The sequence below is a fragment of the Shewanella sp. Isolate11 genome (assembly GCF_022398315.1).
Lineage (GTDB): Bacteria > Pseudomonadota > Gammaproteobacteria > Enterobacterales > Shewanellaceae > Shewanella.
This window is the reverse complement of record NZ_JAKEVF010000005.1, coordinates 1-57,671: the sequence shown is the minus strand read 5'-3', so window position 1 is coordinate 57,671 and position 57,671 is coordinate 1. Positions and strand designations below refer to the sequence as shown.

Genomic DNA, 57,671 nt, shown 5'->3' with positions numbered 1-57,671 from the left:
AGCAGAACAAGGCGATAAGAATCAACGCCCTGACTTGTATCGTGAGAAAATCGTGGCCGATGGTGCTACTGATGAGGAAAAAGTACTTCGTATACCTTGCCGTTCAAAAGCGAAGTTGCAGTGGATGAGCGGGCGATTAGCCAGCGCCACCTTTACCAGTTTCTGGCCTTAATGAGTCGGTGCTGTTTGATGCCTTCTGCAATGAATGCAACCTATAAGCAGAACCCGTACAGTGATGGTGTAAGGAGTGGTAGGGAATGCCGGAGTTAATACGATTACAAACCCCTGACTTTGAGTTTTCGGTCTGGGCGAATGATATTAGCCAGCGGTTGCGTGTGTACCAGAATACAATGGTGCACAGGGTGAGCGCTAATCATACGCAACCTAGCTATGAATTGCGCTTTGCGCCAGCAGCGCAGCTGAGCAATGCTATTGAACCGCAAGGGCTAGTTGCAGATGATCTGGTACAAAGTGGGTTAGATGAAAGTGACTTAGCCGAAAATGACCTTGTTGCCAATGGCTTAGCGAAACACGCTGAGCTTACATTAAATTCCCCGCTGTTTTTTGAGAATACTCAGTACCAGTTTGAGTGGGTCTTTTTTAGTGAAGTCACTAATGCGCGGTTAACCCATCGCAGCCAAAGCGTGAATGAGGCATTTCGTTTTGCCCCCGAAGTAAAAACCGCAAGGGGCATGGTGCCCGCACGTTTAACCGGCACCATTAATACCGGCAATGATGTGGGCTGGTTACGCTTGCCGCTTACCTTTGAGCACAATGGCAAAACACAGACGCAGCACATAGCCTTTGAAGTGCTGCCAACCAAAATGGCACTGCACCAAGACTTGCCCGCCATGTACCAAGCCATCGACAAAGTGTACCCTCTTTGGCGCTTTAGTTTGGTCGAAAAAACCGAGCAAGATGCAGCGACTAGCCAGCAACGCGGACATTTTCCACTGATGTGGTTGGCTAATTTTGCCGCGTTGCGGAAGCGTTTTGAACAAGGCTTAAAAGTGATTTGTGCCGCCCCACATAGCCGCTTGCAACCGACGGTTGCCAATATCAAAGCGGCCAAGTTAAAAGGCCACCTGCCTCATAGGTTAGCGGAGCAAGTCAAGCAAGACTTTGCTAATGGCCAGTACGATAAACGCTATGCGGTCGAAAAAAAGCAACTGAGTGTCGATACCCCAGAAAACCGTTTTATCAAAATGGCGGTGAGTAAAAGTAAGCGGCAATTAGCGGAGTTTGAATACAAGCTTAGGCAGAGTAACCAAGCACCAGAGCGGCAACGGTTGTCAGATTCATTTTTAAATGAGCTGCATAGTTGGCAACAACCGCTGCAAAAAGTGTTAGGTCAGAGTTTTTTACAAGAGGTTGGCGCATACACAGGGTTAAACCGTGAGTCGTTAGTGCTACAGCAAAAAACCGGTTACAGCGCGGTGTATCGTATTTGGCAGGAGCTGAAATTTTATTTAGATGTGTTTGGCAATCAGTCGAGCATTTCAATGAAGTCGGTGGCCGAGATTTTCGAAGTATGGTGCTTTTTGTGTTTGAAACAGATTTTAGAGCAGGATCTCGGCTTTGAATTGGTGGAAAACGGGGCGACTAAGCTCGCCCAGAATGACTTTTTTGAGTACCAACTAAAAGATGGCTTTGCTGGAGCCTTTCGTTTTAAACGCAGCGACGGTGTGACCGCTAGGCTGGCACACGAGCCGAAATTTACCAAAAAGGGTCAATCAATCCGCTCGTACTTGGTTAACCAAGAGCCGGATATTGTGTTGGAAGTGACGCTACCTAAAAATGCCAAAACTGATGAAGAAAAACAGTTTATTTGGCTGTTTGATGCCAAGTACCGCATTAAAACCGAGAAAAACCGCTTTGATGACAGCAATGAAGATATTGAATGTACCGATTACGTTCCAGACGATGCCATTAACCAAATGCACCGTTACCGGGATGCACTCATTCGTTTATCAGAGCCGCGCTTTTCTGAGCAGTCATCCGGTACAATCGAAGGGCAACCAGCTAAAAAAAGCCGTCCAGTTTTTGGTGCCTTTGCTTTATACCCAGGTTTTTTTGATCAAGCCACAACACCCAACCCCTACGCAGCCGCGATAGAAGAAGTGGGTATTGGCGCATTTGCCCTGTTACCTAGTCAAAATTGGCCTAGCCAAAACGAACTTAGTCAAACTGAATCAACCCAGACTAAAAGCCGTTATTCCGGTCACCAGTGGTTGCTAGCGTTTTTGCAAACGCAAATTGGCACAGCGCCGAATGCACAAACAGGGCAAAACAATGAAGCCATGTATCCTGTGGCTGGCATGGCGGAAAGGCTCTATGTACAAGACGCTGCACGCATACCTTATTACGGCATGCGCCAAGTGCTGTACCCTGATTTGACGATGACAGTGGCATTGGGTGGGCAACGTGGGCGTGATAATGGCTACTTTGAACAATTTGAGCAAGGTACAGCGCTGTGGTATCACCTGCCGCAAAGCACGTTTTTGCAGAAATTTAAGCAGCATATTGCCGAGGAAATTCGCTATTTAGCGTTGGCGTCTACCTCAGACACTCAAAGTTCAACCAAGCAAATTGACAAACTTTGGCCGGTTAAACGAGTCACAGTGTTACCACGCTACGCCATTACCGAAGATCAAGCGGGTAAGAAGTCAGGTTCTGCTGATTTGTATTATTTATTTGAGTTAGGCAAACCACTGTCACTGCAAACGCCAGTGACCAACGTGCCACATCGCCCAATGAAAAACTCGATGAAACTCACAACCTTAACTCGCCTAGAGAGCGTCACTAAGTTTACCGAGGTTGAAAAAGTGTACGAAGCGGCAATGGTGTGATTGTGAAATATAGAAAAGAAAACTTCCCTTTTTGGTAACTTTAATTATAATTCCCACCAAGGGAACCTTGAGGTGATATGCAAGTCTTAGGTAAAGACAAACTTGTCGATTTTTATAAAAAACACGCTAATGTGAAGTCAGCTTTAGAGGCATGGGTTTCTGAAGCTCAAAGCGCTTGTTGGAAAACTCCTCAGGATTTTAAAGACCGTTACCGCAGTGCAGATTTCCTAGACGGAAATAGAGTTATATTTAATATCAAAGGTAACCATTACAGACTAGTTGTAAAAGTCAGGTATCAAAATGGCATTGCTGTTATTGAGTGGGTTGGTACTCATGCTCAGTATGATAAGCAACGCTTTTAGGAGGGGAAGATGAGTCACATTAAATTAATCAAATCAGCACACGATCATGAGTCAGCATTGATGCGATTAATGTCATTAATGGACTTGGATCCGCAGCCAGGTTCAGCCGAATCTGATGAGATGGATGTATTGGCATTATTAATTGAAACGTACGAAGAAGATCATTTTCCAATTAGTAAGCCCGATCCAATAGAAGCGATAAAATTTAGAATGGAACAACAAGGTTTAAAAAATCGAGACCTTATTCCTTTTATTGGGTCAGCTCCAAAAGTTTCCGAGATATTGAATGGAACACGTAGCCTTAGCTTGAACATGATCCGAAAGCTAAGCAGTGGGTTGGGTATATCAGCTGATGTTTTGATTCAATTGCCAGAGCAAAAGCACGCAATTCAAAGAGAAGTTGATTGGCAAGCCTTCCCGATAGCTGAAATGCGAAAGCGTGGCTACTTTGATAGCTTCAATGGTTCATTACAAGAGTTAAAGGAATATGCAGCTGAGGCTTTGTCTGATTTTATCGGTTCCGTAAAATCAGGCTTTAATCTTCAACCTGCCTTGTTGAGAGCGTCTTCTCATCTTCGTACCAATGATAAGGAAACAGATCCTTACGCTCTGTGGGCGTGGCAAATTCGAGTATTGCAGAAGGCCGCTGAACAAAAATTACCCTGTCAATATCGCGCTGGTACTGTGAATTTGGAATGGATGCAGAACATTTCCAAGCTATCTTGGCTTGAGTCAGGCCCTTTACTAGCGATTGAGTTTCTAAATAAGTCAGGCATTCATGTAATCATTGAGCCTCATCTATCCAAAACTTATTTGGATGGTGCTGTGTGCATGGGCATTGATGGCAACCCGATTATAGCGCTGACGTTAAGGCACAATCGTCTCGATAGCTTTTGGTTTTCACTAATGCATGAAATGGCACATATCGCATTACACTTAGATGGTAATGAAAACTGGTACTTAGATGATTTAGATGCTCAGGGCGTTGATGACATTGAGAAACAGGCCGATGATATGGCTAGAGAGGCGTTGATACCACAGAGTATTTGGTGCAGAAGCAGTTTATCGAGCGCTGAAGAAGTCAGGGAGCTAGCAAAAGAGCTCCAAATATCACCTTGTATCGTGGCTGGACGAGTTCGTTTTGAGAGTGGTGATCATAAAAAGTTTGGTTCTTTATTCCGTGACAAGATTAGCGATTATTTTCAACGTTAAGCCATAAGCTCTTGAGTAATCCACACATCATTCTCCGGCCCACAAAGGTGGTGCAGCAGCGCTAGATTTATCTGATGGCTGATCACGTTGCTGTTTCGTTTTTGGCTCTCTTTTCTCAAACCTCTCAGTAATAACCCCGTACATGATTTGCCCATTTGCTCCGGCGAACTGGGCAGGCAAAATGCTCGGTTTTGCTGCTTGGGATGCAAGGTAGCGCGTTTTCCTGTTTTAGATAAAGGCGAAATGCACCAAAAGATGCAGGCGTTAGCGGGCGTGTTTGCTTGAAATGTTCTGGTTTGGCTCGTGCCATCCCTATATGTAGGTAACAAATGTGCTGGTAACAGAACCAAGCCGCCTTGCGCGTGGCCATCAACCTCAGGTAAAGGTAGCCAATACAGGTTTGGCCATTGCTCAGGGCTCTGCCATTTTTCTACGATCACTTGCGCGCCAATATTATTCAGCCATTGGTGAATCGGGCAGCTAGGGTGTGCTTGTTTAACGCGCGGTAACTGAAAGGTCAGCCAGCGGGTTAAACGTTCGGCTGCATTCTCGCACTGGCTTAGTGCTGGGTAGAGGGTAAACGCGCCTTGCCCAACCAGCAAGGCGACCACCTGCTGTATCCATTCTCTATCCCAATCGTTGCCACTTGCCCATAACACGTCACTTATCACCTTGTTGGTTTTTCATGCCATCTATTTTCAGTCGTCGGGTGCAGACGCGGTGGTGAATTAGATGAAAGAAATGGCCATCAAACTAACCGGTCAAATCGGTTTGTCCTGATGACCAGTGCGCGGCTAACTGTTTGAAATACATCGTCCAATACAGCGCTGTTTGGCTGCGTTCGCCAAGTGCAAAAAAATCGAGACGCCAAACGATCGTTTGCATTCTGGGTTTAAAAAATCAAACGGTTTGTACTTTGATGCCGAGGTTGGTTTAGGGGGGGGAAGTGCCAAACCTTGCGTTGCGCCAGTACTGGCAAGGCTTAGCAGCGTTGGATTTCAATCGAGAAGCCAAACAGTTAATGGGCTAATTTCCCTGTTTGGCTTCTCGATCCAAAAGCCAAACGGATAGTGGTTTTGGCGTAAGGGGGTAAAGGCATGGGGAAGTGTGTGCCGGCTGTTGAAACTCATGGATTAGCAAATGACGCATAGAGGGGATTGCATCAGCTGATCAAAGTAAGTAATTGGGTTGGTTGATTTAGCTTAAAGCTGGGTGTGGTATTTTGTAAGCGAGCTATCGGTAGGAAAAGCAATAGCTGAATAGTGACAAGGCGAAATGAGAACCGACGCGTACAGAAATGCAGAGGCGTCGGCCATATTGGCTTGAAGATTATGTTTAGTGACCTATTTCGTCAATCAAATACCCAATTGCCCCATTCCTTGGGGCAGTTTAATTTCCTCTTATTCACTTTCTAAAGCTCGCTGTATCAAGTGTTGCCCCATTGTCCCAACTGCCCACGGTAAGTGATCAAATGGGGGCTAGTTAGTTTCGCTGGGTGGGCCTTTTCGGCAAGCGGCTGCGTTTGCCATCGAAAAAAGGCCAATACTCTGAACCCCTATTTTTTAAAAAGAAAGGGGTGATTCTTCATAACCTAGGCTGTACGTTGGGCGTGCAGGCGGGATGAGCCCCAGTTTGCGTCCTAGGCTGACAATCACGTAGAACGTAAGTTTTAGCGTCAGCCAAGGAGCGAGTACCAAGAATACCATCAGGCAATATCGAGTAAGTGCGTAGCCTACGTCATGAGATTGTTCGAGTAAGGCAATGCCAATACACCAACCAAGCCCTGCTAGCATGGCTATTGGAAAGGTAATGGGGGCGAGTCGCATCATAAGTTGCATGTTAACGCCCTCCTGTGTGGTGTTGTGAATAGGGCTCAAAGTTCACCAGTGGTTCAACCATATCTGCCACGGTTTGATGGGCAATACGGCGCTCTTCAAAGTAATCGTGGCGGTCGTAGATACCCTCAACGCCTTTTAGCTTATGGTTAAGACAGCGTTCGGCTACGTTGCCTGCAATGCCCAAAGAGGCGGCAAGGCTGCGAAAGGTGCGGCGTAAATCGTGTACGGTGAAGTGTTCAAGCTTGCCCATTTTATTGGGTGGTTGCTTTTTCCGGCCTGGTTCTCGACCAAAGAGTTTAGAAATTGCGCGGTTCAGTGTATCTGGCCCCATATGTGGACGATGGCTTGCTCGTCTGGCAGGGAAAACATAAGGCGAGCCACAAGCGCGGATTTGTAGCTCGTTAAACCAGGTAATGGCTTGGCGCGGTAAGGGGATGCTGATTGGAACGCCGGTTTTGCTGCGTTCTTTGGGTAGATCCCACACACCCGTGGTTAAATCCATTTCACGCCACATGGCTTCGCACAATTCGCTTTTGCGCACACCCAACACCAAAAACAGGCAGCAAGCGAGGTAGTTGTCGTGGCCAAAGCTATTGATATGGGTATGAAACACGCTAAAGGCGTAGTGAATTTCCTCTTTGCTGAGCATCCTGTCTTTACTGGACTCCACGCCACCGGCATCGTCCACGGTAAATGCTGCGGCTGGGTTGTTCAGCGTTAAGTCGAGCTTTATCGCATGTCGAAACAGCTGCTTCATGTACATCAAGGTATCGTTGGCAATGGTAGGGCGGTTACTTTCTCGAATGCGCTCTAATACTTCGCGCACGTCACGTGCGGTCACCTCAGCAATACACTTAATGCCAATGAAAGGGCTTATGTCTTTGGTGTAAACCCGATACGGAATCTTGGGATGCTTTAGTCGTCTACTCAGATCGGTTCGATACCAGTCATGGAACAGTTGATCCACGGTTTCAATGTCAGGTAACTTGATTTTCTGTTTTTCTAGAAGAGGATCTATGCCGTCACGTACTTCCTTTCGAAAGTATGCGGCGGCAATTCTGGCGTCTGCCAACGACATTAAAGGAAATTGCCCCAAGGTTGCTTCTCGTCGTCCTTTGGCTGTGGTGTAGCGGATCATCCAGTGAGGCGAGCCTTGTTTGCGGACGCAAAAGTATAGACCTTCACCATCTGAATATTTTTTTGGGTCGGCTTTGCTGTATGCAATAACCTGTTTTGCTGTGAGTTTTCCCATGTTTACTCCATAGTTGCTGAAATAATGGAGGGGGCAATAATGGCTGCCCACCACCGATTTGCTTATTGAATCAGCAGCTAACCTGTTGTGGTGGCGAGTTAAATGCGAAAATTGGGTAACTTACTGCCCACCAATTTGCTCACCGCAAAACGCTTATTGAGCCAAAATGAGGGGACTGCCCACCATTCTGCCCACCACTAAACAGGTAGTTGGTAACGGACATCTGCACACCGATTTGGACGGGAAAAATAAAAAATCCCTGTATTTTCAATGCTCTTCACAAGGTAATACAGGGCTTCTAAGACATTCTTGGACGGGTGAAAAAACTATTCGATGTTTTGAATCTGTTCTCTCATCTGCTCGATAAGCACTTTCAGTTCTACTGCTGCTGCGGTGACTTCTGCGCTGATCGATTTAGAGGCGAGGGTATTCGATTCGCGATTAAACTCTTGCATCATGAAGTCGAGGCGTCGGCCTTGGGCGCCACCTTTTTTGAGAATGCGTCGGGTTTCGGCGACGTGGGCGTCGAGTCTGTCCATCTCTTCGGCGACATCCATCTTCTGTGCCAGCAACACCATCTCTTGCTCTAGACGTGCAGGGTCGAGTTCACCTTGAATTTCGCTGAGGCGATTAGTGAGCTTATCGCGTTGCCACTGCATGACTGCTGGCATGTGTTTACGCACGATAGCCACTTGTTCGACAATGGCGTCTAGACGCGTTTCTAGCATTATTTTAATCGCGTCACCTTCGCGGCCACGAGCTTCGATAAATTGATCGATAGCACCGTCGAAAGCGCTCAGTAGTTCTTTGCCAACGGCGTCCATGTCTTGTTCGCTGCCAGACATGACTCCGGGCCAGCGCAATATATCAACTACATTGATTTCGCCTTGACCGGCTTGCTGTTTTACCCAATCAGCGGCTTGAATGATCTGTGTTGCTAGCGATTGGTTTAACTGTAAATCGCTATCTTTGTTTTCGCCTAAATCATAACGTAGATTGACTTCAACTTTGCCGCGATTTAAACGTTTGCGTAGACGGTCTCTTAGCACAGGTTCTAGGCTACGAAGTTGCTCGGGTAGGCGTAGGTAAGTTTCTAAATAACGCTGATTGACTGAGCGAATTTCCCAAGAGGCGGTGCCCCATTGTGCTTTGTGCTCGATGCGAGCATAGGCTGTCATACTTTGGATCATGGGTGATTCCGTTGTTTAAATCGATAAAGTAGGCCTGATTATAGTCTGATGGGGCAAAGGGTTAAAGCAAAGTCTCGGCGCTGGAGTTGATCGATTGTGAATAACATGGCATCCGTGGCCGTGAACCCCTATAATATGCAGCCAAATCTGCTTATCTATCTAATCAAAACAGGAATTTCCTATGCGCCCAAGTGACAGAACGCCCGCTCAATCTCGTCCAGTGACTATTACTCGTCAATTTACTGCCCATGCTGAAGGTTCTGTTTTGGTTGAATTTGGTGACACTAAAGTGTTGTGTACAGCCAGTTTTACCGAAGGCGTGCCTCGTTTTCTTAAAGGCCAAGGTCAAGGCTGGGTTACTGCCGAATATGGCATGTTGCCGCGTTCGACGCATAGCCGTATGGATCGCGAAGCGGCTCGTGGCAAGCAGTCGGGTCGTACCCAAGAGATCCAGCGTCTGATTGGTCGTGCTTTACGCGCGGCTGTCGATATGAAGGCCTTAGGCGAAAACACCATAGTGATCGACTGTGACGTTATTCAAGCCGATGGTGGTACACGTACGGCGGCAATTACTGGTGCCTGTGTTGCACTGGTTGATGCACTTAACTGGGCGCGTGGTAAAGGTATTATTAAGACGAACCCGCTTAAGTTCCTGATCGCTGCTGTTAGCGTGGGTATTTATAAAGGCGAGCCGATTTGCGACCTTGAATATGTTGAAGATAGTGCTGCTGAAACCGACATGAACGTGGTGATGACAGAGACTGGTAAAATTATCGAGATCCAAGGTACAGCCGAAGGCGAACCCTTTAGCCATGAAGAGTTATTAAGTCTATTGGATTTGGCTAAGCACGGTATTCGTGAAATTGTCGATGTGCAGAAAGCCGCATTAAGCTAATTATTTATTAAGGCCCATCGAGGGCCTTTTTATCAACGACTGAATAGTCAACATTATTATGTTAAGAATGACCCTATTGTTAAGGAGAAATTGTGAAAGCCTATCAACGTGAGTTTATTGAGTTTGCTCTAGAGCGTCAGGTGTTACGTTTTGGCGAATTTACGTTAAAGTCAGGCCGCACTAGCCCTTATTTCTTTAATGCTGGCCTGTTTAATACTGGTCGTGATTTAGCACGCTTAGGCCGCTTTTATGCCGCGGCTTTAGTGGATTCTGGCATTGATTATGATCTCCTGTTTGGCCCTGCTTACAAAGGGATCCCAATTGCGACAACGACTGCTGTTGCTCTGTGTGATCATCACGATATCGACGTGCCTTACTGCTTCAACCGTAAAGAGAAGAAAGACCACGGTGAAGGTGGCAGCTTAGTGGGTAGCGAATTAACCGGTAAAGTGATGTTAGTGGATGATGTGATCACCGCGGGTACGGCCATTCGTGAGTCGATGGAAATCATTGAAGCTCATAATGCCCAACTTGCAGGCGTGTTAATCGCGTTAGACCGCCAAGAGAAGGGTAAGGGTGAGCTGTCGGCGATTCAGGAAGTTGAGCGTGACTTTGGCTGTGCCATTGTGTCGATCATTAAGTTGGCTGACTTAATCGACTACTTGTCAGAAAAACCGGGAATGGACGCTCAGCTGGCACAGGTGAGTGCTTACCGCGAGCAATACGGTATTTAAGCTGTTACTAATAACTGGCTAATAAAAAACGCTGCCATGTAGGCAGCGTTTTTTTATGTCTATTTTGACTCGCGACTAAATCATGAATTAGTTACTTAAAAACTCAGCGCGTGTAGCTGGGTTAGACTTAAAGATGCCGCCTAGCGCAGTAGTGGTCGTTGAGCTGGTAGAGTCCATTACACCGCGCGACTTCACGCAGTAGTGTACCGCATCCATTTTTACCGCAACGTCTTTGGTTTCCAGCAGGGTTTGCAACGCGACTAACACTTGCTGTGTTAGGCGCTCTTGTACCTGTGGACGCTGGGCAAAAAAGCGCACGATTCGGTTAATTTTCGACAAGCCAATAATGTTTTTACGCGGCAGATAAGCCACAGTCGCCACGCCATCGATTGTGACTAAATGATGCTCGCAGGTGCTTGTGAGGCTGATATCTTTCACCTTAACCATCTCATCGAAACCCATTTTGTTTTCGATAACTGTAATCTTAGGAAAGTTCTCATAATCTAGCCCTGAGAAGATCTCATCGACATACATCTTGGCGATTCGCTTTGGGGTTTCAATTAGGCTGTCATCACGTAGATCGAGCGACATTAAGGTTAAGATCTCGCGCATATGATGCTCGATTTTGTCTTTACGCTCTTCTGCACTGAGCTCACAAGGGAGCATAGGGGTCTCAAGACCGCGTGCTAATAATGCCGTTTGCACCTGCTGTGCTGCTTCACTTAATGCCATTAGATCCTCCACCATGCGATAGTGGCTTATTCAATTACAACGAAATATCCAATAATTTGAACGTTTTGTCGTTTTATATAATGAGTATAGCTTGCCACGTTCAGATAAACATCCTGCGGCGGGGCAAGGAGAATACCCTTATTTGAGCCTAATTTATACCCAGAATTTATAGGGAGATAATAAAAAAGCCGATTGTGATAATCGGCTTTTCGTTTGTGGCGCTGATTTACAGCTGTAAATTTTGTTTTAAGAAACTCATCATCTGTCGGAAGTATTTGGCTTTGTGTTCATCGTTGTAGAACCCATGGCCTTCATCACTCATGACCAGTTTTTCATAGGGATAGTTATGTTGATTGAGTGCTTTTTCTAGGGCTTCAAGTTGCTCTATGGGAGCACGTTCATCTTCACCACCATGCACCAGCATTAACTTAGCCTTGAGCTTATCGATATTATGCGTTGGTGACATCTGTTGTAAGATTTGAGGATCTTTGCCAATGACTTGGTTCAAGTAACGGCTACCTGTACGGATTTCTTGAATATCACCTTCTGAGTACATCAACTCTAAGTCATAAATACCGGCAAAACCGATAGCGCACTTAAACAGATCTGGCGCTAAGATAGGGCTCTGCAACGCAGAGTATCCACCAAAACTTCCACCAACAATGCAGATCCTGTTTTTATCGACGATACCTTGTTCGATGACATATTTGGTGGCATCGATAATGTCATATTGGATTTCCGTGCCCCATTTTTGATGACCGGAAAATTCGAAAGATTTTCCATAGCCMCCCGAGCCTCTAAAATTAACCTGTAATACCGCTGCCCCTTCGTTAGCGATTAATTGATTTTGAGGCGAAAAACCCCACCAGTCACGAGGGCCATGTGGGCCACCATGTGGATTAACGACTAAGGGAAGGTTTTTCGCTTCTTTGCCATGAGGCAGGGTTAAATAACCATTGATTTCAGTGCCATCACGACTGACAAACGTAATAGGCTTTACTTCAGCCATAGCATCAGGGTCGAGCCATTTTTTCTGTGATGCAAGGTATTCGAGCTTTTTATTTTTAGCGTCGAAAACGTAGTAATCACCCGGATTTCTATCGTTGAATGCCTTAATCACCATCTTGCTCATATCATTGGTTTGGCTTATCAGGTGGATTTGATGACCCGGAAGCGCCGCTAACAGTTGCTTAATGATTTTGGCTTGCGGTTCATCATTATCGACAAACTCATAGGTTGGATAACCATTTTCATATTCAACGGCAAATAGACGCTTATTGATGCGGTTTATCCAAACATTACTTGGGTCGACATGCTTATCTTGGCTGATGAGTTTCTTATCGCCGGTTTTAACATTAATCAGATAGATGGCCTTCGGTTGACCATTTTCACTGGCTAATACATAGAGGCTGTTTTTATCATCGCCAAAGGCAATAGGGCTGATGTCATCAAGATTAAGGTTTAACTTGTCTGTATCTACCCACTCACCATCATCTCTGTAATACAGGCTTGAGGTAATGTAGTCGCGAGTGCCGCTTACGAAACGAATTTCACCGTCATGATCGGGTAGAAAGTTGGCAAAAGAGATGGGAGATGTGGCAATTTTATTGCGCTTTCCGCGATAAACATCGACACGATAAACCTGTTCTAGATTTTCACGCCAGTTATTACCGCCCGATCCCCATGGTTTTGCTTTTACCAGCATATAGCGATGATCTTCTGGCATAGGATCTAGAATGAAGGCCGTTGCCTGAATTGGGGTATTCTTTTTAATCATCGACCCTGCTTGCTGAGAGCCGCCTTTGTAACCGAAGAGATAAGTGGGCTGTGAGCCATCGGCATTGACGGCCAATAGCTCGCCATAATACATAGGATGATCATTCCAGCCTTTGAGATATTCTTTGGCTAACACAACACGTTCTTCATTGACCCATTCATAGCCACCAACTTGTGCATTATCAGGAAAATGCACCACGTTAGTGGTTTTTTTGGTTTTGGCATCGAGGATCATCAGAATGTTTTTGCCCTCTTTTGAGGCTATAGCACTGAGATAACTGCCGTCGGGAGAGACTTTTACATTACTGAATTCGGCTGAGCGACTAAATAAGCTTGCTTGATCTGTGCTGGCTGAATAGCCGTTCAAGCTGAATAAACACATAGAAACAAAACTAAATATTTTGATTAGTTTCATGACACTTCCTTGTTAACTTGTTGTTATTTATTTTTTAATTTTATGTTTTAGGCTAGGAAGGTTAAAACAAAGGTAAAGGAAGTGCAATAGATGAAAAGGCAGCCTTGGGCTGCCTTTTATGAAACGGTTAACTTTGTAGCAATTGTTGCTGAATAAAGGTCCATTGTTCGACAAAATGTTCTGTGGGTTTGTGCTTAAAATCGCTACGGACAAATTGGGCAATACGCCCTTCGGCGACGGCGAGTAAAAGATTCGCCAAAATCGCTTCGTCGATATTAAATCCTTTACCTTCGCGCAGTGTTTTCTCGCGTAAGATCTGTTTTAAATGGGTTTCGACTTTTGAGAATATTTGCCCTGTTCGGCTGCGAAGACGTTCATTTTCGCCAAGTAGTGCATCGCCATTAAGTACCCGCGATATGCCGGGGTTACGCTCGGCAAACACCAATAATAATTGCAACAGCAACTGGCAGCGCTTCATGGTGTCTTTTTCATCTTCCATAATCAAATTGATGCGTGAAAGCAGAGAGTCTTCGATAAAATCTATCAGCCCCTCAAACATTCTTGCCTTACTTGGAAAATGGCGATAAAGCGCCGCTTCCGATACCCCGACTTCTGCTGCAAGTTTAGCTGTGGTGATACGTTGTCCAGGACTGGTTTCTAGCATAGTGGCTAAACATTGCAATATGTGCTCACGCCGATTGATTTTGGGGCTTACAGCCATCTAGATTTTCCCTTACTCAATTAAAACTACTGCCGATAGACAAAGGGTTTATCGGCTTAAATTATTATTTTTATTAGTGGATCTGATTAACGGGTGCCTGAGTGGCCGAAACCACCTTCACCTCTTTCTGAGTTATCAAATTCATCGACCAGTTTGAATTCGGCCTGAACCACAGGAACAAACATCAACTGGGCAATGCGGTCACCAATTTCGATAGTGAATGGTTCACTGCTGCGATTCCAGCAAGAGACCATGAGAGGACCTTGGTAATCTGAGTCGATAAGACCGACTAAGTTGCCTAAAACGATACCGTGTTTATGACCAAGGCCGGATCGTGGCAGAATGACTGCAGCGAGGCTAGGGTCAGCAACATGAACTGCGATACCTGTCGGAATAAGTTGAGTTTCTCCCGGTTGGATCACTAAGGTAGTTTCTAGCATGGCCCGCAAATCCATCCCCGCACTGCCAGGTGTCGCGTAGCTTGGCAATGGAAATTGTGAGCCTATGCGTGAGTCGAGAATTTTCAGTTCAATTGGCGTTTTCATGCTGTTTTCATCTGGTTTGCAATTATGGTAAGTAATTGTTTAGCTAGAGTATATTTGTCATTAACTGCTAGCTCGTATTGACCGTCAGACCAATATACTGTTAATGCATTATCGTCGCTATTAAAGCCCTGTGCAGGATTAGAAACGTCATTAGCGGCAATCATATCCAGCTTTTTACGCTGTAGTTTATCTTTGGCGTAGCGCTCGACATCTTGGGTCTCGGCGGCAAATCCTACGGTAAATGGACGCTGCTCATGGGCGGCAACGGTCGCTAAGATATCAGGATTACGTACCAGTGCAAGCGCCATCTCCTCGGCCGATTTTTTGATTTTGTCATTGGCGACATCTGCCACTTTATAATCACACACGGCGGCGCAGCCAACGAAAATATCACAGTGTTCAACCTTGGTTAATACCGCGTCGAGCATCTGTTGCGTCGACTGTACATTGATGCGCTCAACATTGACTGGCGTTTCAAGGTTGACCGGTCCACTGACTAAGGTGACATTAGCGCCCATTTCTGCGGCGGCTTTGGCAATGGCAAAGCCCATTTTTCCAGAGCTGTGATTAGAGATATAACGCACAGGGTCGATCGCTTCGCGGGTCGGTCCAGCAGTCAGCAGCAGTGATTTACCTTGCAGTAACTTAGGCGCAAAAAACTGTTCGACTCGATCGGCAATAACCAAAGGCTCTTCCATTCGGCCTGGGCCAATTTCGCCGCAAGCCTGGCTACCTGATGCGGGTCCCCAAATAGTGAGGCCACGGCTTTGTAAAGAGGCTAAGTTCGCTTGGGTTGCCGGATTACGGTACATCTGTTGATTCATTGCCGGGCAGAGTACGACAGGCGCTTCTGTTGCTAAACAGGTGGTGGTGATCAGTTCATCGGCCATACCGGCATTGATGCGGGCAATAACATTTGCTGTTGCTGGGGCGATTAAAACTAAATCTGCCCAGCGAGCGAGTTCGATATGTCCCATAGCGGCTTCGGCTGCGGGATCTAACAGATCACTGGCTACAGGGTGACCTGATAATGCCTGCAGTGTCAGTGGTGTGATAAATTGTTGCGCGCTTTGGCTCATCACGACTCTTACGTCAGCGCCACGCTCTTTGAGGCGTCTGACAAGATCGGCAGATTTATAGGCTGCAATACCACCACCAATTCCCAACAATATTTTTTTATTTGCTAGCGTCATGTTCATCACTAAGGGGCTAATCACTATCGTTTTATACTGGCATAACAATATCACAAACCTAGGGCATGTAGATGTTTCAAGATCAGATTTTGTTCGTTCTGCGGTGTCGGTGTGTGTTTATGCGCAATCATTGCAGCCATCGGTGTCGCCTTGTATAAAACCAGAACCAGTCGCTGTTTAAACCCAGCTGAAATATCGATGTGCGCTGATTTAACCAGAGCAAACAAGTTTTTAAAAACTAGGCCATAATCATAGCTTGCCGGCACCACTCGTGCGGCAAATTATCTTGTTTTGTTTTTTCGTCGGCAACAGGGAGGTTGTAATGACAATTAAGGATTGGCCTGAGGGTGAGGGCCCGAGAGAAAAATTATTGCGTTATGGTCCGGCTCAGCTTTCAGATGCAGAGTTATTGGCTGTGTTACTCAGAAACGGTTTGCGGGGTCAAAGTGCGGTTTCCTTAGCAAGGTCTATGATTGGTCATTTTGGTGGCTTACGGGCGTTAATGACGGCTAACCAGAGTGAAATGTGTGAAATCCAAGGGATAGGACCGGTAAAATATGCCCAATTACAGGCCGCAATTGAGATAAGTAAGCGAATTTCGCAAGAAAATCTACAAAGAGGAAAGATTTTAACAGATCCTGATTTAACTCGAGACTATTTAATGAGACAATTAGCGGATCGTGCCTATGAAGTGTTTGCCATCTTATTACTCGATAGTCAGCACAGAGTCATTCAATTTGTTGAATTGTTCCGTGGCACCATAGATTCAGCCTCGGTTTATCCACGTGAAGTGGTAAGTCTAGTGCTTGAGAAAAAAGCCGCGGCTGTCATTGTCTGCCACAACCACCCATCCGGGGTTGCGGAACCAAGCCATGCCGATAGGCGAATTACTGAGCGATTAAAAAACGCGCTGGCGACTATCGATGTTTCCCTGTTAGACCATATGGTTGTGGGTGATAGAGAGATAGTTTCGTTTGCAGAGAGGGGATGGATAGATTGAATATCCCTTGATCTTTAGTTTTAGATCCTGTATAAAATGCGCCCTCTTTGTGTGCCTCGGGCGACGGCCATATTCGAGGTACATTAATGCTCGAGCGTTAAATTGTTTTTGGAGAAGATTGACATGTCAAGAGTATGCCAAGTTACTGGCAAGAAGCCTATGGTTGGTAACAACCGTTCGCACGCTAAGAACGCGACTCGTCGTCGTTTTTTACCTAACCTACAGAACCACCGTTTCTGGTTAGAAGACGAAAAGCGTTTCGTTCAACTACGTGTATCTACTAAAGGTATGCGTATTATCGATAAAAAAGGTATTGAAGTTGTTGTTGCTGAACTTCGTGCCCGCGGCGAGAAGGTGTAATAAACCATGGCTAAAGCTAAAGGTAACCGTGAGAAGATCAAGCTAGTTTCTAGCGCTAAAACAGGTCACTTCTACACGACTGAGAAGAACAAACGTAACATGCCTGAAAAAATGGAGATCAAGAAATTTGATCCTGTTATTCGTCAACACGTTATGTATAAAGAAGCTAAAATCAAGTAATTATTGATTTCAGTTTTTTAAAAGCCCCTAGTTGTTATAAACAGCTAGGGGCTTTTTTTATGGTCGATGTTTAAAAGTGAAGCTAGGTGGTAAGTATGTTAATGCTACTTTGGAGCAATTAAGGGCCTTGCTTCAAAAGCGCTAAATTCTCGCTGAGCGATCACCTCTTTAGACTGTTTGGGATAACAATTTAATTTCAATGACTAATTTTTTCGGCCTTGTCATAATTCTTTTCGCGCTAATCCATTAAACTGACTATTCTTTCTTCATTAGTGACAGATTGTATTCAATAAAAATAAATGCTTTAAAAGTGAATTTAAATGCAATATTATTGGGTCTTTATTCCTATGCGGTTTATGCTGCGGCATATTTATTAAAATATAGAGGTTACGCGGGTGCGCACAACTGAGTTGGTTGAAGGTTTTCGTCATTCTGCTTCTTATGTAAATGCACATAGGGGCAAGACATTTGTGGTTATGTTAGGTGGCGAAGCGCTGGCACAAAACAAAATTCGCTCGATTATCAATGATATTGCCTTGCTTCATAGCCTGGGGATCAAGATAGTTTTGGTTCATGGTGCTCGGCCACAGATTGATGAAGCTTTAGCCATCCATAACCTGAAACCGGAATATTACAATGGTGTGCGGATTACCGATGATGAGTCACTAAAAGTTATCAAGCAGGTGGTGGGCGGTTTGCAGCTGGATATCACCGCTCGTTTGTCGATGAGCCTGAGTAATACCCCCACTCAAGGGGCTGAAATTAACGTGGTGAGCGGTAACTTTGTTATCGCGCAGCCTTTAGGTGTCGATAATGGAGTCGATTATTGCCTCAGTGGTAAAGTCAGACGGATTGATGTTCAAGGATTAAAGCGTCAGCTCGATAATCACGGTATTGTGCTGTTAGGTCCTGTTGCAGCTTCGGTTACCGGTGAGAGCTTTAATCTCACCGCTGAAGAGGTTGCCACTCAAATTGCAGTCAAACTCAAAGCCGATAAGATGATTGGCTTCAGTGAAAAAGAGGGGATTCTCGACGCCAATGGCGAGGTCATCGCCGAATTGATTCCAACGGATGCGCAGAGGATCATGTCGGAACTTACCGAAGAAGATAACTGGTGTGTCGGTACACGCGCCTTTTTACAGGCGAGCATAGATGCCTGCCGTAATGGGGTCTCTCGTTGTCACTTTGTCAGTTATCTCGATGATGGTGCGCTGCTACAAGAGCTTTTCTCTCGTGACGGTATTGGTACTCAGATTGTGATTGAGAGTGCTGAGCGGCTTCGTCGTGCGACCATTGCAGATATTGGTGGCGTTATCGACCTGATTCGTCCATTGGAGCAAAGTGGAATACTGGTTAGACGCTCCCGTGAACAGTTAGAGATGGAGATCGAACAGTTTATGTTGATTGAGCGCGACTCACTAGTGATAGGCTGCGCGGCGTTGTATCCGTTTGAGGAGGATAATGCCGGTGAGTTTGCTTGCTTGGTGGTGCATCCAGATTATCGTGATGCCGACAGAGGCAGCGTGCTGCTGAAAAATATTATTAATCAGGCTAAAGTACGGGGTTATTCGAGATTGTTTGCCTTAACGACCCGCAGTATTCACTGGTTCCTCGAGCATGGTTTTGAGATTGTTGATGTGGACGCGTTGCCCAATAAGAAAAAGCAGCTCTACAACTATCAACGTAAATCTAAGATCCTGGCGCTCGATTTGTTAAGTTAACATTCAATATTCAAACCACGCTTCGGCGTGGTTTTTTCATTTTATAAGGGGTTATCGTACTTGTGATTTAACCGTTAAGCGATTATTTTGATGACTCATCTTTGCTAACAGTCGATACAAATGACCAACCAAATATTTCAATTTATCCCTTTCGACTTCCCTACATTAGCCGCTTATATCTCTCTGCTTCTTGGTATCGGTTTAATCGTCTTACTGGTTAAAGTGAAACCTATGCCTGTGTCCGCTAAATCAGCATCATTAGGCATGGTGATTTTTGTCTTAGGGCTGTTAATTTGGACCTTTATTAAGGCGTACAATGCCAATGTTATGATTAACGGCGATAAGTTGCTGGTGAATATCCCATTGTATGGCACAGAGTTGGCGTTAAGCAGTTTACAACTGGATAAGGCACAAATTATTGACTTGAGTGATAGCGATGCGCCCAAGTTCAAATATCGTAGTAATGGCATGTCGCTGATGAGTTACAAGCTAGGTTGGTTTAAATTACAAGAGTCGGTTAACGGCAATGATAAGGCGCTACTGTCAGTGTCTGACAGTAGCCATGTATTAGTGATCCCAACCAAAGAGGGATATATACTGATATTGAGTGTTGAGCAGCCTAAAGCGTTACTGGAGAGCTTAACGGCGGCGACTGTTTAATCCCATATCTAGACTAAAGACCATCAAGGCACTCCAGATAAATGCGAAGGTAATGCCTTTTTCCAAGTCGAAGGGCTCATTGAATAACATAACCGCCAGAATAAACATGATACTGGGGCCGATGTATTGGAAAAATCCCAGCATAGATAGCGGAATACGTGTCGCTGAACCGGCAAAACACAACAGTGGTACAGAGGTAACAACGCCAGCTGCAATCAGCAATAGATTCATGCTCATAGGATTGGTTAACATACTTGCGCTGGCAGTATCTAAGGTGGCTAATAGATAAATTACCGCAATTGGCAGGAGTAATGCGGTTTCGACCAATAGCCCGGTTTTTGCATCGACATTGACCTTTTTTCGCAGTAAACCATAAAACCCAAATGACGCGGCAAGGGCGAGAGAAACCAGTGGAATTGAACCGAAAGAGATAAGCTGGATCAAGACTCCTAAGCAGGCTAAAGTCACTGCAAACCATTGTAGTTTACGTAAGCGCTCGCCAAGAAAAATCATTCCCAACAACACATTAAAAAGTGGATTAATAAAGTAGCCCAAGCTGGCATCTAACATGTGGTCATTGTTGACCGCCCAGATGAACAGTAGCCAGTTTCCGGCAATCAGGGTGGAAGTTACTGCCAAGACACCGAGCTGCTTGGGTTGCTTAAACAGTTGTCTTAACTTGCCAAAACCACCGATAAACTGCATCAGAATGATCATAAATACAAATGACCAAATCACCCGGTGAATTAAGATCTCTGTGGCCGAAATATGCTGCAGTAATTTGAAATAGATGGGGGCAATGCCCCACAGGCAATAGGCACAAATAGCCAGCATAATGCCTTTACGATATTCGGTGTCGGCCATAACTTTAGACTTCTGGAAAGTTGAAGGAGCCGCATTGTAGGTTGCTAAGGCAGTAGACTCAAGAGTACCAGTGCTAAACCAAGTATAATGTAGGCGTAGCGTTTAGGTGACACTCAGGTTTACAGTAACGCAAACTCATTAAATTTTGATAGGCAGCTTGCTACTAGGTGATTATCCCACCATATAAGTGCCTGTTCCAAAAGCGATATGGTCGCCTTGTTCATTGTGTAGTTCCATGCGGCAAACCGAGACTCGGTTGCCTGCACGGATAACGGTACCTGTGCCAGTGAAAATGTTGCCCTTGCCGGGGAGTAAATAATCGACACGCAGATCTATGGTACCTAAGGTTTGTAGCCGTTTAAGTAATTCATCGGCTTGCCAATCATCGCGACTCGCCGCTAAGCCAGAGAAAGCAGTTAAACCGCCAACCACATCGAGCACTGTTGCAGTGACACCGCCATGTAATATTTGCTGATGAATATTGCCGATCAGCTCACTTTTCATCTCAATGACGACTTCAACGCCTTGGCTGTCATAGCGCTGAATGTTGAGTCCGAGCAAGTTATGAAAGGGAACTTTAGTGTCAAATACTTCGGCGACTTGGCTAAGAATCTGTTGGATTTCAGTGGTCATTGGTCGTCGCCCTTCCTTGTATCAGCATAGTAATAGAGTAAATAACCTAGCGCCTAACAAGGGAGAATGACAAGTTTTATATTGCAATCGGCTTAAGTAACCTGAGCTCTGGATAAGCAGAGCGCCTTGATATGCCAAAAATCTGCGCATTCAGTCAGAAAATAGACTTTCCTTTTCGAACTAACCTTTTATAGCATTGAATTAGCTTGTTAAATTTAGATTTTTCGACACTCGTTATCCCGAGTTCAGGTTAAGTAACAAATAAAGCCGACTAAATCGAGTCCTAGCCGAGACAACTGACGTGAGCTTGATTAGAATAGGCGGCCCTATTGATGACGACGATGAAAGATGGACGTTAAAGCTTGCCCAGTAGAGACCATAGATCAAGATCCGCTCGCGAGCTGTTTGCAGGCGGTTTTTGGCTATCGTACTTTTAGGCAAGGTCAGCGAGAGGTGATTGAACAAGCCTGTTCGGGTCAAGACTCTTTGGTGATTATGCCCACTGGTGGCGGTAAAAGCCTGTGTTATCAATTGCCTGCTTTATTAATGTCTGGAGTCACCATTGTCGTTTCGCCGTTAATTTCGCTGATGAAAGATCAGGTGGATAGTCTTAAGCAGATGGGTGTCGCCGCAGGGTACTTGAACTCCTCGCTGTCTCGCGAAGATTCTATGGCGGTGTTTCAGCAGCTGCATCGGGGCGAATTAAAACTGCTTTATGTGTCGCCAGAACGCCTATTAACCGCAAATTTTATCGAACGTTTACAACACTTGCCTCTGTCCCTTTTTGCTATCGATGAGGCCCATTGTATTTCGCAGTGGGGACATGATTTCAGACCCGAATATGCCGCTTTGGGTCGCTTGCGACAGTTGTTTCCTCATGTGCCCATGATGGCGTTAACCGCAACGGCCGATCAGGCGACTCGGGAAGATATTTGTCAGCGATTAGGCGTCAATCCGTTTGTGTTACTTACCAGCTTTGATCGGCCAAATATCCGTTATACGGTTGCCGAAAAGCTCAATGCCGCTAATCAGTTAAGGCAATTTATTCAGGCTCAGAATGGCAACAGCGGCATTATTTATTGCAGTAGTCGCCGCCGAGTCGATGAGGTCGCTGAGCGTTTGACACTGCAAGGCTATAAAGCCGAAGGTTACCATGCGGGTAAAACCCAACAAGAGCGTGCCGACATTCAGGAGCGCTTTTTAAAAGATCAGCTTGAAATTGTGGTTGCCACGGTTGCTTTCGGCATGGGGATCAATAAATCCAATGTTCGTTTTGTGGTGCATTATGATATTCCCAAAAGTGTCGAAGCTTATTATCAAGAAACAGGCCGTGCGGGTCGTGACGGTTTAGATGCCGAAGCCTTGATGTTGTTCGATCCTGCCGATATTGGCCGCGTGAGGCATTTAATCGAACAAGCCGAACCTGGGCCACAACAGCAAGTAGAGTTTCATAAACTCAATACCATGGCCGCCTTTGCCGAAGCCCAGACGTGTCGCCGTCAGGTGTTGCTGCACTATTTTGATGAAAGCGCTTCCCAGCCCTGTGGCAACTGCGATATCTGCCTCGATCCACCTCAGCGTTATGATGGTGTCGAAGATGCGCAAAAGGTGTTGTCCTGTATTTTTCGCCTACAACAAAAGTTTGGCATTAATCACCTTATCGAAGTGCTGAGAGGTTCAAAGTCGGCGAGTGTTATCGACAGAGGCCACGATAAATTGTCGACCTGGGGTATAGGCAAAGATAAAAGCCATGAATTTTGGTTGAGTATTATTCGGCAATTAATCCATCTTGGTTTTGCCAGTCAGGATATCACTCGTGGCTCCTCGGTAAAATTAAATCCCCAGGCCCGCAGCGTCTTAAAAGGTGAGGTGGCATTGTTGCTTGCTGAGCCACGACTTAGCGTCACAACGGATGTGAAGCGCAGGACGAATAGTCGTGCACAGCTCAATTATGATCGTAAGTTATTTGCTCGTCTGAAGTTGCTAAGACGCAGTTTGGCCGAAGAGTTGGATGTGCCACCCTATTTGGTCTTTAACGACGCGACACTTGCCGAAATGGCCGCGATGCTGCCAACCAGCCCGGCTGAAATGCTGGCGGTTAATGGTGTCGGTGAAACCAAACTTAATCGTTTCGGTGGCGAATTCCTCGATGAGATAAGTGACTATCTCACTCAAGCTTAAATAACCTGAACCACTTAAGTTTTGCACTCTGTAAATCGCTATTTATTCCTACAACAGTGATTCATTCAGATATCGTTGTAACGACTGAGCTGGTCGACATTGGCGCGTTTTATCATCGATGCCAGAGTGTCATGATGTTGCATTGAAGCAATCCCAATAGCGACTTTATTACCATTTTGCCAAGGCTTAAGGGCCGTCTTTAGCGCCTGAACTAATGCTTTGACTTCGTTTTCAGAGGAGAATGGCAACATGATCATCAATTTCTCCCCTCTGTTGTTGAGCAAGATATCTTGCTGACGCAGCTGTTTCTCTACTTGAGTGATGAGCTTGTCCAGCTCAATTATGGGAATATGTTGAGTGTTAAGTAGTAACAGGTTGATGGGGTAATTGAGTTGTTTGGCGGTGGACAGTAAGACATCCATTTTTTCTTTTGCGGTTAAGGGGGCGTCACCTTGAGGCTGCGGTGCTTGGGTATTCTTTTGTCTAAAACGAGACAGTAAGGTAAACAGGCTTAATATAAACAACAGTAAGAAAATGCCAATCAGGGCGTAATTATCGCGCAATTGTTGCTTGAGTTGGGCTGTTTTGGGTTGCTGTTGTTGCGCCAGCTGTTGATACTGACCCAGTTGAGCTTTTATTTGTGATAAGCGGGTTTCTTTCAAATATTCATTTTTACTTTGTGTGCTCTGATAGCGTTTGAGCTGATATCGATAAGCCTGCTGAAAATCGTTGGCTTTAGCGAAGTGTTCACTGAGAATGTGGTAACAATGCTCGAGCTCATCATGTTGATTGGTTCGCTGTGCAATTTCTACAGCTTGTTGCATCAGGTTTAAGCCTTGCGCTGTTTCTCCATCGGCTAATAAAACCTGTGCAAGTAAACGGCTGGCATTGAGACTATCGTTAATTTTTTTCTGTTTATCGAATGTGTTAAGTGCAATGGTGAGTAATTGAATGGCACTTTTAGGGTTGTCTCGCAGAAATTCGACTTCGGCCAATTGGGTATAACTTTCAGCAAGTTCTGCGGCGCTGGCTATCTGGGGAATTAAGGTTTGCGCCTGAGATAGCGCCTGATCTCTAAAGCTAAATTCTTGATTAAAATGGGCAATCTTAGCGATAACTAACAATGTGTTGAGTCTTACTTTTCCCTGAGTTTGACCCAAATCTAAGGCGAGTTTAGCTGTGGTAAAGGCTTGATTTAGCTGCCCCTTTTTATGCATCAATTCGGCTAAGGCTAAATAGATATAAGCCTCTGGCGATGTTATCCAATTTTCAGTTTGTTGCTGGATATCGGGATAAACATCACGTGCCAGTCGGAGATCTTCAAAGGCACTATTATCATTATCGGTATCAGTATTGATTTTGCCCCTTAACAATAATCCCTGAACCAATGACTGAGCTTGTTGTAATTCGCGGGCTTGAAAAATGGCGCTATCGAGCAGACTTAAAGCATGGCGTATATCGCCGTATTTGATATAGGCTTCAGCCATGCAATTTAGGAAGTAGGGCCTAGCTTGAGGAATATTAAGTGTTTTAGCTTTAGCATCGTTGAGGCGTGCAAGATTGATAGCGGCTTCATTTTCGCCAAGCTGCACATAAGTTTCACATTGAATGAGGGCAAATTTGAGCTGTTGTTTTTCGGTCCAACTGACTGAAACATTGTTGTTTTCTAGCACGGTTATTTTTGACAAAGCATCGTTGGGATATTGATAAACTGTAGCTGCTAAGTCATCAAGTTCTGTCATAGTGTCTGCCCATACGGGAGCCAGCCAGAGGCTGAAACATAGCACTATGAAACGAAAGTCCATTTTAAAACTCCAAATAAAACCCATTAAAGATATTCCATCGACGCCATTATACTGATTTTTTATATAACATTGCATAAAAATCATGGAGGTGTGATTAAACAGAGCCGAGCTAATATTCATGGTGAAGTATGCTGAATATGAGGACCTTGATAATTATTGCGAAGAATATTATTGGTTTTTTGACTAGGTTGATGATGTTTTATGCTGATCAATTATCAAGGAGAGCAAAAATAGGGTTGACTATTCGGGCTGCACAAGTTAAAAATTAATCGTTCCAACGAAAACTAATGAATAAATAACTAACTTTTTTGAATATACACATGACTATAAACCGTGCACTACTCAGCCTCCTTATTCTCTTACTCGCAGATTCTGCGCGGAGAATGTAGTGTTGCACGCTTAAAACACACCCAGCATTCATAAACCCCGCGCATCAACACCGCGGGGTTTTTTTGTTTTTGGACTTAATTAACACTCAAGATAGAACTTAAATGTTCCATGGAGAAGTAAGATGTCTAACCGAGTGATCATTTTTGATACGACGTTACGTGATGGTGAGCAAGCATTAGCAGCAAGTTTGACAGTCAAAGAGAAACTTCAAATCGCCTTGTCACTGGAGCGTCTAGGTGTAGACGTGATGGAAGTAGGATTTCCTGTTTCTTCTCCTGGTGATTTTGAGTCTGTGCAAACCATCGCTCGCATGGTTAAAAACAGCCGTGTTTGTGCCTTAGCCAGAGCGCTTGAAAAAGATATTGATGCCGCCGCTCAATCGTTATCCGTCGCTGAACAGTTCCGGATCCATACCTTTATTTCCACCTCAACCATTCATGTCGAAAGCAAGTTAAAGCGCTCCTTCGATCAGGTATTGGATATGGCTGTGGGAGCAGTTAAATATGCTCGCCGTTTCACCGATGACGTCGAGTTTTCTTGCGAGGATGCTGGACGTACGCCTATCGACAACTTGTGCCGCATGGTGGAAGCTGCGATTAAAGCCGGTGCTAAGACGATTAATATTCCCGATACCGTTGGTTACACCATTCCCAGTGAATTTGGTGGCATTATCGAAACCTTGTTTAATCGCGTGCCTAATATCGATCAGGCGGTGATATCAGTGCATTGTCACGATGATTTGGGTTTGTCTGTCGCTAACTCTATTACAGCTGTGCAGCAAGGTGCGCGTCAGATTGAATGTACCGTCAATGGTATTGGTGAGCGTGCAGGTAACTGCTCTCTTGAAGAGATTGCAATGATCTTGGCTACTCGCAAAGACTCTTTAGGACTTGAAACTGGTATTAATGCCAAAGAGATCCATCGTACCTCTAAGTTAGTGAGTCAATTATGCAATATGCCAGTGCAAGCCAATAAAGCGATTGTTGGTGCGAATGCTTTTACCCACTCTTCAGGCATTCACCAAGATGGCATGCTAAAAGCGCAAAATACCTATGAGATCATGACTCCTGAAAGCATCGGGCTTAACCGCAATAATCTGAATATGACTTCCCGTTCAGGTCGTCATGTCATTAAGCATCGTATGGAAGAGATGGGTTATGGCGAACAGGATTACGACATGGATGCCCTGTATGAAGCTTTCTTGAATCTAGCCGACAAAAAAGGCCAAGTATTCGATTATGACCTAGAGGCTTTGGTGTTTATGAAAGCTCAGGCAGAAGATGAAAATTTTTATCAATTAAAGCAGTTAGTGGTTCATTCCGATTCGACACAAGGTAAAGCTACCGCCACAGTCACATTGGCCATTGGCGACGATATTGTTACCGAGGCGGCTACGGGTAATGGCCCTGTGGATGCGGCTTACAATGCAATTACTCGTGCTAGCGACTGCAGAATTAATATTTCTAGCTACAAGCTAAGTGCCAAAGGTGAGGGGCAAGATGCACTAGGTCAGGTGGATATTACCGCCAATTATCATCAGCAAAACTTCCATGGTTTAGGTTTAGCGACCGATGTGGTCGAAGCGTCTGTTCAGGCGTTAGTACATGTGATGAATCTAACCTGGCGTGCAGATAAAGTGGCTGAAAGCAAAACTAAAATACAGCAAAAGCGCGCGGCATTAGGCGGCGTATAAATCGCGTTATCCGAACGATATATTTAAACAATTGAGCAGGGAGTGAGTGTCGAATGAGTTATCAAGTAGCAGTACTTGCCGGAGATGGAATTGGACCAGAGGTGATGGCCGAAGCACGTAAAGTATTGGCCGCAGTCGAGGAGCGTTTTAGTCTCGATATTGAATATAGCGAGTACGATGTCGGTGGCGCTGCGATTGATAATCATGGCTGCCCATTACCTGAAGCGACGCTTAAGGGCTGTGAAGCGGCTGACGCTATCTTATTTGGCTCAGTTGGCGGTCCTAAGTGGGAACATTTGCCGCCAAATGAGCAGCCAGAGCGAGGAGCCTTGTTACCATTACGAGGGCATTTCGAACTGTTTTGTAATATGCGTCCGGCTAAGCTTCATCAAGGGTTAGAGCATATGTCTCCCTTGCGCAGCGATATCTCAGAACAAGGCTTTGATGTCTTGTGCGTGCGTGAGCTGACGGGCGGTATTTACTTCGGTAAGCCGAAGGGGCGTCAAGGTGAAGGTGAAGCCGAAGAAGCTTTCGATACCATGCGTTATAGCCGCAAAGAGATCCGCCGTATTGCCAAAATCGCCTTTGAGGCGGCGCAAGGTCGTCGTAACAAAGTCACCTCGGTAGATAAAGCCAACGTATTGGCTTGTTCGGTGCTGTGGCGTGAAGTGGTCGAAGAGGTGGCAAAAGATTATCCCGATGTCGAACTTGAACATATTTATATCGACAACGCGACCATGCAACTTCTGCGTCGGCCATACGACTTCGATGTCATGCTGTGTTCCAATTTATTTGGTGACATTATTTCTGATGAAATCGCCATGTTGACTGGATCTATGGGGCTACTGTCTTCGGTGAGCCTTAACAGTAACGACTTTGGTTTGTTTGAGCCTGCGGGGGGCAGTGCTCCTGATATCGCTGGGCAAGGCATTGCTAATCCGATTGCACAAATTCTGTCAGCGGCGTTATTGCTACGTCATAGTTTGAAGCTAGAACAGCCGGCGCAGGCTATTGAAGCTGCGGTGGCTAAAGCATTAAGCGATGGTTGTTTAACCGGAGAGCTATTACCAGCCAGTGAGCGTGGTAAGGCAAAATCAACTCGTGAAATGGGCGATTATATTGCTCAAGCAGTAAGAGAGGCAAACTAATGGCTAAGACGCTTTATGAAAAGGTATGGGACAGCCATATTGTAGCCGCACCACAAGGTGAAGCACCGTTGATCTATGTTGACCGCCATTTGGTGCATGAGGTGACATCACCACAAGCTTTTAGTGGACTAAAAGTGGCTGGGCGTAAATTACGTGCGCCAGAAAAAACCTTTGCCACTATGGATCATAATACCTCGACCAAGAGTGCCAGTTTAGATGCGTTAAGCCCGATGGCACGCACTCAGGTGGAAACTCTGGCAAAAAACTGTGAAGAGTTTGGTATTCGACTATATGATATTCACCATAAAAATCAGGGTATTGTTCATGTAATGGGGCCTGAGTTAGGTATTACATTACCTGGCACAGTGATCGTTTGTGGCGATTCACATACAGCTACCCATGGTGCTTTCGGTGCCTTAGCTTTCGGTATTGGCACTTCAGAAGTTGAGCATGTAATGGCAACGCAAACTTTACGTCAGCTTAAAGCCAAGACCATGAAAATCGAAGTTCAGGGTCAGGTGGCCGATGGCATTACTGCGAAAGATATTGTGTTGGCGATCATCGGTAAAATCGGCATGGATGGCGGCACTGGTTATGTGGTGGAATTCTGCGGTGAAGCGATTCGCTCTCTGTCGATGGAAGGTCGCATGACTGTGTGTAATATGGCTATTGAAATGGGGGCTAAAGCGGGCATGGTTGCTCCTGATGACACTACGATAGCTTATTTACAAGGCCGTGAGTTTGCGCCAAAAGGTGCCGATTGGGACAGTGCAGTTGCTTACTGGAAGACGCTTAAAAGTGATGACGACGCGGTATTTGATGCTCACGTCCTATTGAATGCGGCCGATATTGCGCCGCAATTAACTTGGGGAACCAACCCTGGTCAAGTCGTAGCCATAGATCAACCTGTACCAAATCCACTGGATGAAACCAACCCTACGGTGCGTACCAGCATTGAGAAGGCATTGGAATATATTGCGCTGGATGCCGGGACTCGGATGACAGATGTCAGTATTAATAAAGTCTTTATCGGATCTTGTACTAATTCACGTATCGAAGATCTACGCTCGGCAGCAAATCAAGCCAAAGGCCGTAAAGTGGCCGCGGGCGTGACCGCCATTGTGGTTCCGGGTTCTGGTTTAGTGAAGCAACAGGCTGAAGCCGAAGGATTGGACAAGATCTTTATTGAAGCCGGATTCGAATGGCGTCTACCGGGCTGTTCTATGTGCTTAGCGATGAATGATGACAGATTGGAAGCAGGCGATCGCTGTGCATCAACCAGTAATCGCAATTTCGAAGGACGACAAGGGCGTGGCAGTCGCACTCACTTGGTGAGTCCAGCCATGGCCGCTGCAGCAGCGGTTGCAGGTCATTTTGTCGATATTCGTAAAGATTACTAGGAGTTATCATGCAAGCATTTACTACACATACAGGTATTGCGGCAATCATAGATAGCGCCAATATCGATACCGATCAGATCATTCCTAAACAGTTTTTGTCAAAGGTGACCCGCGATGGTTTTGGCGTGCACCTGTTTCACGACTGGCGTTATCTCGATGATGCTGGCGATCAGCCTAATCCTGAATTTAGCTTGAATCAGTCTCGTTATGCAGGTGCTTCTATCTTGCTAGCTAAAGAAAACTTTGGTTGCGGTTCCAGTCGTGAGCATGCGCCTTGGGCCTTAGCTGATTTTGGCTTGAGGGTGATCATCGCCCCTAGCTTTGCCGATATCTTCTATGGCAATTCGATTAACAATGGCTTATTGCCTGTTCGCTTGACCGAGCAACAAGTGCAGCAGTTAATGGATGAAGTGCGCGCAGAAGAAGGCGCTGAAATCACAGTTGATTTAAAAGCATTAACAGTGACTTCACCTTCAGGGGCCAGTTTTGGTTTTGAAATTGCGGAGTCAGCGAGACACAACTTACTCAATGGACTGGATGCCATCGGTATCAGCTTAACCTATGCTGAGCAGATTAAGCAGTATGAAACTCAGCTGCCCGCTTGGCGCAGCTAATTTGAAACTATTTGTTGAGTGCTTGCTTGAGCAATAAACTGATACTTTAAACGGCTTGAAGTTTGAAGCCGCTGATTGGTATAAGCTGGCGCACACCTGTACCTAGCTAAGTTAAAAATGATAGCCAGTGAGCCTTTAAGGTTCGCTGGCTTTGTTTTAAACGGTTTTAGTTATTTATTGTCTTTGATTAAATCTATTATAATTCAAGTTCTTATGGCTTTATGTCTTATTGGGTTATCGATATTGATAAGTTTGTAGTGATATATGCTGCCCTTTGTCATCAAATTCAGTGAACATTTGTTATCCAGTAGTGGTCTATTTAATTGCATAAATATCAATATGATAATATTGAACTTTGCTTTGGATAAAATCATCTCAGTGAGTTTTTGTAACATATAGCATTGGTTGTTTTTGTTTTAAAGCGTAATTTCCCAATTTTATCATCTGCTTTGTGCTTGCTTTAGTAGTGTAATAGTCTGAAATTGTTTATTAGCTTGTAAAGATGTTCTGTATCAGTAGACTGCGCCCACTGTTAAATTGGAGTTAATACTCTATTTGGTCTAATAATAACAAGTGAGCCATGATGAAAAAGCGTATTGTTTCTGTCGCAGTGGTTGCAGCGATCACCGCACCTGTATTACAAGTTCAAGCAGCAGGTTTTCAACTTGCTGAATATTCTGCAACGGGTTTAGGCCGTGCATTTGCCGGTGAAGCGGCGATAGCGGATAACGCCTCAGCGCAAGGCCGTAACCCCGCGATGTTGGCTTATCTTGAAGGTCGTCAACTGTCTGCTGGTGGCATTTATGTTATGCCAAATGTGAATGTTGATGGTCAGGTGACTCTAGCCTCGCCATTACTGGGTTCGCAAACAATGACTGTCGATGCAGATGCTGAAGATGTCGCTGACAGTGCTTTGGTGCCTAACTTCTATTATTCAAACCAACTCAATGACCAATGGACTTGGGGTTTAGCTCTTAATTCTCACTATGGTTTATCGACTGGCGTCGATAGCCTTCATGCAAGCGCGATTTTTGGTAATGAAACTGCTGTTACCACAGTCGAGTTTAATCCTAATCTGGCTTACAAAGTCAGTGATGCGGTATCTGTGGGAGCGGGTTTACGTGTGGTATACGGCGACGGTAAGATTGGCGCAACGGCTCCAGGGTGGATAGACAGCATTAAAGCCATGCCGGGCTTACCTGCACAAGTTACAGCCGCGTTACCCGCGAGCGGAACGAGTCTAAAAACCATGGAAGGCGATGATATTGCTCTTGGATGGAAGCTCGGGGCTAGCTGGCAAATCAATCCTTCTCACCGTTTAGGTTTGGCTTATCATAGTGGGGTTAAGCTTGAGCTAGATGGGCATGCGGCGGGTGTGGTCTATGACGGCGGTCAAGATGTTGAGATTGAAGGTTATGTGCCACTAGAGTTACCTGCCTTTGCAGAGTTAGCTTCTTATCATCAATTGACAGATAACTGGGCGATGCATGCCAGTGTTAATTGGACTCAGTGGAGTGTCTTCGAAGAGTTAGAGGCGTATTTCCCTGGTCAGCAAAAGCCTATAGGCGATATTGATTCTGATTTGGTGAAAGAGGAAAATTTTAAGGATAATTGGCGTTTTGCTGTGGGAACCAGTTATCAGCTTAATCAAGCATGGAGTCTTCGTGCCGGTGTTGCTTTGGATAAAACTGCGGTCGAAGATGAATATCGCACTACGACGATTCCTGATTCTGATCGTATGTGGTTTAGTGTCGGAGCGGGTTATCAAGCCTCTAACAACCTGACCTTAGATCTAGGTGTGACTTATATTAAGGCTTCTGGCGATGCGCCCATTGATGAGTCGATGAATTTACTTAATATAGCGCAGGTGAATTTTAACGGCGAGACCAGTGGTGATGTTTGGTTAATTGGTGCGCAGCTAAGTTATAAAATGTAAATATATCGGTTTTGATGGATAACAATAGCCTGTGGCCATATTGTTATCCTCGAGAGCCCCGCAATAAGCGGGGCTTTTTTATTGCGATATTATTTATTGGATATCTGAACTTCATCGGATTATATTCGTCTAATTCTCAACGAATTTTTAGCTTTGTCTTTTTAAGCCTATTGACTGCAGATGTTCTGGCATCTTAGCCGTTTGCTGTTGGGTGAACATTTAAATAAGAGGTCATTATGAAACCCTTAATCGTCGCGACTGGAATTGCTTTATTTTCGCTTTCGGCTCATGCCGATACCGCTTCATCAACCCTGGTTAAACAATTTATCGATGCCTATAACCAACATAGTGTAGAAACTATGGTGCAATATGTGGCCGATGATGTGCGCTGGATGCACATAACCGGAACTAAAGTCGAAGTTGAAACCTCCAGTAAGGAACAGTTTGGGGCGGCGATGAGCGACTATTTTGAAACCCTGAATAATCCTAAGGCAACTATTGTTGAGCTGATCACCTCGGCCCACTATGTCAGTACCGTTGAGCGAGTCGAGTGGAGCACCGATGGCGAGCAGTTAAGTCAGTGCAGTATCGGTAACTTCAGAGTGGAAAACGGCAAGATTGCTGAGTTTTGGTATCTTCCAGCCCATACCTGCGATGAAGCGACCATAGAGGCCGCCGAGACCGAAGCAGACATGCCGACTAATGACAATTGATTAGGCGAGCTTGCAGAGTAAACCGTTGAAAATTCATGACCTGTTGGGGGATATGTGGCTAACACGCATGTGAAAAATCAATATGTGATCGCATTAGATCAAGGCACCACGAGTTCTCGGAGTATTATCTTCGATCATGATGCCAACATAGTTGCGCTTTCTCAGCGAGAGTTTAGCCAAATCTACCCTAAGGCGGGTTGGGTCGAGCATGATCCAATGGAGATCTGGTCTTCTCAAAGCTCTACATTAATTGAGTCGTTGGCCAGAGCCGGTATTCACAGCGATGAAGTGGCTGGTATTGGCATTACCAACCAACGCGAAACCACAGTGGTGTGGAATAAACACACGGGCAAGCCGATTTATAACGCCATTGTGTGGCAATGTCGCCGCAGTCAACCTTTATGTGAACAGCTTAAGCAACGTGGACTTGAACAGTATGTTAAGCAAAATACCGGCTTAGTGCTCGACCCCTATTTTTCAGCTACTAAGATCCGCTGGATTTTAGATAATGTCCCTGGAGCGAAACAACAAGCCGAAGCTGGCGAGTTACTGTTTGGCACCATAGATACATGGCTGGTGTGGAAGCTCACTGAAGGCCAGGTTCATGTCACCGATCCCACCAATGCCTCACGTACCATGTTATTCAATATTCATCGTCAGGAATGGGATGACTTTCTGCTGAAAGAGCTGGGTATTCCCAAAACCATGTTGCCCGAAGTTAAGCCTTCCTGTGCCGTTTATGGCAAAACCCGTATCGCAGGTGAGGGCGGCGAAATTCCCGTGGCGGGAATGGCAGGCGATCAGCAAGCGGCGCTATTTGGCCAATTGTGTGTCGATGAAGGGATGGCTAAAAATACTTATGGCACAGGCTGTTTCCTATTGATGAATACTGGACGGCAGGCGGTGCAGTCAAATCATGGTTTGCTGACTACCATCGCGATTGGTGCTCAGGGCGAGGTGAATTATGCGCTGGAAGGCTCTGTATTTATGGGCGGTGCAACCATCCAATGGCTGCGAGACGAGTTGGGGTTGATCCGTGATGCTCAAGATACCGAATACTTTGCCCTCAAGGTTGCCGATACCAATGGGGTTTATTTAGTGCCCGCCTTTGTTGGCTTAGGGGCGCCCTATTGGGATGCCAATGCACGAGGAGCGCTAGTGGGATTGTCTCGCGGCGCTAATCGTAATCACATTATTCGCGCTGCATTAGAGGCGATTGCTTATCAAAGTAAAGATCTGCTTGATGCCATGATTAAAGACAGTGGTGTTGTGTTAAAGCAGATAAAGGTCGATGGCGGCGCAGTGGGTAACGACTTCTTGATGCAGTTTCAAGCCGATATTACTAATGTGCAGGTGCTACGACCTGGGATAACAGAGACCACTGCAATGGGGGCTGCCTTCTTGTCTGGACTCGCTGTGGGCTTTTGGCAATCGACTGATGAGCTACAGCATAAGGCTGGTATTGAGCGTAGTTTTACTCCCACTATCACTGCACAAGAGCGTGATAAGTTATACCAAGGCTGGAAGCGTGCGGTATCTCAAGTGATTAACCAAGCGCAGTAAAGCTAAATCTCAATATCGATATGTGGATGTTCTGATGTTGATTGTTGTTCTAGCTTAGCTTGTTCTCGTTGGGCTTTGCCTCGACGATCGCCTTCTTGTTCATTACGAGGCTGGGCGCGACGATCGGGGCGACGACGGCGCTCTAAATGCGGCGGTAGTTGAGATTGCACAGTGTCGTGATTATCTGCTGCAAGCGGATCGATCTCTGTGGTCTGCTCCACAATTCGTTTTCGTTTTTCTACCTTAGTGACTGGACGTGCCAGCATGGCATATAAACTGTCTAGGCTGATCATCTTCTTCCCTTAAATATGAAACAACGCTGTATATATTGTTATATCGGCTAGGGCTGTTCGAATTTTAATCATTTTTTGTATTTAAATGCAATAAGGGGACTTATAAGGCTAGAAAGCATATTGAGTTCTGCGATTCGCTAGTGCTGAAAGGAGGTGATCAATTGGCATGATTGATTGTAAATCAACCACTCAATTACAGATTTGGCGTAGATGAATTATTTTACATGTTATTGCTTTGTGTGGCAGTGAGCTACTGAGGTAGCAACTTGATAATCTCCATAGAGACAGCGGGTTAACACTGTCCCCTCCATCGAGTTTTACGTCAGATAGTTCAAGCTAATTTGAGTTGCTATAACCGGTATTTATTGGGCGAGAGATCCACTTTTGGATCATTTGAGTCGATTTGCCGCGCTCTTTCTGTTTGTTTTTTCAACGTATTAGTCACAGAACTCCACATTTTGTCTACAGGATAACAATGTGAGATAAAATTTATAAACATGCTGCTAACCCGCTTGAATACTGGATTTATAAATAGTTTCATTCCTTGACAATACTTGCATACTATCTCTAAACTTAGCCTTTGTGGGAAATTGTGGATATTTGTGGATCTTTTAATACAAACAAGGACGGGCTAACGTGTTTCGGGGTGCAAGTGCTATCAATCTTGATACCAAAGGTCGGATCGCTATTCCTAAGCGATACCGCGAGACCCTGCACGTCGAATTTAACAGTCAGATAGTGATCACTGTCGATTTCCAATCCAAATGTTTGTTGATTTATCCATTAGAAGCTTGGACCAAAATTGAAGCCAAGTTGGCATTGCTGTCCGATACCCAAGGGCCTGAACGCGCCATGAAGCGTATGTTACTCGGTTATGCCCACGAATGTGAACTCGATGCTAATGGCCGTTTGTTATTACCACCGCCATTACGCCAATACGCCAACTTAGACAAACATGCCATGTTAGTTGGCCAATTAAATAAATTTGAGCTTTGGGATGAGGCTGAGTGGCAGCGTCAGATCGAGCTTAGCCATGAAACGATTCAGAGCGAAGCTTTCGCTGAAAGTGAACGTTTGGCTGACTTCTCTTTGTAACGAAGAGAGCTACTTAAAAATAGAAGAGAGCGATGACTCAAGAATTTGCACACTTATCAGTACTGTTAACGGAAACCGTTGCAGGGCTCAATATCAAGCCTGATGGCATCTATATCGATGGCACATTTGGGCGTGGTGGGCATTCAAGAGAGGTGCTCAAACATTTGGGTGAAAATGGCAGATTAGTCGCTATTGATCGTGATCCCCAAGCTATCGCTGCTGCCGAGCAATTTAGTGATGATAAACGTTTCTCTATCGTTCACGGTGGCTTTGGTCAGTTAGCCCAGTATGTCGATGAGCTCGGGCTTCGCGGCAAAATTGATGGCATCCTATTCGATTTTGGCGTGTCGTCACCGCAACTTGATGATGCCGAGCGCGGGTTTAGTTTCTTACGTGATGGTCCATTGGACATGCGTATGGACAACTCCCAAGGCGAAACGGCGGCGCAGTGGATTGCACGTGCTGAAATTGAAGATATGGCCTGGGTGTTTAAAACCTATGGCGAAGAGAAAAATGCACGTCATATCGCGCGTTGTATTGCTGCCGATCGTGAGAAAACGCCTTTTTTACGCACCAAAGAGTTGGCCGATTTGATTGCGCGAGTGAGTAAGAGTAAAGAGCGCAATAAGCATCCGGCGACACGGGTGTTTCAGGCTATTCGCATCTATATCAACAGTGAATTAGAGCAGATCGATCAGGCGCTTGAAGGTGCGGTAACCGTGTTGGCCCCCGAAGGGCGCTTATCGGTGATCAGTTTCCATTCGCTTGAAGACCGTATGGTGAAACGTTTTATTCGTCGCCATAGCCAAGGAGAGTCGGTGCCTCATGGATTGCCGATCACCGAAGCTGAGCTAAATAAGACTCGTTTATTGAAAGCCGTTGGTAAGGCGACTAAGCCGTCGGCGCAAGAGATTGATCGTAATGCCAGAGCCAGAAGCTCAGTATTACGCGTGGCTGAGAGATTAGCTTATTAATTTTGTCATGGGCAGATCAAGCTAAAAGGGGGAGGCGAATGAGTAAATCACAATTAAACCTAACCCGTATTGTTATCGCTGATTTGTGGCATCACAAGTGGGTGTTATTGCTGGCAGTGGTGGTATTAGGCAATGCGGCTTTGGTGGTTTACACCAGTTATTCGAGTCGTCAGTACACATCCCAGTGGGATCAATTATTACAACAGCGTGATCGTCTCGATATTGAATGGCGAAATTTGTTACTGGAAGAGCAATCGCAATCGGAACACAGTCGAGTGACCCGTATTGCAACTAAAGACTTAAACATGGGCAGGCCGCTGCCTAATCAAGAAGTGGTGGTAAGAATACCGTGAGTAAGCAAGCTAAGCGTAAGCAGAAACCACAGCTAATCCACTGGCGTTTATACGTCGTGGTTGCGTTTGTGTGTGTGCTGTTTACCAGTTTAGTTGGACGCGCAGCGTATATTCAGATCATCGAACCTGAGAAGTTGCGTCACGAAAGTGATATGCGCACCCTGCGTACTACAAGTCGTGAAGTCCATCGTGGCCTGATCACCGATCGTAATGGTGAGATGTTAGCGGTGAGTGTGCCTGTAAAGGCGGTTTATGCCGATCCGAAAGTGGTGCACGATAAAGACGGTTTTAGCGACATGCGCCGCTGGCAAGCATTGGCCGATGTGTTGCACGAGCCCAAAGCCGATATTTTGGCGCGGGTACAGTCTAATCCAAAGAAGCGTTTTACCTATCTCAAGCGTCAAGTCACTCCTGCTGTTGCCGAATATATTAAACAGTTAAAGCTGCCTGGGGTTTATCTTAAGTCGGAGTCACGTCGTTATTATCCTACTGGCGAAATTGCTGCTCAGCTGGTGGGGTTAACTAATATCGATGATATTGGTATCGAAGGGATTGAAAATACTTACAACAACTGGCTGACGGGAACGCCTACTAAACAGAAGGTGCGCAAGTCTCGTGATGGTCATGTGGTTGAGCGTCTCGATACGGTTCAGACTGGCGAAAGCTCTAATGATTTAGTATTGAGTATCGATCAACGTATTCAACAGTTAGCTTATCGTGAAATCAAACGCGCAACCGAGATTAATCAGGCGACTTCGGCCTCTATTGTGGTACTAGATGTTCACACCGGCGAAGTATTAGCCATGGCTAACACGCCATCTTATAACCCGAATTCCCGTGAAAATTTGCAGAGTTATCGCATGCGAAACCGTGCGTTGACCGATGCTTATGAGCCGGGATCGACCATTAAACCTCTGGTTGTGGCTGCGGCTTTGGAAGCGGGAACCATAGACGAAAATCAAATTTTTAAGACCAGTCCAGGTCGAGTGCGCATCGGTGGCAAAATCGTTCGAGATGGCCGCAATTATGGCGATATGAGCTTAGGACAAGTCTTGGTGCATTCCAGTAACGTCGGCATGACACAAATTGCGCTGTCGATGCCGGTACAAGAGTTACTGGGTTATTACCAGGCGATGGGGTTAGGTAACTATTCGGGGATTAATTTACCGGGTGAAAGCGCCGGACTTATTCAAGACCGTCGTCGTTGGTCAGATTTTGAGCGTGCCACTCTTTCATTTGGCTACGCCTTAACGGTCACCCCGCTGCAGATCGCCCGTATGTACGCCATGTTAGGCAGTGGCGGGATGCTTTATCCTTCGTCAATCATGAAATTGAAACAAGCTCCCGAAGGTGAACAAGTGATCTCACCTCATGTGGCCCAAAGCGTGATGCAGATGTTACTTGGCGTGACCGAGCCAGGTGGTACAGCCAAGAAAGCCCATATCGACGGTTATCCAGTAGCCGGTAAAACCGGTACCGCACGTAAGGCGGTCGCCGGTGGTTATGGCGAAGATTATGTGGCGCTGTTTGCTGGTGTCGCGCCAGTGAATAATCCCAAATTAGCCATGGTCGTGGTGATCAATGAGCCAAAGGGTGATCGCTACTATGGTGGTGATGTGGCGGCTCCGGTATTCGCTAAGGTGATGTCTGGTGCATTACAGATGCTTAATGTTGAGCCTATTAGTGAGCGAGAAAAGGTTCAGTTAGCCGGTAATGTCAGGAGGGGCGAATAATGCTATTACGCGATCTGCTTGCCCCTTGGTTCCATTATTCGGGCGCTGAGTCTTTGACTCATTTGACCTTAGATAGCCGCGCTATCACTCAGGGCGGCGTATTTGTTGCTGTGCCTGGTCATCAAGTCGATGGTAGAAAATTTATTGATGCCGCATTTGCTAACGGCGCCATCGCCGCGATAGTGCATACCGACGAGCCTGAAGCCCATGGCAAAGTAAGTCAAGATGCAGGATTGCAGATCCAGTTTTTTCAGCTCTCGCGTCAATTGTCGGCACTGGCCTCTCAGTTTTATCCATTAGGAATGAATCGTACCAAGTTAATTGGCGTGACCGGCACTAATGGTAAAACCTCTGTGACGCAGCTTATCGCACAGCTTTGCCATAGCATCACAGTGAAAAGCGCAGTGATGGGCACTTTAGGTAATGGCTTGTGGGGCGAGTTGGCCGATAGCGGCAATACCACTGCCGACCCTATTACCGTGATGCGCCAGTTGTATGAGTTCGACCAGCGAGATGTCAAAGTATGCGCCATGGAAGTGTCGAGTCACGGATTGGTCCAAGCCCGTGTCGATGCTGTGCCTTTCGATGTAGCGGTATTTACCAATTTAAGCCGAGATCATCTTGATTATCATGGCTCCATGGATGCCTATGGCGCGGCGAAACAGCGCTTGTTCCGCTTTAGTTCTCTCTCAAGTGGCTTGATTAATATCGATGATCCTACCGGTCGCCAATGGTGGCAGGACAATGGTTACCAAGCTTTGGTTGGCTATAGCATTTTAGGTGACAGCGATGCCGCCATCTATTGCAAAAATGTCAATCAACATGCCAATGGTGTGAGCGCCACCCTAGTTTGGCCAGAGGGTGAAGCAGAGTTCGATTCACCTTTGTTGGGCACATTTAATTTATCCAATGTAGTGGCGGCGTTAGGGGCTTTGTATCTCTGTGGTTATCCCATGGCTGAGCTTTTGGCACACGTTGCTAATTTAAAACCTGTTGCCGGACGAATGGAGCGTTTTAGTCTGCAAAATGGCGCGACCTTAGTGGTCGATTATGCCCACACTCCAGATGCAATCGAGCAGTCTTTAAAAGCTTTGCGCGGTCATTGTGATGGCAAGTTGTGGTGTCTGTTTGGCTGTGGTGGCGATCGCGATAAAGGCAAGCGTCCACTGATGGCTGAGGCCGCTGAAGCTTATGCCGATGGCGTGATGATCACCAGTGATAATACCCGTAGTGAAGACCCTCAAAGCATTATTGATGACGTGGTCAAAGGGCTGCAAAATCCACAGGCAGCATTAACACAAGTGGACCGTAAAGCGGCTATCGAACACTTGGTCAGTATTGCTCAAGCTGGCGATTTAATTCTACTGGCGGGCAAGGGACATGAAACTTATCAAGAGGTTGCTGGACAGCGACTCGATTATGATGAGCGAGCCTTAGCGTTTGAAATTTCAGGGAGGTCGTCATGATCCCTTTGAATCTGGCAAGGCTAGCCGAGCTGCTCGATGCCAAGTTGGTTGGCGCAGATCTCAGCGTTAGCAAGGTTTCTAGCGATAGCCGCAAAGTCGATAGCGATACCTTGTTTGTTGCCTTAAAAGGTGAGCGATTCGATGGCCATGACTTTTGTCAAACCGCACTCGACAACGGCGCCTGCGCTTTATTAGTGGAGCGTGAGCTGCCACTTAACACAGCGCAAATCGTGGTGAGTAACAGTCACAAAGCAATGGGACAGATTGGGGCTTATCTTAAACAAGTTATTGCGCCTAAATCTGTGGCACTGACTGGCTCTAATGGAAAAACCAGCGTTAAAGAGATGGTGGCTACAATCTTGTCTCAGGCGCATCAAGTGCTTTATACGGCAGGCAATTTTAATAATGAAATTGGCGTGCCGTTAACCCTGTTACGTTTAGAGCCACAACATCAGTTTGGAGTGTTTGAGCTGGGTGCCAATCATATTGGCGAAATTGATTATACCTCGGCACTGGTTAAGCCCGATGTGGCCATGGTTAATAACGTTGCTTCGGCGCACCTTGAAGGCTTTGGATCGTTAGCGGGCGTTGCTCAGGCTAAATCGGAAATTTTTAATCATCTGGCTGACGATGGTATTGCGGTGATCAATTGTGACGATGACTTTACCAGCGTGATGCAAAGTGCCGCTAAGCAACATCAGCAGTTAAGCTTTTCGGCCGAAGGTAAACAAGCCGATGTCACCGCCAGCGATTTACGCTCAGATGTGGTAGGGCGCTATCAGTTTAATCTGCACTATCAAGGACAGAGTTATGAAGTGATATTGCCGCTTTCTGGACGTCATCAAGTCAGTAATGCCTTAGCTGCGACATCAATCTGTTTGGCCCTAGGTTTGAGCCTTAATGAAATCGTTAATGGCATTAAATTGCTTCAGCCTGTGAAAGGGCGCATGTTGCCGACTCAGCTAGGACGCATCTTATTAATTGATGACAGTTATAACGCGAATCCTGCTTCGGTTGGTGCGGCAATCGACTGGCTTCAAGAAATTGAAGGAAATCGCTGTTTAGTGCTGGGCGATTTGGGCGAATTGGGTGACAATGCGTCCCTTTTGCATCAGCAACTAGGTGAAAAAGCCAAGTCGCAGCAGATCGATGAACTGTTTACGCTGGGACAATTGAGCCGCCATAGTAGCGAGGCATTTTCAGGCCAACATTATAATGATTTTGATGAGTTGGTCTTTGGTTTAATTAATTATATTAATCAGTTAACGGGTAATGTGACTGTATTAGTTAAAGGTTCTCGCAGCGCCAAAATGGAGCGTGTAGTTGAGGCCTTAGTCACTGCTTTTGAGCACAAGGAGTTGTTTTAATGCTGGTTTATCTAGCTGAGTATTTAACCCAATTTTATTCAGGGTTTAACGTATTTTCTTACGTAACCTTTAGGGCCATTCTCGGCTTATTAACTGCCTTGCTATTTAGCTTGTGGTGGGGACCTAAGATGATCGAGCGTCTGCAGCTGTTGCAGATAGGTCAAGTGGTGCGCAATGACGGCCCAGAATCTCATTTCAGCAAACGTGGTACACCGACTATGGGCGGTTTGCTGATCCTCGCCGGTATTTTTATTAGCGTATTGCTATGGGGTGATTTAAGTAGCCGCTACGTGTGGGTGATGCTGTTTGTGATTGGTGCTTTTGGCATGATTGGCTTTATCGATGATTATCGTAAAGTTGTACGTAAAGATACCAAAGGCTTGATCGCCCGCTGGAAGTATATATTGCAGTCCTTGGCGGCGTTAGCTATCGCATTTTATCTCTATGCTTCGTCGCAAGATATCGGTGAAACTCAGCTGGTTGTGCCTTTCTTTAAAGATGTGATGCCACAACTGGGGATGATATTTATTGTGTTGGCCTATTTCACCATTGTGGGTGCCAGTAATGCGGTTAACCTCACTGATGGTCTTGATGGACTAGCGATTATGCCGACAGTGATGGTGGCTGGTGCCTTTGCCTTAATCGCCTATCTGTCGGGTCACGTTCAGTTTGCCAATTACCTACACATTCCTTATCTGCCGGGCGCTGGAGAGTTAGTGATTGTTTGCACCGCCATTGTGGGTGCTGGCCTAGGTTTCTTATGGTTTAACACTTATCCTGCGCAAGTTTTTATGGGCGATGTAGGTTCGCTGTCTCTCGGAGCTGCGCTTGGCACTATTGCCGTGCTCGTACGTCAGGAAATCTTATTGGTGATTATGGGTGGCGTATTTGTAATGGAAACCCTATCGGTAATTTTGCAGGTCGGCTCATATAAGCTTCGCGGCCAACGCATCTTCAGGATGGCACCGATTCATCATCATTATGAGTTGAAAGGTTGGCCAGAGCCACGAGTGATTGTGCGTTTCTGGATTATTTCTCTGTTCTTGGTGTTGCTAGGATTAGCAACCTTGAAGCTAAGGTAAAACGCGATGGCTAATTGTTATACGCACTTAGTATTAGGACTGGGAGCCACAGGGCTCTCAGTTGTGCGTTATTTAACAAAGCAAGGTATTAAGCCGTTAGTTATGGACAGTCGTCTTCAACCTCCGGGGCGTGACGAACTTAACCGTGATTTTCCCGAAGTCGAACTGCTCTGTGGTGGCTTCGATTGTCGTTATTTAGTCCAAGCCAGCCAAATAGTGGTTAGCCCTGGTATTCCAATCGATACGCCGGAAATTCGTGCAGCTATTGATATGGGGATCGATGTCGTAGGTGATGTGGAGTTATTTGCTCGTGCCATAGCCGATAGAGCACCTTGTGTCATCGGCATAACAGGCTCTAACGGTAAATCCACTGTGACGACGTTAGTGGGCGAAATGGCGGCCAAGGCGGGCATAAATTACGCGTTAGGTGGCAATATTGGTGTGCCAGTATTGGACTTGTTAGATAAAGACTACGAGCTTTATGTGCTGGAGTTATCCAGTTTCCAGCTTGAAACCACTCATAGCCTTAATTGTATCAGCGCCACATGTCTGAATATCAGTGAAGATCATATGGACAGATACGCCGATTTAGAAGCGTATCGTCAGGCTAAGCTAACGCTTTATCAGCAAACCAATCTAGCGGTGATAAACCGTGACGACCCGCTGACGGCACCGAATGATCCCATGAATTACACCAGCTTTGGTTTATCAAAGCCCGAGGGTGACGAGTGGGGCATTAATCACGGTATTTTGGTGCATGGCAGTACCGAATATGTCGCCATTAAAGAGATTGCTCTAGTGGGCAGCCACAATTATGCCAACTTGTTGGTGTCGATGGCGTTAGCAGATAGTGCGGGAGTCGATAAAGCAGCAATGGTGCAGGTTGCCCAAAACTTTACCGGGTTAGCGCATCGTTGTGAGTTAGTGGCTAAACGCAACGGTGTGAGTTTCGTTAATGACTCTAAAGCCACCAATATAGGTGCCACTCTAGCGGCATTAAATGGTTTGGCGGATTATTCCGGAGAGGTCATTTTAATCGCTGGCGGTGAAGGCAAAGGTGCCGACTTTTCACAGCTGACTGAGGCATTTCAAGGCATAAGTCATTTAATTACTTTAGGCAAAGATGGCGATCAAATTGCTCAGCAGTTTGACGGTGCGATTAAAGTCAGAACCATGGCTGAGGCTGTTCAGCAAGCGGTAGCGCTCGCCCATGAGGGCGATCTTGTTTTATTGTCGCCCGCCTGCGCCAGCTTAGATATGTACAGTAATTTTATGGCTCGCGGTGACGATTTCCGTGCGCAAGTGGCGGCATTGGATGCTGAGGTGCGTCATGCGTAGTGACGAGCGTCAACTGAACTTATTCGGCGGAGCCATTGGTTGGTCGCTTCCGGATCTGTTTAGTCAACGCGAAGCGCCTGGGATGCAGCTTTATGATAGAACCTTGCTGTTTGCGGTAATTTCGCTGATAAGTTTTGGTTTTATTATGGTGATGTCGGCTTCGATGTCTGAAGCTAACACCTTGACAGGTAACCCGTTTCATTTTGTGGTGCGTCATATTGCTTACGTGGTGGGCTGCGTGATTATTGCGGCTGTGGTGTTACAGGTTGAGATGTATCGTTGGCAGCAATTGAGCCCTATATTGCTTTTGGTTGTGGGGATCATGTTGATCTTGGTGCCGATCATAGGAACCACTGTTAACGGTGCAACTCGTTGGTTATCGGTGGGACCGATTCGAATTCAGGTTGCCGAATTAGCTAAGTTCGCTTTTGCAATTTATATGGCGGGTTACTTGGTGAGACGACACCAAGAGGTGCGTGAAAATGCTAAAGGTTTTTATAAGCCAATTGCCGTGTTTGCTGTGTATGCCGTGTTGATCTTGCTGCAGCCAGATTTAGGCACCGTGGTGGTATTGTTCGTCGGCACTGTGGGTTTGCTGTTTTTGGCCGGTGCGCGATTGTTGGATTTCTTCGCGCTGATTTTGACGGGAGCCGCAGCGTTTGTCGGCTTAGTTTTGGTTGAGCCATACCGGATGCGAAGAGTGACCTCTTTCCTCGATCCTTGGCAAGACCCATTCGGTAGTGGTTATCAGCTAACCCAGTCGTTAATGGCTTATGGCCGTGGCGATTGGCTGGGACAGGGACTGGGCAACAGTATTCAAAAATTAGAATATCTGCCGGAGGCCCATACGGATTTTATCTTTGCAGTGATCGGTGAAGAACTCGGTTTTGTCGGCATTATCGTAGTCTTATCTGTGTTGTTATTTGTGGCATTGAGAGCAATAAAACTGGGCAATTTATGTTTGTTGCGAGATAGCGCATTTGAAGGATATTTGGCTTATTCCATTGGCATTTGGATCTGCTTCCAAACCGTGGTGAATGTCGGGGCCAGCATTGGCATGCTGCCCACTAAAGGATTGACTTTGCCATTTATTAGTTATGGCGGCTCGAGCCTTTGGGTGATGACAGCCGCAGCCATGATATTGATAAGAATCGATCACGAAAGACGCTTAGGCCTGATACAGGCGGTGCAAGGTAAGGGGAAATAATGGGCTTGGATAAACGCATTATGATCATGGCGGGCGGCACGGGAGGACATGTATTCCCGGCGTTAGCTGTGGCTAAGCATTTAGCCAAACAAGGATGGCAGGTTCGCTGGTTAGGTACCGCGGAACGTATGGAAGCCCGCCTCGTGCCGCAGCATGGATTTGATATCGACTTTCTCGATATCAAAGGGGTGCGTGGTAATGGACTTATTCGCAAATTAGCGGCGCCTTTTAAGATTCTGCGTTCGATTATACAAGCACGCAAGGTGATCCAAGAGTTTAAACCTGACGTGGTGTTAGGCATGGGCGGTTTTGCAAGTGGTCCGGGTGGTGTTGCGGCGCGTTTGAGTGGTATTCCTTTGGTGCTGCATGAGCAAAATGCGATCCCTGGCATGACCAATAAATTGTTAGCCCGTATCGCGACTCGCGTCTTATGTGCTTTTAACAATACCTTCGAGCAGGACGCAGAAGTGGTCGGTAACCCAATACGTGGCGAACTGATTGCTTTAGGGCAACAGCAAGTAGAGCCAACGGAAGGTGATGCACTGCGAGTGTTAGTGGTCGGCGGCAGTTTAGGCGCGAAAGTGTTTAACGATTTAATGCCTGCGGTGACTGCTGAAGTAAGCCAGCATCACTCGATCACCGTTTGGCATCAAGTGGGCAAAGGCAACTTGGCAAAAGTTGAAAATGAATACCAACAGTTAGGCCATTCAGGCAGCGTCAAGGTGGCTGAATTTATAGATGACATGGAAGCGGCCTATCGTTGGGCCGACGTGGTACTTTGCCGTGCAGGTGCTTTAACGGTATCGGAAGTAGCGGCAGTGGGTTTGCCAAGTTTATTGGTTCCATATCCATTTGCGGTTGATGACCATCAAACCAAAAACGCCAAAGTATTAGTTGAGGCTGGCGGGGCCTTCTTATTACCGCAAGCCGTATTAGACAGTCATAAATTAAGCAGCAAATTAGAGATGCTCGCCTCGGACCGTCAAGCCTTGTTAGCCATGGGGCAACAGGCCAAGAGTGTTGCAGTATTAGATGCAACCGACAGAGTCGCCGAGGTGTGTATCGCGCTGGCAAATAAGGATTCAAATGAGTAACGCCGAAAGTAAATATGCCCAGCTAAGAACGATCATCCCTGAGATGCGTCGGGTAAAGCAGATCCATTTTATCGGCATAGGCGGTGCTGGTATGGGCGGTATTGCAGAAGTGCTAGTAAATGAAGGTTATCGTTTAAGTGGCTCGGATATCGCGCAAAATGCGGTAACTACTCGCTTAACTGCCTTGGGTGCAAAAGTGTTTATTGGCCACAAAGCCGAGCAAATTCAAGGTGCAGATGTTGTGGTGGTATCGACCGCTATCGATGTAAGTAATCCTGAGATCATTGCCGCAAAAGAATTGCGTATTCCGATTGTACGTCGCGCCGAGATGTTGGCCGAACTGATGCGTTACCGTCATGGGGTTGCCGTTGCAGGAACTCATGGTAAAACCACGACTACAAGTTTGATTGCCAGTGTTTATGGTCAAGCCGAGCGAGATCCTACCTTCGTGATCGGTGGTTTGCTTAACAGCGCTGGCACTAATGCTCGTTTAGGTAAGAGCCGCTATTTGATTGCCGAGGCTGACGAGAGTGATGCGAGCTTCTTGCATCTGCAACCTATGGTCAGTGTGGTGACCAATATCGAAGCCGATCATATGGATACCTATGAAGGCGATTTTGAGAAATTAAAATCTACCTTTATCGATTTCCTGCACAACTTGCCATTTTATGGTGTGGCAGTGGCTTGTATCGACGATCCAGTGGTACGTGAGTTAATCCCACGTATCTCTCGTAAGGTGGTGACCTACGGTTTCAGCGATGATGCCGATGTGCAGGCGTTGAATTTTGTGCAGCAAGGTTATAGCAGTCGTTTCACCGTGCGTCGTCATGGTATGGATGATTTAGAACTGACGGTAAATTTGCCGGGCCAACATAACGTGCTTAATGCCTTGGCAGCCATAGCTGTAGCAACAGAAGATGAGATTGAAGATAGCGCCATCGTTAAAGCGTTAGCCGAGTTCCAGGGGATTGGGCGTCGTTTCCAGCAGCTGGGTGAATTCAATATCGATGCGGGTAATGTGATGTTGGTGGATGACTATGGTCATCACCCAAGTGAAGTGGCCGCGACGATTAAAGCGGCGCGTTCGGGTTGGCCTGAGAAACGTTTAGTCATGATTTATCAGCCACATCGTTATAGTCGTACTCGCGATCTCTATGAAGATTTTGTTGAGGTGTTATCACAGGTCGATTGCCTGTTACTGCTAGATGTTTATGCTGCTGGTGAAGCGCCAGTACCGGGGGCGGATAGTCGTGCGCTATGTCGTTCAATAAGACTACGAGGACAGCTTGACCCTATTTTCGTTGCTGAGCCTGAGCAGTTACAGACTTTGCTACCGAGCGTACTGCAAGACGGCGACCTGTTATTAACCCAAGGTGCTGGCAATATCGGTGCAATTAGTCGCCAGCTTGCTGATACAAAATTGCAACTAGAGCAGGCATAAAAGTGCCGGTTTTTTACACACAATAGCGACTCGGTGAGGAAGCTTTTGACGCTATGGTAGAGGTAGTTATAATGGCCGGTTATTTACAGCAGTGCATGGATAATGACTTGGTTGTTTTTTGTACTAACAATAATGGTTTAGGGCGATAACTGGTGTCCTGGAGTGATGTTGGCCATCGTTGGAAAACAAGCCTTACTCAGGTCGATTGGTATCTGTGTTTAGGACTGATTTTTCTATTCCTTGTGCTCTGTGGTTTATGCATGGGTGGATGGAAGTTGCATCAGGTATTAAATGATGCTGATGCTTTGCCTATTGATGCGGTTGTTATTAAAGGTGAACGTCGTTATACCAGCGATGAAGAGATAAGAATCGCCTTGCAAGATTTGATGAAGCGCAGTTTTTTTTCGGCCGACGTGAATCAGGTGCAGCAAGCGTTAGAAGATTTACCTTGGGTTTTTCACGCTTCGGTAAGACGTGAATGGCCAGCAAAATTAAAAGTGTTTTTGGTCGAGCAAGATGTCGTCGCCCATTGGAATGAAACCGATTGGCTTAATGCTCAAGGGCAAGTATTTAAGGCGCCAATGAAAGAAGGGATCCCAGAGCTTCCTTACTTAGTTGGCCCAGACGATCAAGCGGTGTCAGTGTTAACTAACTACCGTCAGATCAGTGAGTTGTTAGCCATAAATGAGTTCAAGTTAACTCATTTAGAGTTGAGTCCTAGACATGCTTGGTTGGCCATTTTAGCCAACGGCATAGCGTTGAAATTAGGACGAGAAGATAAGATGGCGCGGGTGCAGCGTTTCATCAATGTGTATCCCACCTTGATGCAACAGAACAAACCCGTGGCCAGAGTAGATTTGCGCTACGATACCGGATTGGCCGTAGGCTGGGGTGAAGCACATGAAGAGAGCCGTTAATTAATGACCAAGAATCAAGATAGAAATCTGATCGTTGGATTAGACATAGGAACATCTAAAGTTGCTGTGATCATTGGTGAAGTGCTGCCTGATGGCGAGATCAGTGTGGTCGGCTTAGGTAGTCACCCATCGCGCGGTATGGACAAAGGCGGCGTTAACGATCTCGACTCGATTGTGCGCAGCGTACAGCGTGCGTTAGATCAGGCGGAGTTGATGGCCGATTGCCAAGTGGCATCGGTGTATTTAGGGATTTCGGGTAAACATATTCAGTGCCAGAACGAAAATGGCATGGTGTCGATTAACGATGAAGAAGTGACCCAAGAAGATGTCGACAATGTTATCCATACCGCTCGTTCGGTAAAAATCCCAACCGAGCGTCGAATTTTGCATGTGCTACCACAGGAATATGCCATCGATGTACAAGACGGCATTAAGAGCCCGATTGGTATGTCCGGTATGCGTATGGAAGCTAAGGTGCATATTGTCACCTGCGCCAATGATATGGCCAAAAATATTACCAAGAGTGTTGAGCGCTGCGGCTTAAAAGTCGATGACTTGGTGTTCTCGGCAATCGCTTCAGCGGATTCGGTGCTGACCGATGATGAGAAAGACTTGGGTGTATGTTTGGTCGATATGGGTGGTGGTACAACAGATATTACCGTTTATACCAATGGAGCTTTGCGTCACTGTGCCGTAGTGCCAGTTGCGGGTAATCAGGTGACTAGCGATATTGCCAAGATTTTCCGTACGCCACTGTCTCATGCTGAGCAAATTAAAGTGCAATATGCCAGCGCTAGAAGTTCGATGGTCAGTCGTGAAGACAGCATAGAAGTGCCATCGGTCGGTGGACGTCCATCGCGTACCATGTCTCGTCACACCTTGGCAGAAGTGGTTGAGCCACGTTACCAAGAGCTGTTTGAGTTGGTACGTAAAGAGCTAAAAGACTGTGGCCTAGATGATCAAGTGGCCGCAGGTATCGTATTAACCGGTGGAACCGCTTCTATCGAAGGTGCGGTGGATGTCGCGGAAGCGACTTTTGGCATGCCAGTGCGTGTGGCAGAGCCACTACCGGTTAAAGGATTATTTGAATATGTAAACCAACCCATCTACTCCACGGGTGTTGGGTTGTTACATTACGGCGCGAGAAGGGTGATTGAACGTCAGTTTGAACGTCCTGAGCGTCAAGGGGTGACCAGTCTTTGGAATCGGGTCCAAAGTTGGTTTAAAGGCGAGTTTTAACTAATAACGCAGACTAAATGGAGAAAATGCCATGTTTGAGATCATGGATAGTCATTCAGATGAGGCGGTGATTAAGGTCATCGGTGTCGGTGGAGGCGGTGGTAACGCTGTCGAACATATGGTGAAACACAACATCGAAGGTGTTGAGTTTGTTGCCACAAATACAGATGCTCAGGCGCTACGTAAGTCGGCGGCGGGTACCACGATCCAACTGGGTCGTGATGTCACTAAAGGCCTAGGTGCTGGGGCAAACCCTGAAATTGGCCGTTTAGCGGCAGAAGAAGATAGAGAAAATATTCGCAACGCAATTAAAGGTTCCGACATGATCTTTATCGCTGCCGGTATGGGTGGTGGTACAGGTACGGGCGCTGCGCCTGTCGTGGCTGAAATTGCTCGCGAAGAGGGTATTCTTACCGTGGCAGTGGTGACTAAGCCATTCCCATTCGAAGGTAAGAAGCGTATGGCATACGCAGATCAAGGCATCGACATGCTAGCTAAGCATGTGGATTCATTGATTACTATTCCTAACGAGAAGTTGCTTAAAGTATTGGGTCGCGGTACTTCACTGCTAGACGCATTTGCTGCAGCGAATAACGTATTGCTTGGTGCGGTGCAAGGTATTGCCGAACTGATCACTCGCCCTGGTTTAATCAACGTCGATTTCGCCGATGTGAAAACCGTAATGTCGGAAATGGGTAATGCCATGATGGGAACCGGTATTGCTAGTGGTGAAGATCGTGCCGAAGAAGCTGCCGAAGCGGCGGTTGCCAGTCCATTGCTTGAAGATATCGATCTTGCAGGCGCGCGTGGTGTGTTAGTTAACATTACCGCGGGTATGGATATGAGCATCGAAGAGTTTGAAACTGTGGGTAACCACGTTAAAGCTTACGCTTCTGACAACGCGACTGTGGTTGTCGGTGCTGTGATTGACCCAGAGATGAGCGATGAACTGCGTGTGACAGTGGTTGCAACGGGTATTGGCGCTGAGAAGAAACCAGATATACAGTTAGTATCTAAGCCAGCGCCAGCTCCAGCACCACAAGAAGTTAAACTGGATATCCCTGCTGAAGAGACCTTATCTCAGGCAATGGGTAATGGCAATGCGGTGCGTGCGGCGCAACCAGTTGAAGCGGTAGCACCACCAAAAAGTGATCTTGAATATTTAGATATTCCGGCATTCTTGCGTAAGCAAGCGGATTAATCGGTGCGGTAGGAACAGCTTTCTGTCTGTGCGATTCACGGTTTAATCGAGGTGTTGACTTGGTTAATTTTGGTGAATTGGTAAAGATATGCTAGCATATCCGACCAGCCGCGCCTTTGTGCGCAGCTTTGTTGTGCTCAAATTTAGAGTTATTTGTTGATTTATAACGGGTAAATAAATGATTTTTCAAAGAACTGTTAAAGAAATGGTTAAGACCACCGGTGTTGGATTGCATTCCGGCAATAAGGTGACTTTGACGATCAAACCCGCGCCAGTAAATACAGGGATCGTATTGGTTCGTACCGACTTAACCCCAAATGTTGCTATTGCAGCAAAGGCGGATCAAGTACGTGAGACAACCATGTGTACGGCGCTTGTCAATGACGATGGTGTTCGTATTTCAACAATTGAACATCTGTTTGCAGCGTTAGCGGGTTTAGGGATCGACAATGCGACTATCGAGGTCGACGCTCCTGAAATTCCGATCATGGATGGCAGTGCCAGTCCGTGGGTTTTCCTATTGCAATCAGTAGGAATCCAAGAGCAACAGGCGGCTAAAAAATATTTAAGAATCAAGCGCCCAGTGCGTGTTGAAGATGGTGATAAATGGGCGGAACTCATTCCGTTTAAAGGATTTAAAGTCGATTTTGCAATCGATTTTAACCACCCTGAAATTGCCAGAAGCCAACAGCACATGGTGATGGATTTTTCATCGTCAGCCTTTGTCCGTGATATTAGCCGCGCTAGAACCTTTGGTTTTATGCGTGACATTGAATATCTACGTGCCAATAACCTTGCATTAGGCGGCAGCATGGAAAACGCAGTTGTGCTTGATGAATATCGCGTCCTCAACCCCGATGGTCTGCGTTATGAGGATGAGTTTGTTAAGCACAAAATACTCGATGCATTTGGAGACCTGTATGTTGCAGGTCATGCCATTGTTGGCGAGTTCCGTGCCTTTAAGACAGGTCATGCACTGAACAATCAGTTAGTGCGTGCCTTATTAGCTGAGCAAGATGCTTGGGAATTAGTGAGTTATGAGAAAGAGGAAGAAGCGCCAGTAAGCTTCGCAGTACCAACAGGTGCTACCTTCGCTTAACTCCTAGTTAAGATTGCCTTGAACGGCTGGCTAAAGCAGCCAGCCGTTTTAGTTTTTGCCCTAGTGAACCTTCTGTATGTTCCGCCAATGCTTGAATATGTGAAGCCGCTGTTTCGCTAATGTGATTGTGAGCTTGGCGTGATTTTGGTGCAGTTAGATTCAAGCCTGGGTTGACTTTAACTTCGATAGCGGACAGCATGGGTAGCGTTTCGGCTTGTAGCTGTTGTAAAAGTTTGGGCTTTTGAAAGTTTATTCTGGCAGCCCATGCAGCTGTGGTGGTTTCTATAACCAGAACACCGCCTCGAAAATTAGCAACTTTAAGTTGCTCCGTGACAGGACCTGTTATCACTTGTTTTACATAGTGATCTAAGTGAAGTAACAGCTCTGCTTTTTCAGCGATAGTAGGCAATTGGCCTTGCTGATGCAGTAGTTGACTTAGGTCTTGCGGGGGCTTTTTCATAACATAATAAAATGGCTTAATGAGGCTATGAGTGTAACAGTTTTTATTCAGGGTCGGAATGGCGCTACGCGCTGGCAACCGGGAAAGCGTTGGTTATTATTGCCTATGTTGCTGATTGCAGCAGGTACAGGGCTATATCAACACAATGCACAACAATTCGAACAACAACAAGCGAGCGTTGATAACGAGCGCTTGGCACGTCAACAGCAAAAAGATCAACTTATTGAGCTAAAAGGGGCTACCGAATCGCAATTAGCGATGTTGGTAACTCATGTTGCGCGTATGCAAGCTAAAGTATCGCGTCTAGAAGCGCTTGGTCAGCAAGTTGCAAAAGATTATAAACTCGAAGATCAATTCGATTTCTCTTCTGAAGTCGGTGTCGGCGGCCTGAGTGAATTGGGTAGCAACATCGAACTCGATCAGCTTATTCAGGATATGGATAAGCTAGTGTCACGAATAGATAATAATAATGTTCAGCTTTCACTACTTGAAACGGTGACATCTAATCTCCATATAGATGATGAGCGTTATATATCGGGGCGTCCCATCCAGAAAGGTTGGTTATCATCCCACTACGGTTTACGAAATGATCCCTTTAACGGTCGACGAACGATGCATAAAGGCATCGATTTCGCCGGTAAAGAGGGAGCCGATGTTGTTGCTACCGCGGGCGGTGTCGTAACATGGGCTGGCAGTATGTTTGGATATGGCGAGTTAATCGAAATCGATCACGGTAACGGTTTACATACTCGTTATGGCCACAATAAGTCTTTGTCAGTAGCTGTAGGTGATGTGGTCGCAAAAGGCCAGAGTATTGCCAAAATGGGGAGTACTGGTCGTTCAACCGGTCCTCATGTGCATTATGAAGTGTTGCGTGGTGGACAGCAGATAGATCCAAAAAAATATGTCTACCGCAAGGCAGGTTAAATTATAAATAAGGCTTCTCAACTCGTTTTAGAGTCGCCAATAACATAAAAAGTGGTTCAGATGTTTGGTAAATTACTGACAAAAATATTTGGTAGTCGTAACGATCGCACCCTTAAATCACTCGGTAAGATTGTCACTAAAATTAACGCTCTTGAAGGGGATTTCGAAAAGCTTTCTGACGACGAACTTAAAGCCAAAACGGCTGAGTTCCGTGCTCGTTTAGAGTCTGGTGAAACTCTCGATGATGTGTTGCCTGAAGCTTTTGCTGTTGTTCGTGAAGCCTCTAAGCGTGTATTCGAAATGCGCCACTTCGATGTGCAGCTACTCGGTGGTATGGTGCTCGATAGCAACCGTATTGCTGAGATGCGTACCGGTGAAGGTAAAACCTTAACTGCAACCTTGCCTGCTTACCTTAATGGATTAACCGGTAAAGGGGTTCACGTGATCACAGTGAACGATTACCTTGCCGGTCGTGATGCCGAAAATAACCGTCCCCTCTTTGAATTTCTTGGTATGACCGTTGGCATCAACGTTGCCGGCTTGGGTCAAGCTGAGAAGAAAATGGCTTACGACTCAGATATTACTTACGGAACCAATAACGAATTTGGTTTCGATTATCTTCGCGACAACATGGCGTTTTCACCTGCCGAACGTGTACAGCGTCCACTCCACTATGCCCTTATCGATGAAGTTGACTCGATTCTGATCGATGAAGCGCGTACGCCTTTAATTATTTCTGGTGCGGCGGAAGATAGCTCTGAACTGTATATCAAGATCAATACCTTGATCCCGAACCTTATCCGTCAAGAAAAAGAGGATACTGAGGAAGAGATCGGTGATGGTGATTATTCGGTTGATGAGAAATCTAAACAAGTACACATGACCGAGCGTGGACAAGAGAAAGTTGAACAACTTTTGACTGAGCGCGGCATGTTGGCCGAAGGCGACTCACTTTATTCTGCGGCCAATATTTCATTACTGCATCATGTTAATGCGGCATTGCGCGCCCATACCCTGTTTGAAAAAGATGTTGACTATATCGTTCAAGATAATGAAGTGATTATTGTTGATGAACATACTGGTCGTACTATGCCAGGTCGTCGTTGGTCTGAAGGTCTTCATCAGGCGGTGGAAGCTAAAGAAGGTGTTCATATTCAAAATGAAAACCAAACCTTAGCTTCTATTACGTTCCAGAACTTCTTCCGCCAGTATGACAAGTTGGCGGGTATGACAGGTACTGCGGATACTGAAGCATTCGAATTCCAGCACATCTATGGTTTAGATACGGTGGTTATTCCAACTAACCGTCCTATGGTGCGTAAAGATAATGCCGATTTAGTTTATTTGAGTGCCGAAGAAAAATACGAAGCCATCATTAAAGACATCATCGATTGTCGTGAACGTGGTCAGCCAGTATTGGTGGGTACGGTATCTATTGAGCAATCAGAGCTTTTACATAGCTTACTAAAGAAAGCCAAAATTCCACATGAAGTACTTAACGCTAAATTCCATGAGCGTGAAGCTGATATCGTAGCTCAAGCGGGTCGCACTGGCGCAGTCACTATTGCAACTAACATGGCAGGTCGTGGTACCGATATCGTGTTGGGTGGTAACTGGAATATGGAGATTGAAGCACTCTCTAATCCAACTGCCGAGCAAAAAGCGAAGATTAAAGCCGATTGGCAAGTACGTCATGACGAAGTGGTTGCTGCCGGTGGTCTACACATTCTCGGTACCGAGCGTCATGAATCACGTCGTATCGATAACCAGTTACGTGGTCGTTCTGGCCGTCAAGGTGATGCAGGTTCTTCACGTTTCTATCTATCAATGGAAGACAGCCTAATGCGTATCTTCGCTTCCGATCGTGTCTCAGGCATGATGAAGAAGCTAGGTATGGAAAAAGGCGAAGCGATTGAGCATCCTTGGGTGTCTCGCGCCATCGAAAATGCACAACGTAAAGTTGAAGCACGTAACTTTGATATTCGTAAGCAGTTATTGGAATTCGATGATGTGGCAAACGACCAGCGTCAGGTAGTTTATGCACAGCGTAACGAATTAATGGATGCTGAAAGCATTCAAGACACCATTGTGAATATTCAAGAAGATGTGGTTAACGGACTTATCGATCAATATATTCCACCACAATCGGTTGAAGAACTGTGGGACGTTGCAGGCCTAGAAACTCGCCTTGAGCAAGAGTACGCGTTAAAGATGCCAATTCAAGAATGGCTAGATAAAGAAGATGACCTACATGAAGAAACCTTACGCGAGCGTATCGTTGATACTTGGGTTAAGTCTTATCAAGCCAAAGAAGAGATGGTTGGCGCGCAAGTGCTACGTCAATTTGAAAAGGCGGTTATGCTACAAACCTTAGACGGCTTGTGGAAAGAGCATTTGGCTGCAATGGATCATCTTCGTCAAGGTATTCACTTACGTGGTTACGCGCAGAAGAATCCAAAGCAAGAATATAAGCGCGAGTCATTTGAGTTGTTCCAGCAGATGCTTGAAACCTTAAAGCATGATGTTATTAGTGTGCTTTCTAAAGTTCAGGTTCAAGCTCAGTCAGATGTTGAAGAGATGGAGCAGCGTCGTCGCGAAGAAGAAGCTAAAATTCGCCGTGATTATCAACATGCAGAAGCTGAGGCGTTAGTCGGAGCGGAAGAGGCACAAGCGTTAGCGGCGACTCAACCCGTGGTACGCGAAGGTGAAAAGGTTGGCCGTAACGATCCATGTCCTTGTGGTTCTGGCCGTAAGTACAAGCAGTGTCACGGTAAGCTGACCTAATACAGCCAACTGTCATTGTTTATAAAAAGCCATTCTTCGGAATGGCTTTTTTAATGGTTTTTTTCGAGAGAGACTTAAAGACCTGTTGAATAAGTTGCATTTAGCAACACTTAACTTGGTATAAGCACTTATCTATAGTTAATTACGAGTTTCAGCAGTAATTGATTTTTAGCCTGGAAAATAACCAATCTTAGCCAGTTTGTGGATAAGTTTGGGGGTAAATGGTGTGTATGATGTGGCTATCTGAAAAGCTTGAAAAAAGACGTAATTTTGTTGAAAAAGCGCTTGCACCATTAAAAGATCTGCCTATAATGCGCATCCACTGACACGGCAAAGCACAGCGAGCTGAGTCATAATCTAGGTAGTTTACTGAATAAGAAAACGAACCGATTTTGCACTGAAAAGTGCCGCATCAAAAAGTTTGCAAAAACTGCTTGACGCGACCACGGGAATGCGTAGAATACGCAGCCCTAGCCACTCGGAACGACGAGATGCGCTAACGCTCTTTAACAATTTATCAAGTAATCTGTGTGGACACTCACAGGTATTGAGTTAATCGAAAACGATTTATTTCTCAATGCAATTTGTCACTAGCAATAGTGAANGTAGAATACGCAGCCCTAGCCACTCGGAACGACGAGATGCGCTAACGCTCTTTAACAATTTATCAAGTAATCTGTGTGGACACTCACAGGTATTGAGTTAATCGAAAACGATTTATTTCTCAATGCAATTTGTCACTAGCAATAGTGAAGAGTGTTCATAGCAATATGTCTTACGCTCATGTTTTACAAGAGTGTAAGTATCGAGTTTACTGCTTCTTTATGAACGCAGTGAATGAGAAACAGTAGAATTCATTGAGCCGTTCTAAACTCTTAACGGGGTTTGGAACACAAAAACTTTAATTGAAGAGTTTGATCATGGCTCAGATTGAACGCTGGCGGCAGGCCTAACACATGCAAGTCGAGCGGTAACATTTCAAAAGCTTGCTTTTGAAGATGACGAGCGGCGGACGGGTGAGTAATG

50 protein-coding genes and 1 rRNA gene (1 of these 51 running past the window's edge) are annotated in these 57,671 nt (G+C 45.9%); 37 read left to right on the top strand and 14 right to left on the bottom strand.

Translation table 11 applies throughout. The features are described 5' to 3' along the window. The 4 genes from L1D21_RS12780 to L1D21_RS12765 form a co-directional block, all read left to right on the top strand. Nucleotides 1-172 carry the 3' end of a DUF3578 domain-containing protein gene (locus L1D21_RS12780; RefSeq protein ID WP_239845654.1) on the top strand. It extends 1,736 nt beyond the left edge of the window, so only the last 172 of its 1,908 coding nucleotides appear in the window; its start codon lies beyond the left edge, outside the window; it ends in the stop codon at nt 170-172. A gap of 190 nt (nt 173-362) precedes the next feature. Next, nucleotides 363-2,849 (top strand): restriction endonuclease-like protein, encoded by a 2,487-nt coding sequence (locus tag L1D21_RS12775; RefSeq protein WP_239845653.1) that lies wholly within the window; start codon nt 363-365, stop codon nt 2,847-2,849. A gap of 77 nt (nt 2,850-2,926) precedes the next feature. Continuing rightward, nucleotides 2,927-3,211, top strand: a complete 285-nt coding sequence (locus tag L1D21_RS12770; protein ID WP_239845652.1) for a type II toxin-antitoxin system HigB family toxin — start codon at nt 2,927-2,929, stop codon at nt 3,209-3,211. A 9-nt stretch (nt 3,212-3,220) separates the two neighbouring features. Further along, nucleotides 3,221-4,423, top strand: a complete 1,203-nt coding sequence (locus tag L1D21_RS12765; RefSeq protein ID WP_239845651.1) for an ImmA/IrrE family metallo-endopeptidase — start codon at nt 3,221-3,223, stop codon at nt 4,421-4,423. On the opposite strand, the gene L1D21_RS12760 is transcribed toward L1D21_RS12765, so the two are convergent. From L1D21_RS12760 to L1D21_RS12745, 4 genes are all read right to left on the bottom strand, one after another. Next, nucleotides 4,420-5,082, bottom strand: a complete 663-nt coding sequence (locus L1D21_RS12760) for a hypothetical protein (protein WP_239845650.1) — start codon at nt 5,080-5,082, stop codon at nt 4,420-4,422. The two genes, L1D21_RS12765 and L1D21_RS12760, sit on opposite strands and share 4 nt — an antisense overlap. A gap of 903 nt (nt 5,083-5,985) precedes the next feature. Continuing rightward, nucleotides 5,986-6,261 (bottom strand): hypothetical protein, encoded by a 276-nt coding sequence (locus L1D21_RS12755; RefSeq protein ID WP_239845649.1) that lies wholly within the window; start codon nt 6,259-6,261, stop codon nt 5,986-5,988. Between the two features lies 1 nt (nt 6,262). Then, entirely contained in the window at nt 6,263-7,513 is a 1,251-nt protein-coding gene (locus L1D21_RS12750; RefSeq protein ID WP_239845648.1) for a site-specific integrase, read from the bottom strand. A 326-nt stretch (nt 7,514-7,839) separates the two neighbouring features. Beyond that, complete coding sequence (locus L1D21_RS12745) at nt 7,840-8,703, bottom strand: YicC/YloC family endoribonuclease (protein WP_239845647.1); 864 nt, start codon at nt 8,701-8,703, stop codon at nt 7,840-7,842. Between the two features lie 181 nt (nt 8,704-8,884). Between L1D21_RS12745 and rph the strand changes: the two genes are divergently transcribed. Further along, complete coding sequence (rph, locus tag L1D21_RS12740) at nt 8,885-9,598, top strand: ribonuclease PH (RefSeq protein ID WP_239845646.1); 714 nt, start codon at nt 8,885-8,887, stop codon at nt 9,596-9,598. A 92-nt stretch (nt 9,599-9,690) separates the two neighbouring features. Continuing rightward, on the top strand, nt 9,691-10,332 hold the full coding sequence (pyrE, locus tag L1D21_RS12735; RefSeq protein WP_239845645.1) for an orotate phosphoribosyltransferase: 642 nt from the start codon (nt 9,691-9,693) through the stop codon (nt 10,330-10,332). Nucleotides 10,333-10,419: 87 nt separating this feature from the next. On the opposite strand, the gene folE is transcribed toward pyrE, so the two are convergent. From folE to coaBC, 5 genes are all read right to left on the bottom strand, one after another. Then, a complete protein-coding gene (gene folE, locus L1D21_RS12730; RefSeq protein ID WP_239845644.1) occupies nt 10,420-11,064 on the bottom strand; it encodes a GTP cyclohydrolase I FolE in 645 nt (214 codons plus the stop codon). A 226-nt stretch (nt 11,065-11,290) separates the two neighbouring features. Next, on the bottom strand, nt 11,291-13,255 hold the full coding sequence (locus L1D21_RS12725; protein ID WP_239845643.1) for a S9 family peptidase: 1,965 nt from the start codon (nt 13,253-13,255) through the stop codon (nt 11,291-11,293). Nucleotides 13,256-13,382: 127 nt separating this feature from the next. Further along, entirely contained in the window at nt 13,383-13,976 is a 594-nt protein-coding gene (gene slmA / locus L1D21_RS12720; protein ID WP_239845642.1) for a nucleoid occlusion factor SlmA, read from the bottom strand. Between the two features lie 86 nt (nt 13,977-14,062). Next, entirely contained in the window at nt 14,063-14,521 is a 459-nt protein-coding gene (gene dut / locus L1D21_RS12715; protein ID WP_239845641.1) for a dUTP diphosphatase, read from the bottom strand. Beyond that, complete coding sequence (gene coaBC / locus L1D21_RS12710; RefSeq protein WP_239845640.1) at nt 14,518-15,714, bottom strand: bifunctional phosphopantothenoylcysteine decarboxylase/phosphopantothenate--cysteine ligase CoaBC; 1,197 nt, start codon at nt 15,712-15,714, stop codon at nt 14,518-14,520. The genes dut and coaBC overlap by 4 nt, the downstream gene beginning before the upstream one ends. A 322-nt stretch (nt 15,715-16,036) precedes the next feature. Here coaBC and radC point away from each other — a divergent pair, with 322 nt between their 5' ends. From radC to L1D21_RS12685, 5 genes are all read left to right on the top strand, one after another. Beyond that, nucleotides 16,037-16,714 (top strand): DNA repair protein RadC, encoded by a 678-nt coding sequence (gene radC, locus L1D21_RS12705; protein WP_239845639.1) that lies wholly within the window; start codon nt 16,037-16,039, stop codon nt 16,712-16,714. A 123-nt stretch (nt 16,715-16,837) separates the two neighbouring features. Further along, nucleotides 16,838-17,074: a 50S ribosomal protein L28 gene (gene rpmB / locus L1D21_RS12700; RefSeq protein ID WP_011867275.1), complete on the top strand. Its 237-nt coding sequence runs from the start codon at nt 16,838-16,840 to the stop codon at nt 17,072-17,074. A 6-nt stretch (nt 17,075-17,080) separates the two neighbouring features. Next, nucleotides 17,081-17,254 carry a 50S ribosomal protein L33 gene (rpmG, locus tag L1D21_RS12695; RefSeq protein ID WP_028773492.1) on the top strand — a complete coding sequence of 58 codons (174 nt, stop codon included), beginning with the start codon at nt 17,081-17,083 and terminating at the stop codon, nt 17,252-17,254. A 395-nt stretch (nt 17,255-17,649) separates the two neighbouring features. Further along, entirely contained in the window at nt 17,650-18,975 is a 1,326-nt protein-coding gene (argA, locus tag L1D21_RS12690; protein WP_239845638.1) for an amino-acid N-acetyltransferase, read from the top strand. A 120-nt stretch (nt 18,976-19,095) separates the two neighbouring features. Continuing rightward, a complete protein-coding gene (locus tag L1D21_RS12685; protein ID WP_239845637.1) occupies nt 19,096-19,635 on the top strand; it encodes a hypothetical protein in 540 nt (179 codons plus the stop codon). Here the strand turns inward: L1D21_RS12685 and rarD are convergent. Then, nucleotides 19,615-20,499 carry an EamA family transporter RarD gene (gene rarD, locus L1D21_RS12680; protein ID WP_239845636.1) on the bottom strand — a complete coding sequence of 295 codons (885 nt, stop codon included), beginning with the start codon at nt 20,497-20,499 and terminating at the stop codon, nt 19,615-19,617. The two genes, L1D21_RS12685 and rarD, sit on opposite strands and share 21 nt — an antisense overlap. Before the next feature lie 171 nt (nt 20,500-20,670). Next, nucleotides 20,671-21,132, bottom strand: coding sequence for a thioesterase family protein (locus L1D21_RS12675; protein WP_239845635.1), 462 nt, complete (start codon nt 21,130-21,132; stop codon nt 20,671-20,673). A gap of 348 nt (nt 21,133-21,480) precedes the next feature. Between L1D21_RS12675 and recQ the strand changes: the two genes are divergently transcribed. Next, nucleotides 21,481-23,313 carry a DNA helicase RecQ gene (gene recQ / locus L1D21_RS12670; RefSeq protein WP_239845634.1) on the top strand — a complete coding sequence of 611 codons (1,833 nt, stop codon included), beginning with the start codon at nt 21,481-21,483 and terminating at the stop codon, nt 23,311-23,313. Between the two features lie 65 nt (nt 23,314-23,378). Here the strand turns inward: recQ and L1D21_RS12665 are convergent, their stop codons facing one another. Beyond that, nucleotides 23,379-25,118 (bottom strand): histidine kinase, encoded by a 1,740-nt coding sequence (locus L1D21_RS12665; RefSeq protein ID WP_239845633.1) that lies wholly within the window; start codon nt 25,116-25,118, stop codon nt 23,379-23,381. 511 nt (nt 25,119-25,629) lie between these two features. On the opposite strand from L1D21_RS12665, the gene leuA reads away from it, so the two are divergent. From leuA to glpK, 7 genes are all read left to right on the top strand, one after another. Continuing rightward, nucleotides 25,630-27,201 carry a 2-isopropylmalate synthase gene (gene leuA, locus L1D21_RS12660; RefSeq protein ID WP_239845632.1) on the top strand — a complete coding sequence of 524 codons (1,572 nt, stop codon included), beginning with the start codon at nt 25,630-25,632 and terminating at the stop codon, nt 27,199-27,201. Nucleotides 27,202-27,254: 53 nt separating this feature from the next. Then, entirely contained in the window at nt 27,255-28,349 is a 1,095-nt protein-coding gene (leuB, locus tag L1D21_RS12655) for a 3-isopropylmalate dehydrogenase (protein ID WP_239845631.1), read from the top strand. After that, nucleotides 28,349-29,749 (top strand): 3-isopropylmalate dehydratase large subunit, encoded by a 1,401-nt coding sequence (gene leuC, locus L1D21_RS12650; RefSeq protein ID WP_239845630.1) that lies wholly within the window; start codon nt 28,349-28,351, stop codon nt 29,747-29,749. The genes leuB and leuC overlap by 1 nt, the downstream gene beginning before the upstream one ends. Before the next feature lie 8 nt (nt 29,750-29,757). Next, on the top strand, nt 29,758-30,363 hold the full coding sequence (gene leuD / locus L1D21_RS12645; RefSeq protein WP_239845629.1) for a 3-isopropylmalate dehydratase small subunit: 606 nt from the start codon (nt 29,758-29,760) through the stop codon (nt 30,361-30,363). A gap of 583 nt (nt 30,364-30,946) precedes the next feature. After that, a complete protein-coding gene (locus L1D21_RS12640) occupies nt 30,947-32,299 on the top strand; it encodes an outer membrane protein transport protein (RefSeq protein ID WP_239845628.1) in 1,353 nt (450 codons plus the stop codon). 236 nt (nt 32,300-32,535) lie between these two features. Then, a complete protein-coding gene (locus tag L1D21_RS12635) occupies nt 32,536-33,012 on the top strand; it encodes a nuclear transport factor 2 family protein (RefSeq protein WP_239845627.1) in 477 nt (158 codons plus the stop codon). Between the two features lie 69 nt (nt 33,013-33,081). Continuing rightward, nucleotides 33,082-34,575, top strand: coding sequence for a glycerol kinase GlpK (glpK, locus tag L1D21_RS12630; protein WP_239845836.1), 1,494 nt, complete (start codon nt 33,082-33,084; stop codon nt 34,573-34,575). Nucleotides 34,576-34,577: 2 nt separating this feature from the next. Here glpK and L1D21_RS12625 read toward each other — a convergent pair whose 3' ends face one another. Continuing rightward, complete coding sequence (locus L1D21_RS12625; protein ID WP_239845626.1) at nt 34,578-34,868, bottom strand: hypothetical protein; 291 nt, start codon at nt 34,866-34,868, stop codon at nt 34,578-34,580. A 636-nt stretch (nt 34,869-35,504) separates the two neighbouring features. Here L1D21_RS12625 and mraZ point away from each other — a divergent pair. The 15 genes from mraZ (at nt 35,505) to lpxC (ending at nt 52,474) form a co-directional block, all read left to right on the top strand. Next, nucleotides 35,505-35,963 carry a division/cell wall cluster transcriptional repressor MraZ gene (gene mraZ, locus L1D21_RS12620; protein ID WP_239845625.1) on the top strand — a complete coding sequence of 153 codons (459 nt, stop codon included), beginning with the start codon at nt 35,505-35,507 and terminating at the stop codon, nt 35,961-35,963. Between the two features lie 32 nt (nt 35,964-35,995). Continuing rightward, entirely contained in the window at nt 35,996-36,937 is a 942-nt protein-coding gene (gene rsmH, locus L1D21_RS12615; RefSeq protein ID WP_239845624.1) for a 16S rRNA (cytosine(1402)-N(4))-methyltransferase RsmH, read from the top strand. 38 nt (nt 36,938-36,975) lie between these two features. Then, nucleotides 36,976-37,290, top strand: a complete 315-nt coding sequence (gene ftsL / locus L1D21_RS12610; RefSeq protein ID WP_239845623.1) for a cell division protein FtsL — start codon at nt 36,976-36,978, stop codon at nt 37,288-37,290. Continuing rightward, nucleotides 37,287-39,023: a penicillin-binding transpeptidase domain-containing protein gene (locus L1D21_RS12605; RefSeq protein WP_239845622.1), complete on the top strand. Its 1,737-nt coding sequence runs from the start codon at nt 37,287-37,289 to the stop codon at nt 39,021-39,023. The genes ftsL and L1D21_RS12605 overlap by 4 nt, the downstream gene beginning before the upstream one ends. Continuing rightward, entirely contained in the window at nt 39,020-40,489 is a 1,470-nt protein-coding gene (gene murE, locus L1D21_RS12600; RefSeq protein WP_239845835.1) for a UDP-N-acetylmuramoyl-L-alanyl-D-glutamate--2,6-diaminopimelate ligase, read from the top strand. The genes L1D21_RS12605 and murE overlap by 4 nt, the downstream gene beginning before the upstream one ends. Beyond that, on the top strand, nt 40,486-41,856 hold the full coding sequence (gene murF, locus L1D21_RS12595) for a UDP-N-acetylmuramoyl-tripeptide--D-alanyl-D-alanine ligase (protein WP_239845621.1): 1,371 nt from the start codon (nt 40,486-40,488) through the stop codon (nt 41,854-41,856). The genes murE and murF overlap by 4 nt, the downstream gene beginning before the upstream one ends. Continuing rightward, on the top strand, nt 41,856-42,938 hold the full coding sequence (gene mraY / locus L1D21_RS12590) for a phospho-N-acetylmuramoyl-pentapeptide-transferase (RefSeq protein ID WP_239845620.1): 1,083 nt from the start codon (nt 41,856-41,858) through the stop codon (nt 42,936-42,938). Before murF ends, mraY begins: the two co-directional genes overlap by 1 nt. A 6-nt stretch (nt 42,939-42,944) precedes the next feature. Further along, nucleotides 42,945-44,276, top strand: a complete 1,332-nt coding sequence (murD, locus tag L1D21_RS12585; RefSeq protein ID WP_239845619.1) for a UDP-N-acetylmuramoyl-L-alanine--D-glutamate ligase — start codon at nt 42,945-42,947, stop codon at nt 44,274-44,276. Continuing rightward, a complete protein-coding gene (ftsW, locus tag L1D21_RS12580) occupies nt 44,269-45,483 on the top strand; it encodes a cell division protein FtsW (protein ID WP_239845618.1) in 1,215 nt (404 codons plus the stop codon). Before murD ends, ftsW begins: the two co-directional genes overlap by 8 nt. Beyond that, nucleotides 45,483-46,577, top strand: a complete 1,095-nt coding sequence (gene murG, locus L1D21_RS12575) for an undecaprenyldiphospho-muramoylpentapeptide beta-N-acetylglucosaminyltransferase (RefSeq protein WP_239845617.1) — start codon at nt 45,483-45,485, stop codon at nt 46,575-46,577. The genes ftsW and murG overlap by 1 nt, the downstream gene beginning before the upstream one ends. Further along, nucleotides 46,570-48,018: a UDP-N-acetylmuramate--L-alanine ligase gene (murC, locus tag L1D21_RS12570; protein WP_239845616.1), complete on the top strand. Its 1,449-nt coding sequence runs from the start codon at nt 46,570-46,572 to the stop codon at nt 48,016-48,018. The genes murG and murC overlap by 8 nt, the downstream gene beginning before the upstream one ends. 152 nt (nt 48,019-48,170) lie before the next feature. Further along, nucleotides 48,171-48,935 carry a cell division protein FtsQ/DivIB gene (locus tag L1D21_RS12565; protein ID WP_239845615.1) on the top strand — a complete coding sequence of 255 codons (765 nt, stop codon included), beginning with the start codon at nt 48,171-48,173 and terminating at the stop codon, nt 48,933-48,935. 3 nt (nt 48,936-48,938) lie between these two features. Then, a complete protein-coding gene (gene ftsA, locus L1D21_RS12560; protein ID WP_239845614.1) occupies nt 48,939-50,174 on the top strand; it encodes a cell division protein FtsA in 1,236 nt (411 codons plus the stop codon). Between the two features lie 31 nt (nt 50,175-50,205). Next, on the top strand, nt 50,206-51,375 hold the full coding sequence (ftsZ, locus tag L1D21_RS12555) for a cell division protein FtsZ (RefSeq protein WP_239845613.1): 1,170 nt from the start codon (nt 50,206-50,208) through the stop codon (nt 51,373-51,375). 178 nt (nt 51,376-51,553) lie between these two features. Continuing rightward, the gene (gene lpxC / locus L1D21_RS12550) at nt 51,554-52,474 is read left to right on the top strand and encodes a UDP-3-O-acyl-N-acetylglucosamine deacetylase (protein ID WP_239845612.1); all 921 of its coding nucleotides are present in this window, start codon (nt 51,554-51,556) and stop codon (nt 52,472-52,474) included. Between the two features lie 7 nt (nt 52,475-52,481). On the opposite strand, the gene L1D21_RS12545 is transcribed toward lpxC, so the two are convergent. Beyond that, complete coding sequence (locus L1D21_RS12545; protein ID WP_239845611.1) at nt 52,482-52,934, bottom strand: DciA family protein; 453 nt, start codon at nt 52,932-52,934, stop codon at nt 52,482-52,484. A gap of 27 nt (nt 52,935-52,961) precedes the next feature. Between L1D21_RS12545 and L1D21_RS12540 the strand changes: the two genes are divergently transcribed. The 3 genes from L1D21_RS12540 to L1D21_RS12530 all read left to right on the top strand — a co-directional run. After that, nucleotides 52,962-53,861: a M23 family metallopeptidase gene (locus L1D21_RS12540; RefSeq protein WP_239845610.1), complete on the top strand. Its 900-nt coding sequence runs from the start codon at nt 52,962-52,964 to the stop codon at nt 53,859-53,861. Nucleotides 53,862-53,921: 60 nt separating this feature from the next. After that, nucleotides 53,922-56,645, top strand: a complete 2,724-nt coding sequence (secA, locus tag L1D21_RS12535) for a preprotein translocase subunit SecA (RefSeq protein WP_239845609.1) — start codon at nt 53,922-53,924, stop codon at nt 56,643-56,645. A 902-nt stretch (nt 56,646-57,547) separates the two neighbouring features. After that, nucleotides 57,548-57,671: ribosomal RNA gene (locus tag L1D21_RS12530) — 16S ribosomal RNA — on the top strand; the annotation flags it as partial.

Bases quoted from the DNA above. Each gene is read 5' to 3' on its own strand.
- L1D21_RS12545 (WP_239845611.1), bottom strand. From the start codon at position 52,934: ATGAAAAAGCCCCCGCAAGACCTAAGTCAACTACTGCATCAGCAAGGC.
- rph (WP_239845646.1), top strand. From the start codon at position 8,885: ATGCGCCCAAGTGACAGAACGCCCGCTCAATCTCGTCCAGTGACTATT.
- leuA (WP_239845632.1), top strand. From the start codon at position 25,630: ATGTCTAACCGAGTGATCATTTTTGATACGACGTTACGTGATGGTGAG.
- L1D21_RS12745 (WP_239845647.1), bottom strand. From the start codon at position 8,703: ATGATCCAAAGTATGACAGCCTATGCTCGCATCGAGCACAAAGCACAA.
- L1D21_RS12685 (WP_239845637.1), top strand. From the start codon at position 19,096: ATGACCAACCAAATATTTCAATTTATCCCTTTCGACTTCCCTACATTA.
- recQ (WP_239845634.1), top strand. From the start codon at position 21,481: ATGGACGTTAAAGCTTGCCCAGTAGAGACCATAGATCAAGATCCGCTC.
- rsmH (WP_239845624.1), top strand. From the start codon at position 35,996: ATGACTCAAGAATTTGCACACTTATCAGTACTGTTAACGGAAACCGTT.
- murC (WP_239845616.1), top strand. From the start codon at position 46,570: ATGAGTAACGCCGAAAGTAAATATGCCCAGCTAAGAACGATCATCCCT.
- leuC (WP_239845630.1), top strand. From the start codon at position 28,349: ATGGCTAAGACGCTTTATGAAAAGGTATGGGACAGCCATATTGTAGCC.
- ftsZ (WP_239845613.1), top strand. From the start codon at position 50,206: ATGTTTGAGATCATGGATAGTCATTCAGATGAGGCGGTGATTAAGGTC.
- murD (WP_239845619.1), top strand. From the start codon at position 42,945: ATGGCTAATTGTTATACGCACTTAGTATTAGGACTGGGAGCCACAGGG.
- ftsW (WP_239845618.1), top strand. From the start codon at position 44,269: ATGCGTAGTGACGAGCGTCAACTGAACTTATTCGGCGGAGCCATTGGT.
- L1D21_RS12755 (WP_239845649.1), bottom strand. From the start codon at position 6,261: ATGCAACTTATGATGCGACTCGCCCCCATTACCTTTCCAATAGCCATG.
- murG (WP_239845617.1), top strand. From the start codon at position 45,483: ATGGGCTTGGATAAACGCATTATGATCATGGCGGGCGGCACGGGAGGA.
- radC (WP_239845639.1), top strand. From the start codon at position 16,037: ATGACAATTAAGGATTGGCCTGAGGGTGAGGGCCCGAGAGAAAAATTA.
- L1D21_RS12640 (WP_239845628.1), top strand. From the start codon at position 30,947: ATGAAAAAGCGTATTGTTTCTGTCGCAGTGGTTGCAGCGATCACCGCA.
- L1D21_RS12675 (WP_239845635.1), bottom strand. From the start codon at position 21,132: ATGACCACTGAAATCCAACAGATTCTTAGCCAAGTCGCCGAAGTATTT.
- leuD (WP_239845629.1), top strand. From the start codon at position 29,758: ATGCAAGCATTTACTACACATACAGGTATTGCGGCAATCATAGATAGC.
- L1D21_RS12635 (WP_239845627.1), top strand. From the start codon at position 32,536: ATGAAACCCTTAATCGTCGCGACTGGAATTGCTTTATTTTCGCTTTCG.
- L1D21_RS12625 (WP_239845626.1), bottom strand. From the start codon at position 34,868: ATGATCAGCCTAGACAGTTTATATGCCATGCTGGCACGTCCAGTCACT.
- murF (WP_239845621.1), top strand. From the start codon at position 40,486: ATGATCCCTTTGAATCTGGCAAGGCTAGCCGAGCTGCTCGATGCCAAG.
- dut (WP_239845641.1), bottom strand. From the start codon at position 14,521: ATGAAAACGCCAATTGAACTGAAAATTCTCGACTCACGCATAGGCTCA.
- L1D21_RS12765 (WP_239845651.1), top strand. From the start codon at position 3,221: ATGAGTCACATTAAATTAATCAAATCAGCACACGATCATGAGTCAGCA.
- rpmG (WP_028773492.1), top strand. From the start codon at position 17,081: ATGGCTAAAGCTAAAGGTAACCGTGAGAAGATCAAGCTAGTTTCTAGC.
- L1D21_RS12750 (WP_239845648.1), bottom strand. From the start codon at position 7,513: ATGGGAAAACTCACAGCAAAACAGGTTATTGCATACAGCAAAGCCGAC.
- L1D21_RS12540 (WP_239845610.1), top strand. From the start codon at position 52,962: ATGAGTGTAACAGTTTTTATTCAGGGTCGGAATGGCGCTACGCGCTGG.
- L1D21_RS12770 (WP_239845652.1), top strand. From the start codon at position 2,927: ATGCAAGTCTTAGGTAAAGACAAACTTGTCGATTTTTATAAAAAACAC.
- leuB (WP_239845631.1), top strand. From the start codon at position 27,255: ATGAGTTATCAAGTAGCAGTACTTGCCGGAGATGGAATTGGACCAGAG.
- rpmB (WP_011867275.1), top strand. From the start codon at position 16,838: ATGTCAAGAGTATGCCAAGTTACTGGCAAGAAGCCTATGGTTGGTAAC.
- slmA (WP_239845642.1), bottom strand. From the start codon at position 13,976: ATGGCTGTAAGCCCCAAAATCAATCGGCGTGAGCACATATTGCAATGT.
- lpxC (WP_239845612.1), top strand. From the start codon at position 51,554: ATGATTTTTCAAAGAACTGTTAAAGAAATGGTTAAGACCACCGGTGTT.
- rarD (WP_239845636.1), bottom strand. From the start codon at position 20,499: ATGGCCGACACCGAATATCGTAAAGGCATTATGCTGGCTATTTGTGCC.
- mraY (WP_239845620.1), top strand. From the start codon at position 41,856: ATGCTGGTTTATCTAGCTGAGTATTTAACCCAATTTTATTCAGGGTTT.
- L1D21_RS12665 (WP_239845633.1), bottom strand. From the start codon at position 25,118: ATGGACTTTCGTTTCATAGTGCTATGTTTCAGCCTCTGGCTGGCTCCC.
- folE (WP_239845644.1), bottom strand. From the start codon at position 11,064: ATGGCATTAAGTGAAGCAGCACAGCAGGTGCAAACGGCATTATTAGCA.
- ftsA (WP_239845614.1), top strand. From the start codon at position 48,939: ATGACCAAGAATCAAGATAGAAATCTGATCGTTGGATTAGACATAGGA.
- coaBC (WP_239845640.1), bottom strand. From the start codon at position 15,714: ATGACGCTAGCAAATAAAAAAATATTGTTGGGAATTGGTGGTGGTATT.
- secA (WP_239845609.1), top strand. From the start codon at position 53,922: ATGTTTGGTAAATTACTGACAAAAATATTTGGTAGTCGTAACGATCGC.
- ftsL (WP_239845623.1), top strand. From the start codon at position 36,976: ATGAGTAAATCACAATTAAACCTAACCCGTATTGTTATCGCTGATTTG.